Source organism: Ferrovibrio sp. GW821-FHT12B10 (assembly GCF_058807515.1).
This window is the reverse complement of the sequence record NZ_JBXAQT010000002.1, coordinates 111,384-166,545: the sequence shown is the minus strand read 5'-3', so window position 1 is coordinate 166,545 and position 55,162 is coordinate 111,384. Positions and strand designations below refer to the sequence as shown.

58 protein-coding genes (2 of these 58 only partly in view) are annotated in these 55,162 nt (G+C 63.1%); 14 read left to right on the top strand and 44 right to left on the bottom strand.

The annotated features are described in order from the left end of the window. Positions 1-128 carry the 3' portion of a phytoene/squalene synthase family protein gene (locus AC1RRT_RS18450; RefSeq protein ID WP_493015352.1) on the top strand. It extends 700 nt beyond the left edge of the window, so only the last 128 of its 828 coding nucleotides appear in the window; the start codon falls outside the window, past its left edge; it ends in the stop codon at positions 126-128. Here the strand turns inward: AC1RRT_RS18450 and trmFO are convergent. The 4 genes from trmFO to uvrA are packed head-to-tail and all read right to left on the bottom strand — an operon-like array spanning position 125 to position 5,388. Beyond that, entirely contained in the window at positions 125-1,480 is a 1,356-nt protein-coding gene (gene trmFO / locus AC1RRT_RS18445) for a methylenetetrahydrofolate--tRNA-(uracil(54)-C(5))-methyltransferase (FADH(2)-oxidizing) TrmFO (RefSeq protein WP_493015351.1), read from the bottom strand. The genes AC1RRT_RS18450 and trmFO overlap by 4 nt on opposite strands. Continuing rightward, a complete protein-coding gene (locus tag AC1RRT_RS18440; RefSeq protein ID WP_493015350.1) occupies positions 1,467-2,051 on the bottom strand; it encodes a regulatory protein RecX in 585 nt (194 codons plus the stop codon). Before AC1RRT_RS18440 ends, trmFO begins: the two co-directional genes overlap by 14 nt. Before the next feature lie 11 nt (positions 2,052-2,062). Beyond that, complete coding sequence (locus AC1RRT_RS18435) at positions 2,063-2,473, bottom strand: GlcG/HbpS family heme-binding protein (protein WP_493015349.1); 411 nt, start codon at positions 2,471-2,473, stop codon at positions 2,063-2,065. A 23-nt stretch (positions 2,474-2,496) separates the two neighbouring features. Continuing rightward, positions 2,497-5,388: an excinuclease ABC subunit UvrA gene (uvrA, locus tag AC1RRT_RS18430; RefSeq protein ID WP_493015348.1), complete on the bottom strand. Its 2,892-nt coding sequence runs from the start codon at positions 5,386-5,388 to the stop codon at positions 2,497-2,499. A gap of 112 nt (positions 5,389-5,500) precedes the next feature. Between uvrA and ssb the strand changes: the two genes are divergently transcribed. Next, positions 5,501-6,001 (top strand): single-stranded DNA-binding protein, encoded by a 501-nt coding sequence (gene ssb / locus AC1RRT_RS18425; protein WP_493015347.1) that lies wholly within the window; start codon positions 5,501-5,503, stop codon positions 5,999-6,001. Between the two features lie 76 nt (positions 6,002-6,077). Here ssb and AC1RRT_RS18420 read toward each other — a convergent pair whose 3' ends face one another. From AC1RRT_RS18420 to AC1RRT_RS18390, 7 genes are all read right to left on the bottom strand, one after another. After that, complete coding sequence (locus AC1RRT_RS18420) at positions 6,078-6,491, bottom strand: hypothetical protein (protein ID WP_493015346.1); 414 nt, start codon at positions 6,489-6,491, stop codon at positions 6,078-6,080. Next, positions 6,491-6,802 carry a hypothetical protein gene (locus AC1RRT_RS18415; protein ID WP_493015345.1) on the bottom strand — a complete coding sequence of 104 codons (312 nt, stop codon included), beginning with the start codon at positions 6,800-6,802 and terminating at the stop codon, positions 6,491-6,493. The genes AC1RRT_RS18420 and AC1RRT_RS18415 overlap by 1 nt, the downstream gene beginning before the upstream one ends. 12 nt (positions 6,803-6,814) lie before the next feature. After that, entirely contained in the window at positions 6,815-7,087 is a 273-nt protein-coding gene (locus tag AC1RRT_RS18410; RefSeq protein ID WP_493015344.1) for a CsbD family protein, read from the bottom strand. A 35-nt stretch (positions 7,088-7,122) separates the two neighbouring features. Then, a complete protein-coding gene (locus tag AC1RRT_RS18405) occupies positions 7,123-7,416 on the bottom strand; it encodes a CsbD family protein (protein ID WP_493015343.1) in 294 nt (97 codons plus the stop codon). A gap of 207 nt (positions 7,417-7,623) precedes the next feature. Beyond that, entirely contained in the window at positions 7,624-8,445 is an 822-nt protein-coding gene (mazG, locus tag AC1RRT_RS18400) for a nucleoside triphosphate pyrophosphohydrolase (protein WP_493015342.1), read from the bottom strand. A gap of 84 nt (positions 8,446-8,529) precedes the next feature. After that, on the bottom strand, positions 8,530-9,939 hold the full coding sequence (locus AC1RRT_RS18395) for a homospermidine synthase (RefSeq protein ID WP_493015341.1): 1,410 nt from the start codon (positions 9,937-9,939) through the stop codon (positions 8,530-8,532). Between the two features lie 221 nt (positions 9,940-10,160). Then, positions 10,161-10,571: a globin domain-containing protein gene (locus AC1RRT_RS18390; protein ID WP_493015669.1), complete on the bottom strand. Its 411-nt coding sequence runs from the start codon at positions 10,569-10,571 to the stop codon at positions 10,161-10,163. Between the two features lie 437 nt (positions 10,572-11,008). On the opposite strand from AC1RRT_RS18390, the gene AC1RRT_RS18385 reads away from it, so the two are divergent. Next, positions 11,009-12,661, top strand: a complete 1,653-nt coding sequence (locus AC1RRT_RS18385; protein ID WP_493015340.1) for an ABC transporter substrate-binding protein — start codon at positions 11,009-11,011, stop codon at positions 12,659-12,661. A 5-nt stretch (positions 12,662-12,666) separates the two neighbouring features. Here the strand turns inward: AC1RRT_RS18385 and AC1RRT_RS18380 are convergent, their stop codons facing one another. From AC1RRT_RS18380 to AC1RRT_RS18320, 13 genes are all read right to left on the bottom strand, one after another. Beyond that, a complete protein-coding gene (locus AC1RRT_RS18380; RefSeq protein WP_493015339.1) occupies positions 12,667-13,767 on the bottom strand; it encodes a DUF1513 domain-containing protein in 1,101 nt (366 codons plus the stop codon). Position 13,768: 1 nt separating this feature from the next. After that, positions 13,769-14,848: an imelysin family protein gene (locus tag AC1RRT_RS18375; protein ID WP_493015338.1), complete on the bottom strand. Its 1,080-nt coding sequence runs from the start codon at positions 14,846-14,848 to the stop codon at positions 13,769-13,771. Between the two features lie 15 nt (positions 14,849-14,863). Further along, complete coding sequence (locus AC1RRT_RS18370; RefSeq protein ID WP_493015337.1) at positions 14,864-16,282, bottom strand: di-heme oxidoreductase family protein; 1,419 nt, start codon at positions 16,280-16,282, stop codon at positions 14,864-14,866. 42 nt (positions 16,283-16,324) lie between these two features. After that, positions 16,325-17,599: an imelysin family protein gene (locus tag AC1RRT_RS18365; protein ID WP_493015336.1), complete on the bottom strand. Its 1,275-nt coding sequence runs from the start codon at positions 17,597-17,599 to the stop codon at positions 16,325-16,327. A 26-nt stretch (positions 17,600-17,625) separates the two neighbouring features. Next, entirely contained in the window at positions 17,626-18,381 is a 756-nt protein-coding gene (locus AC1RRT_RS18360) for an energy transducer TonB family protein (RefSeq protein ID WP_493015335.1), read from the bottom strand. Positions 18,382-18,386: 5 nt separating this feature from the next. Further along, positions 18,387-18,851: an ExbD/TolR family protein gene (locus AC1RRT_RS18355; protein WP_493015334.1), complete on the bottom strand. Its 465-nt coding sequence runs from the start codon at positions 18,849-18,851 to the stop codon at positions 18,387-18,389. An 11-nt stretch (positions 18,852-18,862) separates the two neighbouring features. Continuing rightward, positions 18,863-19,543, bottom strand: a complete 681-nt coding sequence (locus AC1RRT_RS18350) for a MotA/TolQ/ExbB proton channel family protein (RefSeq protein ID WP_493015333.1) — start codon at positions 19,541-19,543, stop codon at positions 18,863-18,865. A 137-nt stretch (positions 19,544-19,680) separates the two neighbouring features. Beyond that, the gene (locus AC1RRT_RS18345) at positions 19,681-20,679 is read right to left on the bottom strand and encodes a mitochondrial fission ELM1 family protein (protein ID WP_493015332.1); all 999 of its coding nucleotides are present in this window, start codon (positions 20,677-20,679) and stop codon (positions 19,681-19,683) included. Then, entirely contained in the window at positions 20,673-21,428 is a 756-nt protein-coding gene (locus AC1RRT_RS18340) for an MBL fold metallo-hydrolase (protein ID WP_493015331.1), read from the bottom strand. The genes AC1RRT_RS18345 and AC1RRT_RS18340 overlap by 7 nt, the downstream gene beginning before the upstream one ends. 8 nt (positions 21,429-21,436) lie before the next feature. After that, the gene (locus AC1RRT_RS18335; protein WP_493015330.1) at positions 21,437-22,246 is read right to left on the bottom strand and encodes a TatD family hydrolase; all 810 of its coding nucleotides are present in this window, start codon (positions 22,244-22,246) and stop codon (positions 21,437-21,439) included. A 1-nt stretch (position 22,247) separates the two neighbouring features. Further along, positions 22,248-23,804 (bottom strand): methionine--tRNA ligase, encoded by a 1,557-nt coding sequence (gene metG / locus AC1RRT_RS18330; protein ID WP_493015329.1) that lies wholly within the window; start codon positions 23,802-23,804, stop codon positions 22,248-22,250. Between the two features lie 66 nt (positions 23,805-23,870). After that, a complete protein-coding gene (locus AC1RRT_RS18325) occupies positions 23,871-25,649 on the bottom strand; it encodes a tetratricopeptide repeat protein (RefSeq protein ID WP_493015328.1) in 1,779 nt (592 codons plus the stop codon). Between the two features lie 20 nt (positions 25,650-25,669). Then, positions 25,670-26,215: a hypothetical protein gene (locus tag AC1RRT_RS18320; protein ID WP_493015327.1), complete on the bottom strand. Its 546-nt coding sequence runs from the start codon at positions 26,213-26,215 to the stop codon at positions 25,670-25,672. 77 nt (positions 26,216-26,292) lie between these two features. Here AC1RRT_RS18320 and AC1RRT_RS18315 point away from each other — a divergent pair, with 77 nt between their 5' ends. The 6 genes from AC1RRT_RS18315 to chrA all read left to right on the top strand — a co-directional run bounded on the left by AC1RRT_RS18315 (position 26,293) and on the right by chrA (position 32,640). Beyond that, complete coding sequence (locus tag AC1RRT_RS18315) at positions 26,293-27,303, top strand: aspartate carbamoyltransferase catalytic subunit (protein ID WP_493015326.1); 1,011 nt, start codon at positions 26,293-26,295, stop codon at positions 27,301-27,303. Between the two features lie 10 nt (positions 27,304-27,313). Then, on the top strand, positions 27,314-28,618 hold the full coding sequence (gene pyrC / locus AC1RRT_RS18310) for a dihydroorotase (RefSeq protein ID WP_493015325.1): 1,305 nt from the start codon (positions 27,314-27,316) through the stop codon (positions 28,616-28,618). Positions 28,619-28,621: 3 nt separating this feature from the next. Beyond that, complete coding sequence (gene plsY, locus AC1RRT_RS18305) at positions 28,622-29,260, top strand: glycerol-3-phosphate 1-O-acyltransferase PlsY (RefSeq protein ID WP_493015324.1); 639 nt, start codon at positions 28,622-28,624, stop codon at positions 29,258-29,260. After that, positions 29,235-30,362, top strand: a complete 1,128-nt coding sequence (gene dprA / locus AC1RRT_RS18300) for a DNA-processing protein DprA (RefSeq protein WP_493015323.1) — start codon at positions 29,235-29,237, stop codon at positions 30,360-30,362. The genes plsY and dprA overlap by 26 nt, the downstream gene beginning before the upstream one ends. Positions 30,363-30,500: 138 nt before the next feature. Beyond that, the gene (locus tag AC1RRT_RS18295) at positions 30,501-31,304 is read left to right on the top strand and encodes a chromate resistance protein ChrB domain-containing protein (RefSeq protein WP_493015322.1); all 804 of its coding nucleotides are present in this window, start codon (positions 30,501-30,503) and stop codon (positions 31,302-31,304) included. Positions 31,305-31,320: 16 nt separating this feature from the next. Beyond that, on the top strand, positions 31,321-32,640 hold the full coding sequence (gene chrA, locus AC1RRT_RS18290; protein ID WP_493015321.1) for a chromate efflux transporter: 1,320 nt from the start codon (positions 31,321-31,323) through the stop codon (positions 32,638-32,640). On the opposite strand, the gene AC1RRT_RS18285 is transcribed toward chrA, so the two are convergent. The 3 genes from AC1RRT_RS18285 to AC1RRT_RS18275 form a co-directional block, all read right to left on the bottom strand. Next, on the bottom strand, positions 32,627-33,493 hold the full coding sequence (locus tag AC1RRT_RS18285; protein WP_493015320.1) for a hypothetical protein: 867 nt from the start codon (positions 33,491-33,493) through the stop codon (positions 32,627-32,629). The two genes, chrA and AC1RRT_RS18285, sit on opposite strands and share 14 nt — an antisense overlap. 96 nt (positions 33,494-33,589) lie before the next feature. Beyond that, positions 33,590-34,288: a substrate-binding periplasmic protein gene (locus AC1RRT_RS18280; protein WP_493015319.1), complete on the bottom strand. Its 699-nt coding sequence runs from the start codon at positions 34,286-34,288 to the stop codon at positions 33,590-33,592. Between the two features lie 182 nt (positions 34,289-34,470). Beyond that, complete coding sequence (locus AC1RRT_RS18275; RefSeq protein WP_493015318.1) at positions 34,471-35,904, bottom strand: NAD-dependent succinate-semialdehyde dehydrogenase; 1,434 nt, start codon at positions 35,902-35,904, stop codon at positions 34,471-34,473. Between the two features lie 162 nt (positions 35,905-36,066). Between AC1RRT_RS18275 and AC1RRT_RS18270 the strand changes: the two genes are divergently transcribed. Further along, positions 36,067-37,002 carry an ATP-binding protein gene (locus AC1RRT_RS18270; protein WP_493015317.1) on the top strand — a complete coding sequence of 312 codons (936 nt, stop codon included), beginning with the start codon at positions 36,067-36,069 and terminating at the stop codon, positions 37,000-37,002. Here the strand turns inward: AC1RRT_RS18270 and AC1RRT_RS18265 are convergent. From AC1RRT_RS18265 to argS, 14 genes are all read right to left on the bottom strand, one after another. Continuing rightward, positions 36,999-38,225: a peptidoglycan DD-metalloendopeptidase family protein gene (locus AC1RRT_RS18265; RefSeq protein WP_493015316.1), complete on the bottom strand. Its 1,227-nt coding sequence runs from the start codon at positions 38,223-38,225 to the stop codon at positions 36,999-37,001. The two genes, AC1RRT_RS18270 and AC1RRT_RS18265, sit on opposite strands and share 4 nt — an antisense overlap. An 84-nt stretch (positions 38,226-38,309) precedes the next feature. Further along, the gene (locus AC1RRT_RS18260; RefSeq protein ID WP_493015667.1) at positions 38,310-38,963 is read right to left on the bottom strand and encodes a protein-L-isoaspartate(D-aspartate) O-methyltransferase; all 654 of its coding nucleotides are present in this window, start codon (positions 38,961-38,963) and stop codon (positions 38,310-38,312) included. Then, on the bottom strand, positions 38,963-39,718 hold the full coding sequence (gene surE / locus AC1RRT_RS18255; RefSeq protein ID WP_493015315.1) for a 5'/3'-nucleotidase SurE: 756 nt from the start codon (positions 39,716-39,718) through the stop codon (positions 38,963-38,965). The genes AC1RRT_RS18260 and surE overlap by 1 nt, the downstream gene beginning before the upstream one ends. Further along, a complete protein-coding gene (gene serS, locus AC1RRT_RS18250; RefSeq protein WP_493015314.1) occupies positions 39,718-41,130 on the bottom strand; it encodes a serine--tRNA ligase in 1,413 nt (470 codons plus the stop codon). The genes surE and serS overlap by 1 nt, the downstream gene beginning before the upstream one ends. 17 nt (positions 41,131-41,147) lie before the next feature. Next, positions 41,148-42,017 (bottom strand): twin-arginine translocase subunit TatC, encoded by an 870-nt coding sequence (gene tatC / locus AC1RRT_RS18245; RefSeq protein WP_493015313.1) that lies wholly within the window; start codon positions 42,015-42,017, stop codon positions 41,148-41,150. Next, the gene (tatB, locus tag AC1RRT_RS18240) at positions 42,014-42,451 is read right to left on the bottom strand and encodes a Sec-independent protein translocase protein TatB (RefSeq protein ID WP_493015312.1); all 438 of its coding nucleotides are present in this window, start codon (positions 42,449-42,451) and stop codon (positions 42,014-42,016) included. The genes tatC and tatB overlap by 4 nt, the downstream gene beginning before the upstream one ends. Before the next feature lie 57 nt (positions 42,452-42,508). Beyond that, complete coding sequence (locus AC1RRT_RS18235) at positions 42,509-42,754, bottom strand: twin-arginine translocase TatA/TatE family subunit (RefSeq protein WP_493015311.1); 246 nt, start codon at positions 42,752-42,754, stop codon at positions 42,509-42,511. 129 nt (positions 42,755-42,883) lie between these two features. Then, entirely contained in the window at positions 42,884-43,948 is a 1,065-nt protein-coding gene (locus AC1RRT_RS18230; protein WP_493015310.1) for an ABC transporter ATP-binding protein, read from the bottom strand. Continuing rightward, a complete protein-coding gene (gene scpB / locus AC1RRT_RS18225; protein ID WP_493015309.1) occupies positions 43,941-45,068 on the bottom strand; it encodes an SMC-Scp complex subunit ScpB in 1,128 nt (375 codons plus the stop codon). Before scpB ends, AC1RRT_RS18230 begins: the two co-directional genes overlap by 8 nt. Positions 45,069-45,073: 5 nt before the next feature. Next, entirely contained in the window at positions 45,074-45,961 is an 888-nt protein-coding gene (locus AC1RRT_RS18220; protein WP_493015308.1) for a segregation and condensation protein A, read from the bottom strand. Between the two features lie 52 nt (positions 45,962-46,013). Then, on the bottom strand, positions 46,014-46,709 hold the full coding sequence (locus AC1RRT_RS18215; RefSeq protein WP_493015307.1) for a site-2 protease family protein: 696 nt from the start codon (positions 46,707-46,709) through the stop codon (positions 46,014-46,016). Beyond that, positions 46,706-47,749, bottom strand: a complete 1,044-nt coding sequence (gene nagZ, locus AC1RRT_RS18210) for a beta-N-acetylhexosaminidase (RefSeq protein ID WP_493015306.1) — start codon at positions 47,747-47,749, stop codon at positions 46,706-46,708. The genes AC1RRT_RS18215 and nagZ overlap by 4 nt, the downstream gene beginning before the upstream one ends. Then, positions 47,736-48,584 carry an SPOR domain-containing protein gene (locus tag AC1RRT_RS18205; protein WP_493015305.1) on the bottom strand — a complete coding sequence of 283 codons (849 nt, stop codon included), beginning with the start codon at positions 48,582-48,584 and terminating at the stop codon, positions 47,736-47,738. The genes nagZ and AC1RRT_RS18205 overlap by 14 nt, the downstream gene beginning before the upstream one ends. Positions 48,585-48,588: 4 nt before the next feature. After that, on the bottom strand, positions 48,589-50,328 hold the full coding sequence (argS, locus tag AC1RRT_RS18200) for an arginine--tRNA ligase (RefSeq protein WP_493015304.1): 1,740 nt from the start codon (positions 50,326-50,328) through the stop codon (positions 48,589-48,591). 186 nt (positions 50,329-50,514) lie between these two features. Between argS and erpA the strand changes: the two genes are divergently transcribed. The 3 genes from erpA to AC1RRT_RS18185 all read left to right on the top strand — a co-directional run bounded on the left by erpA (position 50,515) and on the right by AC1RRT_RS18185 (position 52,169). Continuing rightward, positions 50,515-50,904: an iron-sulfur cluster insertion protein ErpA gene (gene erpA, locus AC1RRT_RS18195; protein ID WP_493015303.1), complete on the top strand. Its 390-nt coding sequence runs from the start codon at positions 50,515-50,517 to the stop codon at positions 50,902-50,904. A 64-nt stretch (positions 50,905-50,968) separates the two neighbouring features. Continuing rightward, a complete protein-coding gene (xth, locus tag AC1RRT_RS18190; RefSeq protein WP_493015302.1) occupies positions 50,969-51,757 on the top strand; it encodes an exodeoxyribonuclease III in 789 nt (262 codons plus the stop codon). Between the two features lie 28 nt (positions 51,758-51,785). Further along, a complete protein-coding gene (locus AC1RRT_RS18185) occupies positions 51,786-52,169 on the top strand; it encodes a response regulator (RefSeq protein WP_493015301.1) in 384 nt (127 codons plus the stop codon). On the opposite strand, the gene AC1RRT_RS18180 is transcribed toward AC1RRT_RS18185, so the two are convergent. The 3 genes from AC1RRT_RS18180 to AC1RRT_RS18170 all read right to left on the bottom strand — a co-directional run bounded on the left by AC1RRT_RS18180 (position 52,166) and on the right by AC1RRT_RS18170 (position 54,780). Beyond that, complete coding sequence (locus tag AC1RRT_RS18180) at positions 52,166-52,834, bottom strand: glutathione S-transferase family protein (RefSeq protein ID WP_493015300.1); 669 nt, start codon at positions 52,832-52,834, stop codon at positions 52,166-52,168. The genes AC1RRT_RS18185 and AC1RRT_RS18180 overlap by 4 nt on opposite strands. A gap of 61 nt (positions 52,835-52,895) precedes the next feature. Continuing rightward, a complete protein-coding gene (locus tag AC1RRT_RS18175; protein ID WP_493015298.1) occupies positions 52,896-53,303 on the bottom strand; it encodes a DUF427 domain-containing protein in 408 nt (135 codons plus the stop codon). An 85-nt stretch (positions 53,304-53,388) separates the two neighbouring features. Further along, complete coding sequence (locus AC1RRT_RS18170) at positions 53,389-54,780, bottom strand: aminotransferase-like domain-containing protein (RefSeq protein WP_493015297.1); 1,392 nt, start codon at positions 54,778-54,780, stop codon at positions 53,389-53,391. Positions 54,781-54,940: 160 nt separating this feature from the next. On the opposite strand from AC1RRT_RS18170, the gene AC1RRT_RS18165 reads away from it, so the two are divergent. Beyond that, a protein-coding gene (locus AC1RRT_RS18165) for a hydroxymethylglutaryl-CoA reductase, degradative (protein ID WP_493015296.1) crosses the window boundary here: on the top strand, positions 54,941-55,162 show its 5' end (the start). It continues 1,065 nt past the right edge of the window; only the first 222 of its 1,287 coding nucleotides appear in the window; the start codon lies at positions 54,941-54,943; the stop codon falls past the right edge of the window.

The window sequence follows — 55,162 nt, the reverse complement described above, 5'->3', positions numbered from 1 at the left end:
CACTCGCCGGCCTGCATCTGAAGGCGCTGGAGAAAAGTGGCTACGATCCAATCCTGGCCGAGGCCAGTGTCACACCGCTGAAAAAGCAGATGACGCTGCTCTGGGCATCCTTGCGCGGGCGGCTCTAGGCCGCAACTGCAGCGTGGCCGTTGAGCCAGAGACCAAGATCGTTCAGCGCCCGGCGGCTCAGGGCGCGTTTCCGCTCGCTCTTGTGCACCTCTTCACCCGGCGGTGGGAAGAGGCCGAAGTTTACATTCATCGGTTGGAAATGCTTGGCATCGGCGCCACCGGTGATGTGGTTGTGCAAAGCACCCAGCGCGGTGGTCGGTGGTGGCGGCGTCTGTTCACTGCCCAGGCGCTGCGCAGCAGCCATACGGCCGGCAATCAGCCCGATGGCCGTGCTCTCGACATAGCCTTCCACGCCAGTCACCTGGCCAGCGAAGCGCAGGCGCGGCATCGCCTTCATGCGCAACTGGCCGTCAAGTAATTTGGGTGAATTGAGGAAGGTGTTGCGATGAATGCCGCCCAGGCGGGCGAACTGCGCATTCTCCAGACCCGGGATCATGCGGAAGATGCGGGTCTGCTCGCCATGTTTCATCTTGGTCTGGAAGCCGACCATGTTGTAGAGCGTGCCAAGCTTGTTGTCCTGGCGCAGCTGCACCACGGCATAGGGTTTACGGCCGGTCTTCGGGTCGGTCAGGCCGACGGGTTTCATCGGACCAAAGGTCAGTGTGCGCGGCCCGCGTTCTGCCATGACCTCGATCGGCAGGCAGCCCTCGAAATAGGGGGTGTTCTTTTCCCAGTCCTTGAACTCGGTTTTCTCCGCGGCAAGCAGCGCGGCATGGAATTCTAGGTAGTCCGGCTTCTCGAAGGGACAGTTGATGTAGTCGGCGCCGTCGCCGGCCGGGCCAACCTTGTCGTAGCGAGACTGGAACCAGGCCTTGTCCATGTCGATGCTGTCTTTATGGACGATCGGCGCGATGGCATCGAAGAAGGCAAGACTCTGCAGACCGCTCAGCTGGCCGATGGCTTCGGCCAAAGCTGGCGAGGTGAGGGGGCCTGTTGCCACGATCACATTGTCCCAGTCTGCCGGCGGCAAGCCGGCAACCTCGCCACGCTCCAGTGTGATCAGCGGTTCGGCTGTGATGGCCTTTTGCACTTCGCCGGAGAAGACGTCGCGATCGACGGCCAGTGCGCCACCGGCCGGCACCTTGGCTACTTCGGCTGCGCGCATGATCAGGGAATTGCAGCGGCGCAATTCTTCATGCAGCAGGCCGACGGCATTGCCTTCGACGTCGTCGGAACGAAATGAATTCGAGCAGACCAACTCGGCCACGTTATCGGTCTGGTGCGCATCGGTCTTGCGATGCGGTCGCATTTCATGCAGCACCACCGGCACGCCCATGCGTGAGACCTGCCAGGCGGCTTCCGATCCCGCGAGGCCGCCGCCGATAACATGGATGGGTTTAATCTGCGTCATGCAGTAATTCCTCCAGCGCCGGCACATCGGCAGCGCTTAAAATCTTCATCGCAATTGCCTGGCTGAAGCCGCGGCGCGCCAGTGCGCCGAGATCCTTCTGCTTCATGGCGCGGCGTTCTTCCGGGTCGGTCCTGTATGGCCCCAGTTTGCGCTTGCGGGCGAAGGCGGCTGCTGCGGGCAGGTCAGAGACCGGTGTATCGGCTTCATCCTGCAGCCGCTCCAGGGCGGCAACAACATCCTCTTTACCCACGCCCTTCACGGCGAGTGTTTGCCTGATGCGCCCGAGTGACTTGCCTTCGGCATACAGGCGCCGGACGCGGCTTTCGGCATATTTGCGATCATCCAGCAGGTGATTGCGCTGCAGCTTTGCGATCAGGGTGGCTACCCAGCCGGTGGCTTCGGCTTCTGTCGGTGCGCCATGCTCGGCAATCGAGCGCCGTATTTTGCGATCCAGAGTCCGGCGGAGATTCTCCGCCGAACTGCTGTACCGTTCCAGATAGAACAAAGCAGCCTTTTCCAGATAGTCCGGGGTGATCTTCTTCGGGACTTTTCTCTGGCGGCCGCCTGTCATGGGAGGATGGATCAGGCCAGCTTGGCGATGCCGGCCAGGGCGATCTGGGAATCCTCACTGGATTTCACGCCAGAGACGCCGACCGCACCGATGCAGACGCCGTCCACGATGATCGGCTCGCCGCCTTCTAGCAGCACCATGTCGCTGACAGCAGCAGCGGTCAGGAAGGCCGTGCGGCCATTGCCGATCACCTCTTCCAGGCCCTTGGTCGGCTTGCGCGAATAGGCGGCTGCCTTGGCCTTGCCTTGGCTGATGTAAGTCGACTGGGTCGGTGCGCCGTCAAGGCGCTGGAAATGCAGCAGGTGGCCGCCGTCATCGGCGATGGCGATGCTGACCTTCCAGTTGTTCTTCTTCGCCTCGGCCTCGGCACCGGCGGCTATGGCCTGAACGTCGGACAGGGTGAGGGCCTTACGCGTAATCATGGATGCTACTTCCCCTTGGTTCGTTATTCAGCCGCAGCACGGCTGGACTTCTTCAGATTGGTGGGTGCGGCACGCTGTGCCGCTGGCTTCAGATATTCTTTCAGATACTGGCCTGTATAGCTTTCTTTCACCTTGGCGACATCTTCCGGCGTGCCCTGGGCCACCACGCGGCCACCGCCGCTGCCGCCCTCGGGGCCCATGTCGACGATCCAGTCGGCCGTCTTGATCACTTCGAGGTTATGCTCGATCACGATCATGGTGTTGCCGGATTCGACCAGCGTATGCAGCACTTCAAGCAGCTTGCGTACGTCCTCGAAATGCAGACCGGTGGTCGGCTCATCCAGAATGTAGAGTGTGCGGCCAGTGGCGCGCTTGGACAGTTCCTTGGCCAGCTTGACGCGCTGCGCCTCGCCACCCGAAAGCGTCGTCGCCGATTGGCCGATCTTGATATAGCCCAGGCCGACTTTTTCAAGCGTTTCCAGCTTTTCGCGGATGGTGGGTACCGCCTTGAAGAACTGGGCACCGTCTTCAACGGTCATGTCGAGCACGTCGGCAATCGACTTATCGCGATAATGGATTTCCAGCGTCTCACGGTTGTAGCGTTTGCCTTTGCAGACGTCGCACTGCACATAGACATCGGGCAGGAAGTGCATTTCGATCTTGATCAGGCCATCGCCCTGGCAGGCTTCGCAACGGCCGCCCTTGACGTTGAAGGAGAAGCGGCCTGGCGCGTAGCCTCGTGTCTTGGCTTCCGGCAGGCCGGCAAACCAGTCGCGGATGGGACCGAAGGCACCGGTATAGGTGGCCGGATTGGAGCGTGGTGTGCGGCCGATCGGCGACTGGTCGATATCGACGATCTTGTCGAGCCATTCCAGGCCCTCGATGCGCTCATGCGCACCCGGCAGTTCGCGGCTGTTGTTCAGTTTGCGCGAGATCGCCTTGAACAGCGTCTCGATGGTCAGGGTCGACTTGCCACCACCCGATACACCCGTGACACAGGTGAAGATGCCGAGTGGGAAATCGACATTGATGTTCTGTAGGTTGTTGGCCTTGGCGCCGATCACCTTGATGGTCTTGTTGGGCTGGCGCTTGCGGCGCAGCTTCGGCACGGCGACCGATTTGACGCCGGTCAGATATTGGCCCGTGACTGATTTCTTGGACGCCATGATATCTTCGGGCGTGCCTTCGGCGATGATCTCGCCGCCATGCACGCCGGCAGCCGGGCCCATGTCGATGACATGATCGGCCTGCCGGATCGCTTCCTCGTCATGCTCGACCACCAGTACGGTATTGCCGATGTCGCGCAGATGGACCAGCGTTTCGAGCAGCTTGGCGTTGTCGCGCTGGTGCAGGCCGATGGAGGGTTCATCCAGCACGTATAGCACGCCGGTCAGGCCTGAGCCGATCTGCGAGGCCAGACGGATGCGCTGGCTTTCGCCGCCCGACAGCGTGCCGGATGAGCGCGACATCGACAGGTAATCGAGACCAACATTGACCAGGAATCCGAGGCGATCGTTGATCTCCTTCAGGATGCGTGAGGCAATGTCTTTTTCCTTGGGCTTCAGCTTCTTGGTCAGATCGAGGAACCACTGCCGTGCTTCCAGGATCGAGAATTCGCAGACCTCGCCGATATTCTTGGCACCGACCTTCACCGCCAGGGCCTCGGGCTTGAGGCGGTAGCCGTTGCAGGCTTCGCAGGAGGTGGCGGACTGGTAGCGCGACAGTTCCTCGCGGATCGTGTCGGACTCGGTCTCGCGCCATCGGCGCTCCAGGTTGGGCAGCACGCCTTCGAACGGCCGCTTCACCGTGTAGGTGCGCATACCGTCGTCATAGGTGATCGGCACGACGTCTTCGCCCGATCCATGCAGGATGGCCTTGCGCGTCTTGAGCGGCAGGTCCTTCCATTTGGTCGCCAGCGAGAACTTGTAGAACTTGGCCAGGCCTTCCAGCGTCTGCAGATAGTAGGGTGAAGGCGTGGCGGCGCGTGACCAGGGCACAATGGCGCCTTCGCGCAGGCTGATACCTTCCTCGGGCACGACCATGGCGGCATCGAAATACATCTTCGAGCCAAGGCCGTCGCAGACCGGGCAGGCGCCATGCGGGCTGTTGAAGGAGAACAGCCGCGGCTCGATCTCTTCAATCGTGAAGCCGGAAACCGGGCAGGCGAACTTGGCCGAGAAGATCGTGCGCTCGTCCTTGTCGGCATTCTCGGCGAAGGCGATGCCGTCGGCCAGATTGAGCGCGGTCTCGATGGAATCGGCCAGACGGCTCTGGATATCGCTGCGCACCACCACGCGGTCAACGACCACTTCGATGTCGTGCTTCAGCTTCTTGTTGAGCGCCGGCACCTCGCCGATCTCATGCAGCTTGCCGTCGACCTTCACGCGCTGGAAGCCGCGCTTCTGCAGGTCCTGCAGCTCCTTGCGGTATTCGCCCTTGCGGCCGCGTACGATGGGGGCCAGCAGCAGCAGGCGGGTACCCTCGGGCATGGCCAGCACGCGGTCGACCATCTGGCTGACCGTCTGGCTCTCGATGGGCAGGCCGGTGGCCGGCGAGTAAGGCACGCCGACGCGGGCATAGAGCAGGCGCAGATAATCATAGATCTCGGTGACGGTGCCGACCGTCGAGCGCGGGTTCTTGGAGGTGGTCTTCTGCTCGATGGAGATCGCCGGACTGAGGCCGTCGATATGGTCCACATCGGGCTTCTGCATCAGCTCCAGGAACTGGCGCGCATAGGCCGAGAGCGATTCGACGTAGCGGCGCTGCCCTTCGGCATAGATGGTGTCGAAGGCCAGCGAGGACTTGCCGGAGCCGGACAGGCCAGTCAGGACGACCAGCTTGTCGCGGGGGATGTCGACGTCGACATTCTTCAGATTATGCTCGCGGGCGCCGCGGACGGAGATGAACTTCTGCATGGATAAAGGCCGGTATCTGGGGGTGCCGATTATTGCGCTTTACGGGACAGTTGTTCACTATACCCGCCTTGTATAATATAGGACTAGTTCGAGAACGGATAGGGGTTAAACAATGGCTGGCAGCGTCAACAAAGTAATCCTGGTTGGTAACCTAGGGCGCGACCCCGAAATCCGCAGCATGCAGTCGGGCGAGGAGATCGCCCAGCTGTCGGTTGCGACCTCCGAAACCTGGCGGGACAAGGCCTCGGGCGAGCGCAAGGAGCGCACCGAATGGCACCGGGTGGTCATTTTCAACGAGAACCTGGTCAAGGTCGCCAAGCAGTACCTGAAGAAGGGCTCGAAGCTCTATATCGAAGGCTCACTGCAGACTCGCAAGTGGACCGATAAGGACGGTGCGGAAAAATTCACCACCGAGGTGGTGCTGCAGCGCTTCCGCGGCGAGCTGACCATGCTGGATGGCCGTGAAGGCGGCGGTGGTGGAGGCGGTGGCTTCAGCAGTGGCGGCGGCGACGATTACGGCAGCGGCGGGGGTTCTGGCGGTGGTGGCGGCCGTTCCGGCGGTGGCGCTCCTCCGGCCCGTCGCGACGACATGGACGATGAAATTCCTTTCTGATCCATCAGGATCCGAACAGCAAAAAAGGCGCAGACAGAAATCTGCGCCTTTCTTTTTGTGCTGACGGCTGGTTTCGCTACTTGCGCAGCAGCGAACTCAGGATCACGCCCAGCCCGGCGGCGACACCGATCGAGGCCAGCGGATGCTTGCGCGCCAGAGGTTCGAGCTCAGCGCGGATTTTTTCGATATCGTTCTGGAAGCTGTGGCGTGGCCAATAGGTCCAGGCCAGCGCGGCCAGAATCCCGATCAGTATGATCACCCCGATCAACGTGCCGCCGGCTGCGGCGGCCGCCCCTTGCGGGGTCATGCTCAGTCCATAATTCAGGAACAGGGCCCAGCCGAACAGCACAAAGGCTGCGAAGAGGGCGGCGCAGGCAATGATTCCCAGCACGGCAACGACAGCCATACGCTGTCGTTGCCGTTTGGATGCAGCTGCCTGGATGCCGCTCAGCAGCAGGCCAGGCAGCATCGCTGCAAGTGGAGAAGCCATTACTTGCGCAGCAGGATGGCCAGCAGGGCGCCGGCGGCGAAGGCCGCAAGCAGACTGCCGCCCGGATGTTCCTGCACGGTCTCTTCAAGCTTGTCTAAGGCTTCGCGACCACGATCTTTCAGATCGCCGGTCACTTCCTGCAATTTGGCCTGCAGGGCGACGATCTCGGCTTCGGCCAGGGCCGTGCCATCCTTCTTGGCGCGTTCGAGCAGTGAGCCGAGCTGGCTGCCGACATCCGCGACCTGGTCGCGAAGAACGGCAAGATCACCTTCGGCTGTTGCGGCGCCACGCCGGCGGGTACGAGCTACCATGATCATTACTCCTCAATGCTTGCTTTTTGTCTGGGGTTTGGAGACTTCGTTGAGCCAGTCGGCGACCTGACGTTCGGCCTGATCCGTCAGAATGCCATAGCGCTCTTGAATCTTGCCGATGAGTTGCTGTTGGCGGCCGGCAATGACATCGATGTCGTCATCTGTCAGCTCGCCCCAGCGTTCGCGGGCCTTGCCGGCAAACTGCTTCCAGTTCCCTTCAACGCGGTTCCACGAGGGCAGGGCTGCCTTCAGGTTGGCTTCAGCGCGTTTGGTAGCGTCACCCATGGTCAAATCCTTTCTTTATCTGGCATCGTGGCAGGTCAGTTGCGGATCGCCTGGGTCTTTTGCCATTCGTCGACTTGCTTCTCGGCTTCCTTCTTGGCGATGCCGTAGCGCTCCTGAATCTTGCCGACCAGTTCCTGACGCTTGCCGTTGATCACGGCGACGTCATCCTCGGTCAACTTGCCCCAGCGCTGTTTGGCTTTGCCAGCAAACTGGTTCCAGTTGCCTTCAATCTGGTCCCAGGTACCGCTGGAGGCGGCATAGACGGTTGCCGGCGGCGCGGCAGCGAGCAGGGCGAGGGCAGAAACGGCGGCGATGGCGATCTTGCGCATGGCAATGTCCTCCTGACGCGTGATGAATGACCCGATTAAAACCGGAACGCAGGCCTGCTAGTTCCCGCCGCGAATGCAGAAAAGCTTCCCGCGACAGCTACAAGCCTTTGATTCGGCTAATAGTGCATTGCAGGATATCGGAGCGAAGTGTGGCGCTCAGGAGACGCCCGGAAGGCTATTCCGGGGCCATATCGTGACAGGAGATCGTCAGCGTTTTTCGCGCCGCTTGGCTTCGTTCCAGGCCGCGTCCATGGTCGCGAGATCACTGCTGGCAAGATCTTTATGTTCTGCCTTCAGTATAGCTTCCATCTGGCTGAACCGCCGCTCGAATTTGTGGTTCGCTGCGCGCAGGCAGGCTTCCGGATCAAGCTTCAGGTGACGCGCGAGATTGGCGACCACGAACAGGAAGTCGCCGAATTCCTCAGCCATGGCTTCCGGGGTTCCGCCATCGAGTTCGTCTTCAAGCTCCTGCAGTTCTTCCTTGATCTTGTCGAGCACGGGACGCGTGTCAGGCCAGTCGAAGCCGACACGGGCGGCACGGTTCTGCAGCTTCACGGCCCGCAGCAGCGCCGGCAATCCTGCCGTCACGCCAGCGAGGACCGGCGACAGGCCATCCTCGATGGCGGCTTCGGTCTTGGCGGCACGTTCGGCCGCCTTGATGCTTTCCCAATTGCTGCTCACCACATCGGCATGATCGGCCTCGACCGTGCCGAAGACATGCGGATGGCGTCGGATCATTTTGTCGGCGATGCCGGCGGCGACATCGGGGAAGGCGAAGTGGCCAGCCTCTTCGGCCATGCGGGCATGAAACACCACCTGCAGCAGCAGATCGCCCAGTTCGTCCTTCAGGCCGGGCAGGTCGTTGCGGGCAATGGCATCCTCGACCTCATAGGCTTCCTCGATCGTATAGGGTGCGATGGTCGCGAAATTCTGCTCCAGATCCCAGGGGCAGCCGCCATCAGGATTGCGCAGCTGCGCCATGATGCGCAGCAGATCGGCCAGACTGGAAAGATCGGGAGAGGTGGTCATGCGGGCCTCGTGGAATCGCCGGCTTCAGCATGCCGGAATCGAAACGGGCCCGCCATTGCTGACGGGCCCGCCTGATCTCGCGCCTTAGATGACGCGGAAGTTCTTGAACTGCCACGGATCGTCGCGATCCACGTCTTCAGGGAACAGCGTTTCACGATCCTGCAGCGGGGTCCAATCGCTGTAGGCGCCGGCCATTTCGCCCAGGTAGGGCAGGCAGATTTCCATGATGCGGGCATGGTCCAACTCGTCGGCCTCAACCAGGCCGGCATTCGGGTTTTCCATTGCCCAGATCAGCCCCGCGAGCACGGCAACCGTCACCTGCAGCGATGTTGCATTGTTATGCGGCACCAGCTTGCGGGTTTCCTCGATAGTCAGGCGTGAGCCGTACCAGTAAGCGCCCTTTTTGTGGCCCATCAGCAGCACGCCGAGTTCGTCCATGCCGCTGGTGATCTCGTCCATCATCAGGCGCTTGCGCGACTGCATTTCCCAGTTCTTGCCGGCGATCTCGTGCACCGAAAGCACGGCGTCGTCGCTGGGGTGATAGGCGTAATGCACTGTCGGGCGATAGGCGACCTTGTCGCCCTGCTTCACGGAGTAGTAGTCGGAAATCGAGATGGATTCGTTATGCGTGACCAGGAAGCCGTGGAAGGGACCTTCCAGTGGAGTCCAGGTGCGCACGCGCGTGCCGGCGCCCGGACGCAGCAGATAGATCGCGGAATCGCAGCCAAAGTCATGACGGCGGCCATCGGCCGGCATCTGCTTCTCGTGGCTGCCCCAGCCCAGTTCGGCCGGCTGGCAGCCTTCACCAACGAAGCCGTCGATCGACCAAGTGTTGACGAACTCGTCGCGCTCCTTGGGCTGGTTCTGCGCCACCTGGGTGTCGCGTTCGGCGATATGGATGACCTTGACGTTCAGCTGCTGCGCCAGCGCGCTCCAGCCGGCGCGGTCCTTCGGTACGGCCGTGCTGACGCCGGTATCGCGGGCAATATGCAGCAGCGCTTCCTTGACGAAGTGCGACACCAGGCCCGGATTGGCGCCATGGGTCAGCACTGCGGTCGGGCCGTTCTTGTACTTGGGGATCAGCGTGCGAGCAGATTCACGAAGCGCATAGTTCGAACGCTGCGAGGGCGACTTCGACGGATCGGTATAGCCGCCGGCCCAGGGCTCGATGCAGGTGTCGAGATACATGGCGCCGAGTTCCTGCGCCAATTCGATCAGGGCGACCGACGAGACATCGACCGACAGGTTCAGCAGGTAGTCGCCCTTGGACAGCAGCGGCTGCAGCACTGTGCGATAGTTGTCGCGGGTGAGCGCGATTTTCTCGAACTTGATCTTGTACTCGCTGGCGACGTCATGGCCACGCTCTTCGGCGGTCACGATAGTGATCTTGTCGGCCGGCATGTCGATATGGCGCAGGATCAGGGGCAGGACGCCCTGACCGATGCTGCCAAAACCGAGGATCACCAGACGGCCGGAAAACGCCACATGCTTCATTCTTCGAGACTCCTGGAAGGCAAAGGATTTTGGGATGGGCTTTACTCGATCATGCCCTTCGCTACCAGAGCCGGATGACAGTCATGTGGAGCCGGTGGGCGGGAGGCCCCCGGAGCCAAGGGCAGCAGAAGCCGGCGGGGGACACGCGGGACTCGGTGTGCGACAATGATTTACCATTGAATTCAGTCTGTTATGACGCATTTGTGGCCCGATGGGTGGATTCAGATTCGGCTGCTCGAGCGCATCATGAAGGACACCAGGTCATAAGCGTCCTGCCAGCTTCGACGGGTTTCGTCGTCAAAATCGGGCCCCAGTATTTCCCCGATGGTCAGCAGCAGGGCTTCGCCGGCCTGGTCGTAGTGCATTTTGGTCACGCCATAGCCGGTATGACGGGTGCCGAGCTCCAGGATGGCGCCGGTGATCTTGGGCAGGTCGTAGAGGTTGGCGACGATGACCTCGAGTGTGGCCAGCAGCTTGGTCTGGAGGGCGGCCATGTCGGTCGACTGGAACAGCGCCTCGGCTGTCGGATCCGTCACAAACAGGGTCTGGTAAAACAGGGCCGCAAAGTCTGCGCGGTGCTGCTGGATGATACGGAAGGACCGCTGTACCCGTTCAACTTGGTCGTCTCGCATGTCGTCCGCCTTGCATCCAGCGCTGGAAGTCGGGACGCTGATAGACAGGGAGGCCATGCAATTCTCTAGCCTCGTGGTGCTACCGGTTTGCCTCGGGCCGGGCAGTCAGGGCGATATCCATACGTGGCCTGAATCCATACCAAAGTATCGGATAATGTATATTATGGAAAATATAGAATACCGGTTTTCAGGCAAAAACAACATTCACACCGGTAATGGCCTACAGGGTCACGTCTTTCAAGCCTCAAGCAACCGTGGCCGGAAATACGATCACCTCTGCCATTTTCCATGCGTCGGATTGGGCAGACCATAGGCATCAACTGGTTCACCCGGCCCCGAGCCCCCGGATATGCCGGTTTCTTGCCATGGCGCGCTCTTTGCAATTTCTTCGCCGTTGCCCGGCATCCACTGCGGCGACCATTTCTGGAGATACCGACATGAGCCGCTCTTTGAGCCTCCCCAAAACCCTTCCGCAGGCGTCCTGGCGCCGCACCCTGACTGCTGCAGCCCTGGGCCTCACCCTGCTGGCCGGCACTGCCCTGACGACAGCGACAGCCCATGCACAGAGCGTCATCCGCTATGGCATCTCGATGGCCGATATTCCGCTCACTGCCGGCCAGCCGAATAATGGCGCCGGCGGCTACCAGTTCACCGGCCACACCATTTACGACCCCCTGGTGGCGGTTGAGCTCAACATCGCCGACCGTCCGGGCAAGCTGGTGCCGGGGCTGGCCGAAAGCTGGAAGGTCGATCCTGCGGATCCGAAGAAGTGGGTTTTCACCCTGCGCAAGGGCGTGAAGTTCCATGACGGCTCGGAATTCACGGCCGATGCCGTGGTCTGGAACCTGGAAAAGGTCCTGAACGACAAGGCGCCGCATTACGACGTCAAGCAGGCCTCCCAGGTGCGTCCGCGTATTCCTTCGGTCGCCAGCTGGCGCAAGATCGACGACTACACTGTCGAGATCACCACCAAGGCGCAGGATGCCCTGTTCCTCTGGCAGCTCTCATGGTTCCTGATCTCCAGCCCGGCCCAGTATGAAAAGGTCGGCAAGGACTGGGACAAGTTCGCCTCTACCCCGTCGGGCACCGGCCCGTTCATGCTCAGCAAGCTGGTGCCGCGCGAGCAGGCCGAGCTGACCAAGAATCCGAACTACTGGGACAAGACCCGTATCGCCAAAGCCGACAAGATCGTACTGGTGCCGATCCCGGAAGCCTCGGCCCGCACCGCGGCACTGCTGTCGGGCCAGGTCGATATCATCGAGACTCCGGCGCCGGATGCGGTGCCGCAGCTCAAGAAAGCCAACATGAAGATCGTGCAGAATGTCACGCCGCATGTCTGGCCGTATCACTTCAGCCTGCTGCCGGGTTCGCCCTGGACCGATATCCGCGTGCGCAAGGCCGCCAACCTGGCGATCAACCGCGATGAGGTTGTTGCGCTGCTGAACGGTCTGGCCATGCCAGCCAAGGGCCAGGTCGATCCGACCAGCCCGTGGTTCGGCAAGCCGACCTTCGACATCAAGTATGATCCGGCAACGGCCAAGAAGCTGATGGCCGAAGCAGGCTATTCGAAGGAAAAGCCGCTGAAGGCCACCGTGGTGATCGCAACCGGCGGCACCGGCCAGATGCTGTCGCTGCCGATGAACGAATACGTACAGCAGGCGCTGGGCGAAGTGGGCATCCAGCTTGAGTTCAAGGTGGTGGAGCTGGAAACGCTGTACACCCACTGGCGCAGTGGTGCGAAGTCGGACATCAATCAGGGCATCACGGCCATCAACCTGGCCTATGTGACTTCGGATCCGTTCTATGCTTTCGTGCGCTTCCTCTACAGCAAGTACACCTCGCCGAACGGCGTGAACTGGGGCTTCTATGAAAGCCCCAAAGTGGATGCGCTGGTCGATGAGGCGCGTGCCACGGCCGATATATCAAAGCAGGACGCCATCATGGCCAAGCTGCATGAGCTGTATGTCGACGAGGCGCATTACCTCTGGGTCGTGCATGACACCAATCCGCATGCCATGCATCCCAAGGTGAAAAGCTTCATCCAGGCCCAACACTGGTTCCAGGACCTGACAACGATCGGCCTGAACTAAACGCGTCAGGCGACGGCCACCATGTGGTTGTCCCACTGAAGCCTGCTGCGGGCGGCCAGATCCTCGATCGGGCCGCCCGTTTGCAATTTGTATAGCCGGCCCAGGCCGTTCGAGACAAAGAAACCGTTGGCGGCCTGCGGTGCGATACCGCAGACATCACGCGCCTCGCCCACCTGCACCAGCTCTTCCCGCGCCATGTCCCAGATCAGCACGCGGTTGCCGCGCGGACTGCTGACCGCCAGGTAACGGCCGCTGCCGTCCATGGCGGCCGAACCGCAATACTGCTGCAGCGCGGCACGCTGTTCCTCGGGCATGACGAGATAGCGCAGCGCCCTGGCACCGGCCGGCGCGTCATGCAGCGCCACCAGCGGTACGTCATCGTCCTCTGGGCCTTCATACTGCATGGCGATGGCCACGCGGCCCTGCCGGTCGATGGCTATATGGCGAATGCTGAGCTGGTGCAGCGCCCTCTCCGGCCTGATCTGACCGATCACGCGACCATCGCGGGTATCGAGATAGACCAGCGACGGATCCATGTCGACGATGTTCAGCTTCAGGCGCGGCAAGTCGGAGCGCATCAGGATGCCGCCATTGGCGACCACCAGGGTCTGCCCGTCAGGCATCAGCCGCACTTCATGGGGATCGAGACCGTGGGTGCGATACTCGCCGACGCGGTTCCAATTCTCGCGCACGGCATAGATGCCCAGAACGCCCTCGCCCGTCGAGGCGATCACTTCGGTGGCGAACAGCAGGCGGCCATCAGAGGTGAAGGCGCCATGACCGCAGAAGCTGCGGTCGCGGGCTGCCGGGATCATGCGGCCTTCATTGCCGCTCTGCGGATCGAAAGCGAAAGCGAAGTCGCCCGGCCGGCGCGAAAACGCCACGGCGATGCGGCCATCTGGACTGCGGGCGAAACTGTGGCCCCGCTGCGGCAGCGGCCGCTGGTAGCGGATCGTGCCGTCGGCATCGAAGGCAGCGAAACCGAATCCGCTCTTCTCGCCGTAGGCATTGAGATACAGGCGCTCCGGTGCAGCGGCCCGCAGGCCTGCCGGCAGAAGCGTCACCGTCCCCAGCAGCGAGAGCGCAGTGCGACGGGTGATGATCATCTCAGTCACCGTCCAGTGCGTTGAAGCCAACCGGAATGTCCAGCGCCGGTGGCAGCTTTTCCATCAGCAGCTTTTTCAGTGCCAGCACTTCGGCCGCCAGCTTCTCGGCCTGCGGCCGGGCCGCCTTGTCCTGCACGGCGGTTTCGAGCGGTACCTTGAGGGTCGCAGCCGCCGCCAGCGACTTCGAGAAAGCATCCCGGATAGCGGCATCGAGCGGCTTGTCGGGCACGGCCGGCCCGAAGGCAGCCTCATAGAGAGTCTGCGCCGCCTCCAGATTACGTTGCACATTGCGCAGCGAGCGCTGGCTACGCCAGGATTCCGCCACGCGCGGCCGGGCATCATTGACGGAGGCGCCCAGCGGACGCGCCAGCTTGTGGTCGGCGGCCAATTCCACCGCAGTATAGAGGCTCTTGAATATTTCGAGTGCGGCCTCCTGCTCGTCACGATACGGGGCATCCGGCTTGCCGGTCTCGGTCACGGATTTGGCGAAGGCCTTGTCGCCGCCATCGCGCCAAGCGCTACGCGTCTCCTGTGCTATATGCGACAGGTTGGTGGCGATCGCCTGCACATAGCGGCAACGATAGGCAGATTCATTGCCGGCGATCAGCTTGCTGGCATCCTCGCCGAAGATCAGGCGCTCCAGCGCCGGCAGGCCCTGGGTGGCGACGCTGCCCTTGGCCATGGTGTCGACATCGACGGCGCCGGCCGCATGCTTGGCCAGCATCTCGGACATCTGCTTGGCGATGGTGTTACGCTGGTCTGGCCAGAAGGCGAAGCGCTGGCTGCGGAAGAACCAGTCGATCGGTCCGAAGCGCACATGCTGGATGTCCTGCCAGGCATCCATGGTGCGGCCAAAGGCGGCCTGCAGATCGGGCAGTTTTGCAGCCGAAGGTGCGGTGCAGAAGACTTTGGCAGCGGCGTCCAGATCGGCGGTCGCCGTTACCAGGGCATCATAGCGCGGCAGGATATGCGTCTCGACCGCCGTGCGATTCAGGGCCTTGTAGGCTTCAGTCTCCACGGCATGGCCGGGCAGATTGAAGAGACCAGCGAGAAGACACAGGATCAGGCCGGAGAGACGCATGGCAGACTCCAAGGATTACAGGGAACTGATAAAAGCCAGCAGATCGTCGCGTTCGCTACGGTTCATCTGCAGGACGCGACGTTTTGCCGCCGCCGCCTCGCCGTCATGCCAGAGGATCGCCTCCAGCACGCCGCGGGCGCGGCCGTCATGCAGCAGGTTATCGTGACCGCTCACCGTTTTAGTCAGGCCGACGCCCCAGAGCGGCGGCGTACGCCAGTGACGGCCGCTGGCCAAGCCTTCCGGACGATTGTCAGCCAGCCCCTCGCCCATGTCATGCAGCAGCAGGTCGCTATACGGAAAAATGATCTGGCCGGAGAGCTCGGGCTGTGCAGCAGCTTGTCCCGTCGTGAAGCGATCGACATGGCAGGCGCCACAGCCTGCCATGGTGAACAGATTTTGCCCGCGCTGCACAGCCGGCTGACCAGCCTGACGCCGCGCCGGCACCGCCAGATGCTGTGCGTAAAAAACCGTGAGATTGAACATTTTCGCCGGTACTTCGATGCCCTCGCGCGGATCGTCGCCAGTGGGCATGCGCAGGCAGTCGCGCTGCGTCGATGTGCATTCCCCATGCGACGCTTCACGGCGCAGCGGCGTGGACAGGCCGAGATCGTTGGCGAAGGCCTCGGCCACTTGATCGGCAATGGTCGCCATCCCAGCCTTCCAACCGAACCGCCCCAGCATTGCCCTCTCCCCGGCCTGGCTCCAGACTTGGTTTGGAATGCCGGCGATCCCATCGCCATCGATGTCTTCCGGATCTGCGCGCCTGAGGATGTCAGCGTCCGGGATCAGCTCCAGCAGACCCAGGCCGATCAGCGGCACGGCCACGCGCGGTGAGACCATGGTCTGCGGATGCAGTGGGCCATAATGCGTCTCCGTGATCCGGTATTGCGGCTTGCGCAGGGTTACCACCGTGCCATCGGCGAAGCGTACCGGCATGTCTGTATAGCTGACGCCAACTCGACCCTCGGCCAGCAAGCCGTGGACCGAGAAGGTCTGCAACTGCGTGCCGTAGGCCAGTTCTGGCGTCACACCGCGCTTCAACGTAGCTAGCAGTGCATGATCGGCATCGGTTTGCGCCGGGATGCTGAGGCGCAGGATCAGGGAGACCGGCTGTTCGGCCTTTGCCGGCGGACGGCCGCGGCCGTCATTGAGATGGCAGGACTGGCAGCTGCGCGCGTTGAACAGTGGCCCCAGACCGTCAGATGACGTAGTCGAACTGGGCGACGAGGCCCAAAGCTTGCGGAAGATGCCGTCGCCGACACGAAAGTCGAGCTGCCGTTCGAGCGGCATGGTGGCCACGGGATGAGAGAAGGCTGCCGCATCGGCTGGCTTGCGGCTAGTGGCCGTGCCACCCGGCAGGCGGTCGTCAGCCGCCTGCGCACCGGTCGCGCCCAGCAGGCAAAGCACAAAGATCAGGCAACGGGGCGCAAACATCGTCACACAACATGATCATGCACCCCGGCACCGCCGGAGTGGTTACTTCTTGCCGACCTTGTCGGGCGCATCGAGGCTATCGGAACCTTCGAAGGTCGCCTTCAGCTTGAGGGCGGACACCACGCGCTCCAGCGTTTTGGTCTGATCAGTTAGGCGATCGATGGCAGCCTGGATCACAGCATTACCCTCGGCATTCCCATCGGCCAGCATCTGGTCATAGGCTTCCTTGGTTTCGGCGCGCTGCTTGATCATGGCAACCGCATCCAGCGTCGCCTTCAGCTTGGCGCGCATCTCGGCATCGATCTCCGGTGCCACACCACGCACCAGTTGGGTCAGGGCCGGGCCCCTCACCTGTGTGCCATTGGTGCGGGTATATTCGCCGCCATAGACAGCCAGCATGCCAACCACGTTGTAGTAATGCGAATTGTGGGTGTTGTCGGAGAAACAGTCCTGCTCTTCTTCCGGGTCGTGCAGCAGCAGGCCCAGCTTCATGCGTTCGCCGGCCAGTTCGCCGTAGGACAGACTGCCCATGCCGGTTAGCATCACGCTGATGCCGTTGTCCTCGCTCTTGGCGGTCAGCACCTTGCGTGCCGCACCATCGGGCTGCCACTGCTTGGCCATGAAGGACAGATCGTCGACCAGCATCTGCGTCGCGGTGGCGAGATACTGTGCGCGGCGCTCGCAATTGCCATTGGTGCAGCCTTGCTTGGCGTAATCAGTGGCAGGGCGGTTGCCGGCTCCCGGACCGGTACCGTTCAGATCCTGGCCCCAGAGCAGGAATTCGATAGCGTGATAGCCGGCGGCGACGTTGGCCTGCACGCCACCCACTTCATGCAGTTTGCGCAGCAGCTTCCAGTCGATCTTGCCGGCATCCAGCGTCTTGCCGCCGAATTTCAATTTCTTGTTGGCGATCACATTGGCGGTGTAGAGCGGGTTCTCGTCGGACTCCTCGCCATACTTGCCGGTATCGACATAGTCGATCAGGCCTTCATCCAGCGGCCAGGCATTCACCTTGCCTTCCCATTCATCCACCACCGGATTGCCGAAGCGGAAGACTTCCGACTGCGAATACGGCACGCGGGCGGCGATCCATGCCATGCGCGCCGCTTTCAGTGTCGCGTCCGATGGTTTGGCGAGCAGTGCGGTGACGGCCTTCTGCAGCGTGCGGGCGGTGCTGGCGGAGTCTTCATAGATCGCCTGCGCGATGTCACCATAGGTCTTGATGGCGGCGGTCTTGGCCTTGTCGGCTTCGGCTGCGCCGGCTGGCATGCTGATGAGGGCCAGCAGGATGGCAAAACTCACGATCAGTCGCGTCATTGGTCTTCCCCAGACTAAATATCAGTTCACTTCAAGAAGAACTGGATGGGTACCACCACATCCAGGGTGCTTTTATTGAGGCTGGCTGGAATTGGCGGTAGCGGCGATGCCTTGGCGATCATCCGTTCGACGGCTTCATCCAGAACATCATAGCCCGAACTGCGTTCGATCCTGTGCCGCATCACCCGTCCCTGCTCATCGATGGTGAAGCTCAGATGGGTAACGCCTTCCATGCGGCGCAGCTGGGCGCGGCGCGGATATTCCTTGTTCTTCTCCAGCGCCGCCAGCAGCAGCGCATGATAGTTGGCGACCGCGTCCGGATTGGTCGGCAGGCGCGGCGCAGAAATGACGGGAGCTGCCGGGGCGACGGGCGCGGCGGCCACCTGCGGCATGGCCTGATCGGCGGGCGTCGCGGTCGGCGGCGTCTCCACCACCGGCTTCGGCGGCTCCGGTTTGGGTGGCTGCGGCTTGGGCGGCGGACGCGTGACGACCGGCTTGGGCTTCGGGGGCGGCACCGGGTCGACATCCGGCTCGGTGCTGGTGGAGGTAATGATGTCCGGTTCTTTCTCCGGCGGCGGAGGCGGTGGCGGCGGGGGCTGCATCATTGGCTGCGGCGCCGCTTCCACCGGCGGTGCGCTGGCCAGCAGCAGAACCTCGATGCCCTGGAATTTCTCTTCGGCCTGGATTGGCTGGTGGAAATACGGCAGGCCGAAGAACAGCAATGCGGCCGCTGCCACATGTGCAGCGATCGAAATCGTCCAGGATGAAATCTTGGCACGCATTGCGATCACCGTGCCGGAGCAGCCGCCTGTGTGGCGCCTTCGGCAACCAGTGAAATCTTGCCGAACCCGGCTTTGCCGACCAGGCTCATCAGATCCATGATCTTGCCGTATTCCAGCGTCTTGTCGCCGCGCACATAGATCACGGTGTCGGGTTCGTTGCCGCGCAGATCCTGCAGGCGTGGAATCAGGTCTGCCTCTTCCACCGGATCCTTGCGGATGAACAGCTTGCCATCCTTGTCGATGCTGACGACCAGCGGCTCCTTGGGCGGTGTCACCTTGGCGGCTGTTGTCTTGGGCAGTTGCAACGGCACGCCCACCATCATCAACGGCGCGGCAACCATGAAGATGATCAGCAGCACCAGCATGACGTCGACGAAGGGCGTCACGTTGATATCCGACATCGGCTTGTAACCGTCAAAGCCGTCGTTGCTATAGTCGCTGCCGCCGGTGCCGATGGGTGAAATGGCCATGATGCCCGCCCTTACTGACCGGCCTCGGCATGCGGACGCGCCACATGCGAGGGACCGGAAACGCGCGAGAACTGGCGGGCAGCCTCATTGATCGCGCTGTTGAAGCGGGCCGCGAGGCGGCCAAGATCGGTACTGAACTTGTTGTAGAGCACGACGGCCGGAATGGCGGCCACCAGACCCAGCGCGGTGGCAAACAACGCCTCAGCAATGCCGGGCGCGACCACGGCGAGGCTGGTGTCGTTGGAACCCGCGATGGCGGTGAAGCTGTTCATGATGCCCCAGACGGTGCCGAACAGGCCGATGAACGGCGCGGCCGAACCAACGGTCGCCAGGAACGGCAGGCCGGGTTCGAGTTTGCGCAGTTGCTGCGCCATGGCTTGGCGCATCACCATCTCCAGGCGCACGCGGAATTCATAGCGGCTTTCACCCGGGTCGATGCCATCGCGCTTCTCGCGTGCGGCTGCAGCCAGAATCGAGCCTTGAATGCCCTCGCCCGGCTTGGCCAGCAGAACATCTGCCTTCACGGCGGCTTCAAAGGAACGGGCAGCGCGGCGGGCCTTGGAGAAACCGACCAGTTTCTCGACCACAATGGCCCAGGTGGTGACCGAGCTGAGCACCAGGATCGCCATCACGATCTGGACGATCGGATCGGCATGAAGCACCAGCGCCATGAAGGAAAGTTCATGGTTCATCAGATTTTACTCCGGGTTCACCGCGTCTTTGCACGGTCTGCGTCTGTGAGGCGGCCTATTAATAATGAGAACCGCTCGCAAGATAAAGAGCTTAGACCATAAATGTTATATTATAGCGTCAAATTGACGCAGACGTGTTATCGCCAGCCCAACCGGACCCGAACGTCATTGGCAATATGGTCCATATCGTCCAGACGGCGATTTTCCCACTGCATCAATCGTCCGTCGAACCACTGAATCAGCCCCTGGCTGAGCAGACTCTCGAAAAAGGCATCAAACCGCTTGGAACGGCCCGGCAGCCGAGCCACCAGCACGGGTTTGCCAGTCGAGCAGGCTTCCGAGATCATGGAGATGCTGTCACAGGTCACCACAATGCTGTCAGCCAGACCGAGGAAGCCGAAATACGGGTTCGGCCCCTTCCCGTCCCATAGCGCCGCCGGCAGGCTGGCCAGACCGCCGCGCAGGATGTTGGTCTCGGTCTCGCCGGTGCGCCGCGACACGCTGGTCAGCAATCCGCAGCCTGAGCGTTCCGTCATATTGCGCAGTTGCGCGACGAAGCCCTGCATCCATTCGTCATCAAGCGTGTAGTAGCGGTTATTGCCGCCAACCAGTACGGCGACCAGCGGCCGCGGCAGATGCTGGTATTCGCGACGGATGGATTCCGCGCCACTATCCAGCTTCATGCGCGTCACGCGATGCAGCGCGCCCTTCGACAGCATGACATTGGGGCCGCGCACGCGATCATGCTCAGGCACGATCAGCAGATCCCAATGGCGCGGATCGGCCTTGGGGTCCTGGATATGAATCAGCACCGTGCGGCCACCGCTAGCCTTCTTCACCGCCAGCGCCCAGAGCGCCGACTTGCGACCGCAGGTGATCAGCACATCTGGCCAGGGCTGGCCATCGAAGGCGGCCGCTGTCTCCGGCGTCGCTGATTTCAGGCTGGCGAACAGCGGATGCATCGGCGACCAGGTATAGGGCCAGCGATAATCCAGCTCAAAGGTCTGTGGCAGAGCAAAACCGCCGCCGTTGAACAGCGCCTCGGCCAGGCCGAGCGCCTGGTTGGCCATGCCAACCGCGCCACGCTGTGACACGGCCCAGATCGATTTCAGCGACGGCGCAACCACGCTCAGCATTCGATCACCATGCCGTCATAGGCCGGCTCGACACCAGGGGGTAGTTCGGTCTTCAACGTGTTGTAATCGAGATCGATATGCATGTTGGTCAACACCGCGCGCTCAGGCTTGATCCGGGCGATCCATTCCAGGGTCTGGGCCAAATGGCTGTGGGTCGGATGCGGCATGTAACGCATCGCATCGACAATCCACAGCTTCACACCTTCCAGAGCCGCAAATGACTCCTCCGGCATCGACACCAGGTCGTTGGAATAGGCCAGATCGCCACAGCGGAAACCAAGGGAATGAATGGCGCCGTGGTTCTGCATGATGGGCTGGACATTCATGGTGCCAACCGTGAACGGCCCGTCGATCAGGCGTGGCTCGATGATAGGCGGATAACCCTCCGCCACTTTGGCGAAACAGTAGCTGAACTTCTTGTTCAGACGCTCCATCGTGAAGGCATCGGCATAACCGATGACCCGCTGGCCTGATGTATAGGCCAGGATGCGCAGATCATCCAGACCATGAGTCTGGTCGGCATGGTCATGCGTCCAGGCGACAGCCGTCACGGATTTGAGGCCATTGTCCAGGAACTGTGTGCGCATATCGGGGCTGGTATCGATCAGCAGGCGCGTATCGCCCTCTTCCACCACGATGGAGCAGCGGCTCCGACGGTTCTTGGGTTCCGCCGGATCGCAGACGCCCCAATCGCCGTCGATGCGCGGCACGCCGGCGGATGTTCCGCAACCGAGGATGATGGCGCGCATGTGTGACCTCAGGCGGCGCGGCGGTCGCTGACGGCGTCGCGCGGCACCTTGTCGAACAGGCGCAGGAAATTCGTCGTCGTCGTATCGGTGATCTCGGCCACGCTGACACCTTTCAGCTTGGCCAGGAAGGCGGCGGTATGCGCCACGAAGGACGGTTCGTTGCGTTTGCCGCGCATGGGCACGGGGGCCAGATACGGTGCGTCTGTTTCCACCAGCAGGTTCTGCATCGGCAGCGTCTGGGCGGAGTCCTGCACAGCCTTGGCCTTGTTGAACGTCAGGATGCCGGAGAAGGACACCATCATGTCATGCTTCACGGCCTGCTCGGCCAGCGCATGGCCGGACGAGAAGCAGTGCAGCAGCCCCTTGAATTTGCCCTTGGCCATTTCGGCGTCCAGGATCGCGGCGGTGTCTTCGTCTGCATCACGGGTATGGATCACCACCGGCAGCCCGGTTTCGCGCGCCGCCACGATATGCGCGAGAAAGCAGGTTTTCTGCGCCTCGCGGTCGCTGTGTTCATAGAAGTAATCCAGCCCGGTCTCGCCGATACCGACCACCTTTGGATGCTTGGTCAATTCGATCAGCTTCGCCGCGGCCACATCGACATGATCGTCGGCTTCATGGGGATGGATGCCGACAGTGCAGTAGACATCGGGATAGGCTTCCGCCACCGCCAGAACGCGCTCGAACTGGTCCAGTCTGGTCGAGATGGTCAACATCAGGCCGACGCCGGCCTGACGGGCGCGCGTGATGATGGCATCACGCTCCTCGGCGAAATCCGGAAAATCCAGATGGCAATGGCTGTCAATCAGAAGCGCCATCTCAGGCCCCTTCTTTGGCCGCTTCCACATGGCGCGGAAACACGCCCTGCGGCGTGGGCAGCGGCGTGCCGGCACGCAGGCGGCCAGCCTCGCCCAGATGTGCGAAGCTGCGCGCGGCTTCCGACACGCCGAGTTGGTCCAGCATCTTGGCCGAGGACTGCGGCATGAAGGGCTGAGCCAGAATGGCAAGCTGACGGATCGCCTCCAGCAATGTCCACAGCACGGTCTGCATGCGCGCCGGATCGGTCTTGCGCAGCGTCCACGGCGCTTCCACGTCGATATACTTGTTGGCGGCATCGACCAGGTCGAACCACTGCTGCATGCCGATATGAATCGCCTGCTCGTCCAAAGACGTGCGTAGCTGTTCGATCAGACTGTCGGCCTGGGCCAGCAGAGCCTCATCCGCTTCGTTCAGCGGACCCGGCGTCGGCACCGAGGCATTGGTGTTCTTGGCGCAGAAGGACAGCGTGCGCTGCGCCAGGTTGCCAAAGCCATTGGCCAGTTCCGAGTTGATGCGGTTCATGATGGCAGAGCGGCGGAAATCGCCGTCATTGCCGAACGGCACTTCACGCATCAGGAAATAGCGGGTCTGGTCGAGGCCATATTCCTCGATCAGCGCCAGCGGATCGATCACGTTGCCCAGCGACTTGGAAATCTTCTGGCCTTCATTGGTCCACCAGCCATGGGCGAAGACGCGCTTCTGCACGGCCAGATCGGCGGCCATCAGGAAGGCCGGCCAGTAAACGGCATGGAAGCGCAGGATGTCCTTGCCGACCATATGCACGTCGGCCGGCCAGTAGCGCGTGTACTTCTCGCCTTCGATATTCGGATAGCCGGCGGCGGTGATGTAGTTGGTCAGCGCATCCAGCCACACATACATGATATGGGCTTCATCACCGGGCACGGGAATGCCCCACTTGAAGGTGGTACGCGACACCGACAAGTCCTTCAGGCCGCCCTTCACGAAGCTGATCACTTCGTTGCGGCGGCTGGTCGGCAGGATGAAGCCGGGATTGTCCTCGTAGAATTTCAGCAGCCGGTCGGTCCAGGCCGACAGCTTGAAGAAATACGATGGCTCTTCCACCCATTCGACCGGCGCGCCAGACGGCGCCAGCTTCTGGCCGTTCGGGCCATCGGTCAGTTCGTCTTCCTGATAGAAGGCCTCATCGCGCACGGCATACCAGCCGGCGTACTTGCCAAGATAGATATTTCCGGTGGCGACCAGCTTCTGCCATAGCGCCTGCACGGCGGTCACATGCCGCGGCTCGGTCGTGCGGATGAAATCGTCATTGGAGAAATTCATCGCCTTGGCGAGATCACGGAAGGTCTGGCTGACCTGGTCACAGAAGCTCTGCGGATCGGTGCCGGCGACCTCGGCCGATTTCTCCACCTTCTGGCCGTGCTCATCCGTGCCGGTCAGGAACATCACATCGAAGCCGTCCAGCCGCTTGAAGCGCGCCAGCACGTCGCAGGCCAGCGAGGTGTAGGCATGCCCGATATGCGGCTTGTCGTTCACATAGTAGATCGGCGTGGTGATGTAATAGCTTTTGCGGGTCATGAGCTTAAAGGTAGGGTCTGGGCGCGGCACATGCCAGCGGCGGGCCTTTTGCTAACACCGCAGGCGCTATTTTGCCAGTGATTCCAGCCCTCTGACCGCATCCTGCAGCGCGGTTTCGGTCCCTTCCCCGTCCTTCAGGCGTGAAATCCGCATGGAAGGATACCAGGGTGTGCTGTCGCCGGCGGTCATCAGGTAGAAAAACAGGCTTTTCCCGCGCGGCGCCAGCACCTGCACCGGACGGCCGAGCGCCCCGGCAATATGCGCCGTGACGTTGGAGACGGTGAAGACCGCATCCAGTGCCGCGATCTGGTCAGCCAGCGCCGTCAGGTCATTGCGGGCATCCACGGCCGGGTCATGGATGTAGCGCGCGCCAAACAGGCTGCGCAGCGCGGCATGCTCCTCCTCCGTGACGCCGTATTGCAGGCAGACGAAGCGGCAATCCTTCATGGCCGCCAGCGGTGCAAGGTCATCGGACCTGAGCGACTTGGCCGCGCCCAAAGCAGGATTGGCGCTGCGCCACGACAGGCCGATCAGGCGATCCTGACTGTCGCCGCGATACTGCTTCGCCATGGCAGCGGCGTGTGCGGCATCGGCCTGCAATACTGGCAGGCCCGGCGGTGCGCCATCCGCCAGGTTGCCAAGCGGCAGATGCGCATCGAAACGGCGCTGCATCAGTTCGGGCGAAGCCTCTTCGCCTTCGGCCACGAATTCTACGCGTGGGAAGCGGCGCTGCAGCAGCGTGATCAGGCGTGGATCAGTTTCGACCGTCACCTGCGCACCGGTCTTCAGCAGCACCGGCAGGTATTGCAGTGCCAGCAAACGGTCGCCCAGTCCCTGCTCACCCCAGATCAGCAGGCTTTTGCCCGTCAGCGTGCCGCCGGGCCAGACCGGCCACGGCCAGGCGCGACGCGGCAGCGGCGGTTCGGCTTTGCGCCAGCGCCAGCGATAGGCCGGCCAGCCCGCGGTGAAATCTCCGGTCGCCAGTGCCGCGAGCGCGAAATTCCATTGCGTTTCGGGGTCGTCAGGGCGGCGCGATAGCGCCTCGCGATAGCCGCGCAGTGCAGCCTCGAGGTCGCCCGCGGTATGCTGTGCCAGCGCCAGTGCCGCATGAGCTTCGGGGTGGCCATGACTGGCAGATACCGCCTGTTCCAGCAGCGGCAGGGCTTCAGGGATGCGCTGCAATTCGCGCAGCGAGGCGCCCTTGTTGATCATGGCCGGCGGATAAAGAGGCCGTAGCGCCAGCGCACGGTCAAAGCTCTGCATTGCCGCTTCATGCTCGCCCGCCATGGCCAGCAGGTTACCCAGGTTGTTGTGGCATTCCGGTGCCTGCGGCGCGAGCTGCACCGCGCGTTCGGCCGCCTGCCGAGCACCCGGCAGATCCTTCATCGCCTGCAGGCAGGTCGCAAGATTGAGCCAGGCGCCGGCATGGCCGGGCTGAATGCCCAGCAGTTGCCGGTAACCGTCAGCGGCATCGCGCCAGGCAGATGTCAGGCGCTGCACCTCCGACCAGGCGAACAGCGCATCAGGATCTCCGGGCGCCAGGCGGCGCGCGGTATCGGCAGAATCCTTCGCCATGGCGATATCGCCGGCGGCGAGCAGCGTTTCGGTGTAGCTGAGCCACAGCCCGAGCTGACTTGGCGCGCGGTCGATCGCATGGCGCAGCAGCGGCGGCGCCTCGGCGGCGCGACCGCCCTGTACCAGCAGGCGTCCAAGAAGATTGTAGGCATCCAGCGTGTCGGGGGCTGCGGCCAGCACGGCGCGATACAGGCGCTCGGCCGTGGACAGGTCACCCCGTCTGTGCGCCTCAAGCCCGGCCTGCAACTGTTGCAGGATGGCGGCATCCATAACGCGCGCCGCTCCGGCGCTCACGTTTCGAAACGGAAGTCAGGAACGTCGACGCAGCGTTCCAGCAGCCGCTTCAGCCGGCCCAGGATTTCCGTACAGAGTTCGGGCATCGCGTCCGGCACCAGTTGCTCCGGCACATCGGTGAGGCCGTGCTGGCTGAAATCCATCAGTACATCCTGCTGCATCAGGAAGACGGCCTGGGCGAAGAAATTGATCGCGCCGCGCTTTTCCAGCGCCAGCAGATAGGCGCCCATGGCTTTCAGCAATGCATGAAAGGCGCGCACCTTCACAGCAGTGACTTCATACAGGATCGGCTCGCGCGTGGCCGGCGGCATATCGTCCAGCTTGCTTTCGATCACGTCACAGAAGGACAGGAATTCCTGCACACGGCGGAAGCCGTCCGCATAGTCGGCAAACGACAGCAGGGTCGCCATTTCGTACATGCGGGTGGTCACGGTCTGCACCTCGGTGGCGCGGCCGTTGAGCACCTGCAGGAGCCGCACCGCCTGGTTGGCGCCCGAATCCCCGGAGACCTGCTCAATCTGATTCTGACGATAATCCTGCATGATGGTCGCCAGCAGAGCATAAATTGGTTAATGGTTTCATTGCCCTGCGAGGGCGATTTCTGTATGGTGATTCGTCAATGTCAGCCAGTCGCGCCGCCTCTTCCGCCGATCAATCCGGCCTCCGGCCGTCGGCTACTTTTCCTCATCGCCATCTCCTTGGAATTGAAGGGCTTTCAGCCCAGGACATCCAGATTCTGCTGGATCATTCCGACCATTATGTCGACCTGAATCGGGCGGTTGAGAAGAAACAGTCCTCCCTGCGGGGCCGGACCATTATCAATCTGTTCTTCGAAAACTCGACCCGGACTCGCACCTCCTTCGAGCTGGCCGGCAAGCGACTCGGCGGCGACGTCATCAACATGTCGGTGGCCACCTCCTCGGTCAAAAAGGGCGAGACCCTGATCGACACGGCCATCACCCTGAATGCCATGCACCCCGACCTGCTGGTCGTGCGGCACCAGGATTCCGGCGCCGTCGCCCTGCTTGCGCAGAAGGTCGGCTGCAGCGTCATCAATGGCGGCGACGGCAGTCACGAACACCCGACCCAGGCTTTGCTGGACGCCCTGACCATCCGCCGCCGCAAAGGCCGGCTGGAAGGTCTGTCGGTTGCCATCTGCGGCGACATCCTGCACAGCCGCGTCGCGCGCTCGAACATTCACCTGCTGAACACCATGGGCGCCCGCGTGCGCCTGATCGCGCCGCCTACCCTGCTCCCGGCCTACGCCGAACGTCTGGGCGTCGAGGTCTTCCATGACATGCGCAAGGGCCTGACCGACGTCGACATCGTGATGATGCTGCGTCTGCAGATGGAGCGCTTCCATGGCTCCTTCGTACCGTCCACCAGGGAATACTTCCACTTCTACGGCCTCGACCACGAGAAGCTGGCGTTTGCCAAGCCGGATGCCCTGATCATGCACCCCGGCCCGATGAACCGCGGCATCGAGATCGACACCGAAGTGGCTGACGATATTCATCGCAGCGTGATCCACGAACAGGTCGAGATGGGTGTCGCCGTCCGCATGGCCTGCCTGGAACTGCTGGCCCGGCATTTGCCGAACTGGCGCCATAGCACGCCTGCCGGCTCGTAAAGAAACCCCCATGTCACGTCGTCGCAAACTCTACACCAACGCGCGCCTGCTCGACCCGGCCACGGGCCTCGACGTCAAAGGCGCATTGCTGACCGAAGGCGACAGGATCGTCGATCTCGGCCCCAAGCTTGCCAGTGGCAACTTCGCGGGCGACACCGAGCAGATCGACTGTCAGGGGCATTGTCTCTCGCCCGGTCTGATCGACATGCATGTCTGGCTGCGCGAGCCCGGCGCCGAACATCAGGAAACCATCGCGACCGGCGCACGCGCCGCGGCTGCTGGCGGCGTCACCACCATGGTGGCGATGCCCAACACCGAACCGGTGATCGACGAAGTGGCACTGGTGGAATTCATCGCCCGTCGCGGCGCCGATACCGCCGTGGTGCGCATCCTGCCGGCGGCCGCCATCACCAAGGGCACCAAGGGCGAAGAGCTGACCGAGCTCGGCCTGTTGTCGCAAGCTGGCGCCGTCGCTTTCACCGATGGCGAGAGGTCGATCTCCTCGGCACGGCTGATGCGTCGTGCACTTTCCTACGCCACCACCTTCGACTTGCTGCTGATGCAGCATTGCGAAGATCCCTCGCTGGCCAAGGGCGGCGTGATGAATGAAGGCGAGGTCGCAGCACGCCTTGGCCTGTCGGGCATGCCGGCGATGGCCGAGACCATCATGCTGGAACGCGACATCCGCCTGCTGGAAATGACCAATGGCCGCCTGCATGCCTCGCATCTGTCGACGCAGGAGTCCCTGGACGCGGTGCGTCGCGCCAAGGCGCGCGGCCTGAAGATCACCGCTGGCGCCGCGCCGCATAACTTCTCGCTGAACGAGTTCGATGTCGGCGATTACCGCACCTTCGCCAAGGTGAAGCCGCCGCTGCGTGTCGAGACCGACCGCAGGGCCGTGGTCGATGCCATCGCTGACGGCACGATTGACGTGATCTCGTCCGCTCATGCGCCGCAGGATCCGGAAAGCAAACGGCTGCCGTTTGCCCAGGCCGAGTTTGGCATGATCGGGCTGGAGACGCTGCTGGCATTGAGTCTTGAGCTTTTCCACAACGGTTCGGTGCCGCTGCTCAAGCTGCTGGCCTGCCTCACCTGCAATCCGGCCAAACTGCTCAAGCTGGAAAGCGGCCGCTTGTCGCCCGGTGCACCGGCCGACCTGCTGCTGTTCGATCCCGACACGCCCTGGCGCGTGGACGAGAAGAAGTTCCGCTCCAAGGCCAAGAACTCGCCTTATGACGGCCGCCGCGTGCAGGGCCATGCGCTGCGCACCGTCGTCGCCGGCGAGACCGTCTTCCAGCGCAAGCGCGAGGGCTGATCCATGGATGAGGCTTTCTGGACCTTCGGCCTGCCCTACTACATCGCTGCCGCCGTCTTCGGCTATATGCTGGGTTCGATCCCCTTCGGCCTGGTGCTGACCAAGATGAGCGGTCTGGGCGATATCCGCAGCATTGGCTCTGGCAATATCGGCGCCACCAATGTGTTGCGCACCGGCCGCAAGGATCTGGCGATCGCCACGCTGCTGCTCGATGGTGGCAAGGGCACGGCGGCCGCGCTGCTCGGCGCTTACTATGGCCTGGATGTGATGCTGGTAACGGCCTTCGCCTCCTTTATTGGCCATCTGTTTCCGGTCTGGCTGCGCTTCAACGGCGGCAAAGGCGTCGCCACCTATCTCGGTGTGATGCTGGGCGTCGCCTGGCCGGTCGGCGTCTTCGGCTGCCTCTGCTGGCTGGCAGTGGCTGCACTGTCGAAGCTGTCCTCTCTCTCGGCGCTGATCACCGCTATCGCCACGCCGGTGGTTGCCTGGATCTATGTCGCGCCGGAAGCCGGCATGATGGGCTTTGCCATGGCGATCCTCGTCTTCATCCGCCATCACCAGAATATTGCCCGCCTGCTCAAGGGCGAAGAACCAAAGATCGGCAAGAAGAAACCAGATGACGGCGGGTCGCCCGCTCAGTGACGCTGAGAAACGTGACTGGCTGCGGCTGATCCGCAGCGCGCACCTGGGACCGCTCACCTTCCACAACATACTCCGCTATTACGGGAGCGCCGCTAAAGCCATCGAGAAACTGCCCGAGATGGCGCAGCGTGGCGGCAATGGCGGTAAACGCGTCGTCAAACTGGCCGACGAGAAGACCCTCGCCCAGGAACTGAAAGCGCTGAAGGCCTGCAATGCGTCGCTGCTGGCCTGGGGTGAACCCGGCTATCCCGTTGGCCTGATGCAGCTCGAGGACGCGCCGCCCCTGCTGGCGGTCAAGGGCGATCCGCTGCGTCTGACCCAGCCCGGCCTTACCCCGGCTATCGCTATCGTCGGCGCCCGCAATGCCTCCGCCATCGGCCAGCGTTTCACGCGTGACATGGCGGCCCAGCTCTGCCGCGAAGGCTTTGCCATTTTTTCCGGCCTGGCCCGTGGCATCGACAGGGCCGCGCATGAAGGCGCGCTGGCTGTCGATGGTATCACCGCTGCCTTCATTGGTACTGGCATCGACATCGCCTTCCCGCCGGAGAATGCCGCGCTGCATGCGCAAATGGCCGAGCGCGGCGTGATCTTTGCCGAGATGCCGGTGGGAACGCCGCCCCTGGCGCAGAACTTTCCACGACGCAACCGGCTGATCAGCGGTGCATCGCTAGGCGTTCTGGTGATCGAGGCAGCGCTGAAATCCGGCTCGCTGATCACGGCGCGCATGGCAGCCGAACAGGGACGCGAGGTGATGGCGGTGCCAGGATCGCCGCTCGATCCGCGCTGTCACGGCAGCAACGATTTGATCCGTAATGGCGCGACCTTGATCGAACGTGTCGAGGATATTCTTGCCGTAGTGGCGCCACAGCAACGCCTCTCGGCGCCGCCGCCGCCTGTTGCAAAACCGGCACCGGTCAGCGACAGCGACCTCGGCCACGCCCATGCCGAACTCGACCGCCTGCTGTCGCCCACGCCGGTGCTGGTCGACGATCTGGTGCGGCTGAGTGGGCTGGGCGCGGCCGCCGTGCAGATGGTGCTGACCGAAAAGGAACTGGCTGGCGTCCTGCTGCGCCATCCCGGCGGCAAGGTTTCATCGGCCTGAAAATCGCGCTTGCCTTTCGGACAAAGCGGCGATAAGTCTCCAGTCACGGGGATAACGCGGTCTCCCCGGTTCAGATACCCTGGTATCCAAGTGCCGCTACTTGTCGCCATGCCGATTGCGCGTGGCAGGAGTAGCATCATGGATACATCCCTTTCTCCCTCCATTTCCGTTTCCGACCTGGCGCATGAGTTTGCGGCGGGGCGCTTTCCGTATCTGCTCGATGTCCGGCGCGAGGAGCGCTATGCCGAAGCCGCGGATGCGATCCGTGGCGCCCGTCGCCGCAGACCGGATCAGCTGGCGTTATGGGCAGCCAACACGCCCCATGATGCGGCCGTGGTCGTCTATTGCGTGTATGGCCATGAAGTCGGCAAGGATGCCTGCGCCGAGCTGCGGCGCCGGGGGCACAGAGCCTTCTATCTGGCAGGCGGCATCGAGGGTTGGCGTGAATCCGGCGGAGCGTTGCAGCCAAAGCCGCCCGTCGAAGCTAGTCGCTGGATCACGCGCGAGCGCCCCAAGATTGATCGTATTGCCTGTCCCTGGCTGGTGCGCCGTTTCATCGATGCCGATGCGCGTTTTCTGTACGTCCCGGCTGATCAGGTCCTAGCCCGTGCCGGGGAATGGCGGGCCACGCCTTACGATATTCCCGGGGCGGCCTACAGTCATGATGGCGATCTGTGCAGCTTTGACAAATTCATTGCCCGTCATAATCTGACGGACGATCCGGCGCTGACACGGCTTGCGACCATTGTGCGAGCTGCCGATACCGGCCGGCCGGACCTTGCGCCGCAGGCTCCCGGACTGCTGGCGATATCCCTCGGTCTTTCCACAATATTGCAAGATGATGACGAGATGCTGGAGCGCGGCATGCTGCTTTACGACGCGCTCTATGCCTGGTGCGCCAGCGCCAGCAGTGAAAGCCACAACTGGCCTCCGGCTGTGTAAAAGGCTAGAAAAAACCATGGATACGACACCGCAGATTCGCAGCCCCAGTTTTTCAGAATCCTTCTGGACTTGGGCCAAGATTGGCCTGCTCAGTTTCGGCGGTCCGGCCGGCCAGATCGCCATGATGCACCGCATCGTGGTGGACGAGAAGAAATGGGTCAGTGAACCGCAGTTCCTGCATGCGCTGAATTTCTGCATGCTGCTGCCCGGCCCTGAAGCACAGCAGACCGCCACCTATATCGGTTGGCTGCTGCATCGCTGGAAGGGCGGTCTGGTTGCAGGCCTGCTGTTCATTCTGCCCGGCCTTGCCGTGATGCTGGTCCTCAGCACCATCTATGTGCTGTGGCGGGATATACCGGTGGTCAGCGGATTGTTCTTCGGTCTGCAGGCTGCGGTGCTGGCCATTGTTTTCGAAGCCGTGCAGCGCATTGCGAAACGCGCCATCAAGACGCGTTTTCTGTTGGGCTTAAGCGCGGCATCCTTCATCGGCATATTCGTATTGCAGGCCCCTTTCCCACTGATCGTTCTGGGGGCCGGCCTGACCGGCTGGCTGGTCGGCCAACAAAAGCCGGAATGGATTGCTGCATCGGCTAGTCATGACGCCGACGTGTTGCCCAGCGTGGCGCCAAGCTGGCGCCGCAGCCTGGGGGTTCTGTTGATCTTCGGCTTGCTTTGGGCCGGACCGCTGCTGGGATTGAATGCCGTTTTTGGTGCCGATCATGTTTTCAGCCGCATCGGCATCTTCTTCAGCGAGATGGCGGTTGTCACCTTCGGCGGTGCTTATGCGGTGCTGGCCTATGTCGGACAGCAGGCCGTTGAGGTCTATCGCTGGCTGGGCCCCGAAGAAATGCTGCATGGCCTGGGACTGGCCGAGACCACACCCGGACCACTGATCCTCGTACTCACCTTCGTCGGTTATATCGCCGGGTTCCGTGAGAGCGGCCTCGATCCGCTGCTGGGCGGGCTTGCCGGCGGCTTGCTCGCCACCTGGGTCACCTTCGTGCCCTGTTTCCTCTGGATATTCCTGGGCGCGCCCTATGTGGAACGCGTCCGCCATGTGCAGGCTTTCGCCCACGGGCTGGCTGCCATTACGGCCGCTGTGGTTGGCGTGATCCTGAACCTGGCGGTCTGGTTTGCAATGCACGCTCTGTTTCGCGACATGCAGCCGCTGTCACTGGGCAGCATGACCTGGCAGCTGCCGGTGCCGTCCAGCCTCGATCCCTGGATGGCCGGGCTTTCGGTGGCGGCACTGCTCGCGGTTTTCAGATTTCACGTTGGGCTGGGCTGGCTGCTCGGCAGTGCGGCACTCGCCGGCATGGCGATCAGCCAGCTTTAGCGCTGTATCCTAGCTCGGTCATAACCTGTGGCAGGCGCGAGGCGATGAAATTCTCCGGCCGCACCATAGTGTCGGCGTCAACCATGTATTCGCCGCCGATCATGCGATTGCCGTAAATCACCTGATGAAACACCGTCTCGCCATTGGCGATGATGCAGGAAAGCGTTGGATAGGCCACCTTGTGGAAAGGGATATCCATGTGCAGCCGCTCGTTCAGCACCATGCCAAGGTCGTTGCGGTCGATGCCGACAGGCATGTCACCAAAGCGGTCGCGATAGACTTCCAGCGCACGCAGCATGGTGTATGAGGTATGCCACAACCGTGGTTCCTGATCGATATTGATGAAAAACTTGAGGCGATGACCGCTGATGGACCGCTTGAAGGTATCGACATGCATGCCGCGGTCCCGTGTCGGGGTCATCCGCGACGTGATGTTCAGCTCCTTCATCCGGTAATGCGGGAACAGTGCGGCGATGTCGCGACGAACAATCGTGTAGAGCTGGTTGATCTGATCGCGCAGGAATACCCGCTCGATCATGTCCATTTTCACGGTCAGTAGCGGATTGAGGCCGACGAAGCTGCCGTCGACGCGGCGCTTGAACATCGGGCCGTCAATGCGATTGGCGGACCCGATCTTCGCCATCTCGTTCGGCAACGTGAGCTGCTGCAGGTACGCCAAGTCGACGTTGGGAAGCTCCCAGTACGGCAGTACGATGATCTTATCCTGCTCGTACCATTCAGCAATCTGGTCGCCATAGGCCTTGGCGTAATCCGCAATCGTGTCGTGGCGGTCGAGGACAATGATATTGTCATCAACGGAAGGATTATGGGTGATCGCGGGCGCACTGGTCATGATGGTTTCTCCACCGTGGATAGTGTTGGCGACATTGTAAATGATCGATGAATTGCAGGGGTAAAAACCCCGTAATGTCGCCTGCGGATGCCCAGATCAGGCCTGAATCTTGAAACGCATCAGGATGGCGGTGAATTCACCGGATTGCCGCATCTTCTGCAGGCCCTGGTTGAGTAGATGCAGCATCCGGCCATGGTCCGGCTTCGCCTTGCTGAGGGTGGTGTAGATCGGCGTCCGGGTGACCGCCGGCTCCAGCCATTGCAACCGCGACCGCGCGGCGGGCAACCGCTCGGTAATCAGGTATTCGCCCACCAGGCGATCAATAAGCACCAGATCGATGCGACCGCCCTCCAGCTTGCGCAGGTTGGCGAAATCGTCGCCTTCTTCCTCACTGTGCAGATTGGCGGCAAGAAAGGCCGGAGGGTTGGCATAGCCGCGCACGGTACCGATCTTCAGCCCCTTCAGCTCGGACAGAGCAGCGGATTTCGGCGCCTTGTCGCGATTGGCGAAGAAGCCAATTTCGGTGTTCAGCAGCGGATCGGGAAAGACCAGGTAGTCTTCGCGTTCGCGGCTGTGCCAAGCGCCGATCAGGCCGTCGGCATTGCCAGACCGCACCTCGCTGAGCGCGCGGGCCCAGGGCATGAATTGCACTTTCACATTTGTGTCCGACTGCCGCAGCGCCGCCCGAGTGAGTGCGACCAGCACGCCGCCCTCGGGCATGGCATCCGACATGTAAGGCGGAAATTCCGTGGTGGTCAGAGTCAGTGGTTCTCCAGCATGTGCCCACGACGCCATGCACCAGCCCAGTAGTCCAACCAATACAGCTGTTTTCATTGCCCCTCAGGACGGGAATCCGTCGCACTCAGGATACAGAAGCGCACGAGGCCGATGAAAGAAAAAATGGAGGGCATATAAGCCCTCCATTTCACATTCCGGAGACCGGCTGAAACAACCGGTCGTTTATATCCGCAGGGCGGTTACAGGCCGACCTGGGTGATGAACTTGGTATTGAGGTAGGACTCTATGGCTTCCGAGCCGCCTTCCGAACCATAGCCTGAATCCTTGATGCCGCCGAACGGCACTTCCGGCAGGGCCAGGCCGTGATGGTTGATCGACACCATGCCGGCCTCGAAGGCGGCGCCGATGGCGGCTGCCGTCTTGGCCGACTTGGTATAGGCATAGGCCGCCAGACCGAAGGGCAGACGGTTGGCCTCTTCCACCACTGCATCGAAGCTCGAGAACGGCACGATCGGCGCCAGCGGGCCGAAGGGTTCCTCGTTCATGATGCGCATGTCGTTGTTCATGTTGGTCAGCACCGTCGGCTCGAAGAAGTTGCCCTTGTTGCCGATGCGCTTGCCGCCAGTCTCGATCTTGGCACCCTTCGACACTGCGTCGGCGACGAACATCTCCATGGCCTGCACGCGGCGGTCATTGGCCAGCGGCCCCATGCGGGTGTCCTTGTCCATGCCATCGCCCACCTTCAGCGACTTGGCGAAGCTGGTGAAGCCTTCGACGAACTTGCCGTAGACCGACTCATGCACCAGGAAGCGGGTTGGCGACACGCAGACCTGACCGGCATTGCGGAACTTGTTGGCCGACAGCACCTTCACGGCGGTATCGACATCGGCATCGTCAAAGACGATAGCCGGGGCATGGCCGCCAAGCTCCATGGTGATGCGCTTCATGTGCTGGCCCGCCAGCATGGCGAGATGCTTGCCTACCGGGGTCGAGCCGGTGAAGGTGATCTTGCGGATCACCGGATGCGGGATCAGGTATTCCGAGATCTCCGACGGCACGCCATAGACGAGCTGGATCGCGCCCTTCGGCACGCCGGCATCGACATAGGCCTGCACCAGGGCGGCGCAGGCGGCCGGAGTCTCTTCAGGACCCTTCAGGATGATCGAGCAGCCGGCGGCCAGGGCAGCCGAGCACTTGCGGACCGCCTGGTTGATCGGGAAGTTCCACGGCGTGAAAGCGGCAACGGGGCCGACCGGCTCCTTCACCACCAGCTGATAGACACCCTCGGCGCGCGCCGGCACGATACGACCATAGGTGCGGCGCGCCTCTTCGGCGAACCAGTCCATGATGTCGCCGGCCAGCAGCGTCTCGCCCTTGGCTTCGATGAAGGGCTTGCCCTGCTCCATCGACATGATCTTGCCGATGTCGTCGGCGCGGCTGCGGATGATGTCAGCGGCCTTGCGCAGAACCTTGTAACGGTCGTAGGGCGAGACCTTCTTCCACTCCTTGAAGCCCTTGTCGGCGGCGGCCAGCGCGCGGTCGAGGTCGGACTTGTCGGCATGGGCGACCTTGCCGATCTCTTCACCGGTCGCCGGATTCAGCACCGGCTGGGACTTGCCGCTCGCGCCTTTGCCCCAGGCGCCATCAATATAAAGCTGCACTTCGGGATACATACGGTCCTCCTTGGAAAGCCTGCGGGCATGATTTTTCAGGGCCGGGATTATGGCGGAAACCGGCGGGTCCCGCTACCGGTTGGCCCCGGTCTACCGGTTGCGCGGGAGCCTGTGCATCCGCAGAATGGCGGATCACACCACTTGTATCGCGATGTAATAAGCATGCCCAAAAAAGCCGCTCCGAAATCCACCCCGAAATCCGGGGCTGCTTTCCCCAAGGATACTGCCTCGACCGATGTGGCTGCCGCACTGGTCCGCATCGCTTCGGCACTCGAGCGTCTGGCCCCGCCGGCAGCTCCGGCCTTCGACGAGATGGCCGCCGACGCCTTCATCTGGCATGCCGATCCGGCGCCGGGCTGGCTCAGCCCGGTCGACCGCGTCAATGCCGTGCCGATCCGGCTGCTGCAGGGCGTGGAACGGGTGCGCGACATCCTGCTCGACAACACCCAGCGCTTCGCCAAGGGCCTGCCGGCCAACAACGCTCTGCTCTGGGGCGCGCGCGGCATGGGTAAGTCCTCGCTGGTCAAGGCGGTGCTCGGCGCCATCAACGGTAAGAAGGCGCATTCTTTAGCGTTGGTGGAAATCCATCGCGAGGATATTCCCACCCTGCCCGCACTGCTGACGCTGCTGCGCGGTTCCAAGCGACGCTACGTGCTGTTCTGCGACGACCTCTCCTTCGATGCCGAGGACCAGCATTACAAATCGCTGAAAGCGGTACTGGATGGCGGCATCGAGGGCCGACCCGATAACGTGATCCTCTACGCCACCTCCAACCGCCGGCACCTGCTGCCGCGCGACATGATGGAGAACGAGCGCTCGACGGCAATCAATCCGCATGAGGCCGTCGAGGAAAAGGTATCGCTGTCGGACCGTTTCGGCCTCTGGCTCGGCTTCCACTCCTGCAGCCAGGAGGATTTCTTCGCTATGCTGGACGGCTACTGCAAGGCTTATGACCTGAAGATCGATCAGAAGCAGCTGCGTGCCGAAGCGGTGGAATGGTCGATGACGCGCGGTGCGCGCTCGGGCCGCGTCGCCTGGCAGTTCATCCAGGATCTGGCCGGCCGCCTGGGCAAGCCGCTCGCCTCGCCGAAGGCTTAAGCGACCGACAGGAATTTCGCCGGATCGACGGCCTGGGTGCCGCGGCGGATTTCGAAATGCAGCTGTGGCTGCGTGACGCCACCGGTGCTGCCCACGGTGCCGATCGCCTGGCCGCGCGTGACCTTCTGGCCTTTCTTGACCAGCGCCTTGTCGAGATGCGCATAGGCGGTGATCCAGCCATCGGCATGGCGCACCAGCAGCAGGTTGCCGAAGCCCTTCAGTTCCGATCCCGCATAGACGACGACGCCATTCTCGGCCGCGATCACCGGCGCCCCGGCACGCGCGGCGATGTTGATGCCGTCATTGTGCAGGCCATCCGGCGTCGGCCCGAAGCCGGCCAGCACGCGGCCGCGCACCGGCCATGAGAAAGTGCGCCCCGAGCGCGGCGGCAGCACGGTGTCCTGCTGCGGATCGGCGGTGGGTGTCGAAACTGGTGGCGGCGTCGGCGCGGCGGCGAGCTGAGGCTGCGCGGTTTCAGCCGGCGGCACCGGTGCGCTGCGGCCCGGCACGGTCACTTCCGGCAATGGCGCGGGCTGCTGCTCGATCGGCGGCAATGTGCTGGTTGCTGACGGCGGCGGCAGGCTCTCGGCCTGGAAACCGCGCGGTGCCGGTGTCTGCGGTGCGGTTGGGCTTTCCGGTGCTGGTGCTGCGGCCGAGGTCACGGCATAGCCGGTGCGCGGTGGAATGCGCAGGCTCTGCCCGACGCTGATCGTATAAGGAGGCTGGATATCGTTGGCTTGCGCCATCACCGAAAGATCGGCGCCGAAGCTGCGTGAAATGCTGTAGAGCGTCTCGCCGCGCTGCACGGTATGGAACTGGCCGCCGGGCAGACGGATGCGCTGGCCGGGATTGAGCGTATAGGGCGGCTGCAGATTGTTGTCGTCGATGATGGCGCGCACCGGGCGATTGGTGCGACGCGACAATGCATAGAGCGTTTCGCCCGGTTGCACGGTGACGGTCTCGCCACCCTGAACCTGCTGCGCCTGGGCCTGCGGCTGCGGCTGTGATGGCGCCGGCGCACCGTCCAGCGGCGTCATGGTCACCACGCCCTGCGGCGCCGCCTGGGGCACGCCGCGCCCGGTGGTCGGCATCGGCGGATTGCGGCTGACGATACCGGACTGGTTGCCGCCGCGATGGCCATAGCTGACCGGCGCCGGTTCCTGCGTGCCGCAGGCCGCCAGAGCGAACAGCCCAATCAGGGCAAAAATGCGAATCCGTACCATCGGACGTGAGTCTAAGGCCCTTCCCGGCCTGCCACAATCTCAGGCAGATCGCCGGTTTTCACAGCCCGGTCATCCATGGATTTGTCAGCCCTGAGTCGCGGCTTCCCGCGCAATCCCGGGCAACAGCGGCACAAACCGCACCGGCAGCAGCCGTTCCTCGCGCACGGCATCACCCTCGCGGGTGTAGCGGATCACGTCCTGTTCGGTGGGATTGACGGCCACCGGGGCCACCATGATCCCGCCATTGGGCGAGAGCTGGCTGATCAGGGTATCGGGCCGCTGGTCGGCCGCGGCGGTCACCAGGATGCGGTCGAATGGCGCCTGCTCGGGCCAGCCCTTGTTGCCATCGCCCAGCTTCGCCGTGACATTGGTGATGTTCAATGCATGGAAGCGCTGCTCGGCCACGGTCAGCAGCGAGCGGTAGCGTTCGATGGTGTAGACGCGCCGGCACAGCCGGGTCAGCACCGCGGTCTGGTAGCCCGAGCCGGTGCCGATCTCCAGCACCTTCATGCGGTCGGTTACCTGCAACGCCTCGGTCATATAGGCGACCACATAGGGCTGGCTGATGGTCTGGCCCTGCGTGATCGGCAGCGCGATGTTGTCGTAGGCATGCTTGAGGAACTGTTCGGCCACGAACTGTTCGCGCGGCACGCGCTCCATGGCGGCCAGCACGCGCGTGTCGGCTATGCCCTGCTTGCGCAGCTCCATCAGCAACTGGATGACGCGGGTATCCACGATTACTTCAAGGCCGCCTTCAGCGCTTTCAGACCGGCCCGGTGGGTCAGGTCAAGCTGCAGCGGCGTCACCGAGATCGCGCCATTCTCAGTTGCGCCCAGATCGGTATGACGCTTGGACTTGTTCTTCTGGCGGCGAAAACCGATCCAGTAATACGGCACGTTACGGGCATCCACTCGCGCATCCAGCAGCAGGTCGGTCAGTTCGCGCTTGCCCTGGGTCACCACCTCGATCCCGGTGACCGATTCTGAAACCACATCGGGGAAGTTCACATTGATCAGCGTGTCCTTCGACCAGCCGACCTTGAGCAGCTTCTTGATCACCTTCGCAGCATGATCCTCGGCGGTCTTCCACTTCACCGGATGGCCATGCTGGAAGCACTGGCTCAGTGCAATCGATGGCACGCCCAGCAGCGCGCCTTCCATGGCGACGGCGACAGTGCCCGAATAGGTCACGTCCTCACCCAGGTTGGCGCCGCGATTGACACCGGACAACAGCAGATCGGGCCGTTTGTCCTTGAAGATTTCGTGCATCGCCATCATGACGCAGTCGGTCGGCGTGCCGCGCACGGCATATTTGCGTGCGTTGATCTTGCGCAGGCGCAGCGGCAGGGTCAGTGTCAGCGAATGCGACGCGCCGGACTGTTCGTATTCCGGGGCGACGACCCAGACATCCTTCGACAGAGACTTGGCCACCTTCTCCAGCACCTTGAGGCCCGGGGCATGGATGCCGTCGTCGTTGGATACGAGGATGCGCATTACTTGCCGACCTTTTCAATCTTGGTCAGGCCGCCCATGTAGGGCTTCAGGACGTCCGGCACCGCGATGCTGCCGTCTTCCTGCTGGTAATTCTCCATCACCGCGATCATGGCGCGGCCCACGGCAAGACCGGAACCGTTCAGCGTATGCACGAAGCGGGTCTGCTTCTCACCTGGGGCGCGGCTGCGCGCATTCATGCGCCGCGCCTGCCAGTCGCCGCAGTTCGAGCACGACGAAATCTCGCGATATTGGTCCTGGCCCGGCAGCCAGACTTCCAGGTCATAGGTCTTGCGGGCGCCGCCACCCATGTCGCCGGCGCAGAGCAGCATGGTACGGAACGGCAGTTCCAGCTTTTTCAGCACGGCTTCGGCCGCACCGGTCATGCGCTCGTGCTCTTCGACTGACTTGTCGGCCGTCACGATGCTGACCAGCTCGACTTTGTTGAACTGGTGCTGACGGATCATGCCGCGCGTGTCGCGGCCGGCCGCGCCGGCCTCCGAGCGGAAGCAGGCGGTCAGCGCCGTGAAGCGCCAGGGCAGCTCGCTCTCGTCGATGATCAGGTCGCGGGCCAGATTGGTCAGCGGCACTTCAGCGGTCGGGATCAGCCAATATCGGAATCGCGGATCGCGCAAGAGTGCGTCGAATTCTTCACCGATACGGCGGAAAATCTCTTCTCGAGAAATATTTTCCGAAATAAAACGTGCTTCCTGGCTATTAAAGACTTCAATAACGGCTTGCCGATCCACGGTTTGGAACAAGTCATTTCCAAACTTGGGCAACTGGCCGGTGCCGAAGGCCGAGGCATCGTTCACCATCAGCGGCGGCTGCATTTCAGTGTAGCCGAATTCGGTGGTGTGCAGGTCGAGCATGAACTGGCCGAGCGCCCGCTCAAGCCTGGCGAGCTGCGAGCGCAGCACGGTGAAGCGCGCACCCGCCAGCTTCACGCCGGCGACGAAATCCATGTAGCCCAGCTGCTCACCGAGATCGAAATGCTCCTTCGGTTTGAAGCTGTATGCCTTGGGCGCGCCGGTGCGGCGCAGCTCGACATTGGCCTTCTCGTCCAGCCCTTCCGGCACGTCGTCGGCCGGCAGGTTGGGAATGCGCGACAGCGCGTCGGTCAGGGCTTCCTCATGAGCCTTCTGCTCGACTTCCAGCAAGCCCAGACGTTCCTTCAGCGCCGCCACCTCGGCCATCAGCTCGGCGGCGCGGGCTTCGTCCTTCTTGCCCTTGGCGATGCCGATTTCCTTGGACAGCGCATTGCGCTTGCCCTGCAGTTCGTCGAACTCGGTCTGCGCCACGCGGCGCTTGCGGTCCATCTCGATCAGGGTGGCTGACTGCGGCGCAACACCACGGCGCGCGATGGCGCGGTCGAAAGCTTCCGGATTATCCCGGATCAGTTTGATGTCATGCATGACGCGTTACCAGTCGTTCAAGGAGCGGGCGGTGTATATTCGGTTTTCGCCGCGTCGTCCTTCTTCTCTTCCTGTTCGGCCTGCTCGGCGGCAGCCTTTTCTTCGGCCGCGCGCTTGGCGCGATCCTTTTCGATCATGCGTACCGAGATGATGGAGATTTCGTAGAGCAGGATCAGCGGTATGGCCAGGCCGACCTGGCTGATCACGTCCGGCGGGGTCACTACGGCGGCAAAGACGAACATGCCGACGATGGCATAGCGCCGCTTCGACGCCAAACCAGCCGAAGTGGCAATGCCGACCCGGCCCAGCAGGGTGAGCAGCACCGGCAGCTCGAAGGCGATGCCGAAGGCGAAGATCAGTGTCATCACCAGCGAGAGATACTCGCTGACCTTGGTTTCCAGCTGGATCGGCAACACGCCGTCGCCGCCGACGGTCTCGAAGCCGGCGAAGAACTTCAGCGCCAGCGGCATGATGAAGTAGTAGACGAAGCTGCCGCCGATGGCGAACAGCACCGGCGTGGCCACGAGGAACGGCATGAAAGCCTTCTTCTCGTGCTTGTACAGGCCCGGCGCAACGAACATCCAGACCTGCACCGCGATCACCGGGAAGCTGACCAGCGCCGCCGCCCAGAAGGAGAGACGGACCTGGGTGAAGAAGGCTTCCTGCGGCGCGGTGAAGATCATGCGCCGGCCTTCGGTGCCCAGCGCCTCGACCAGCGGATGCATCAGGATGTTGTAGATGTTGCCGGCAAAGAAATAGCAGACGCAGAAGGCGATGAAGATCGCACCGATCGCCCACATCAGGCGGTTGCGCAGCTCGATCAGGTGATCGAGCAGCGGCATGCGGGAGGATTCAACCTCGTCTTCGGGTTTCGCGGTCTCGCTCACGCTTTGGTCTCGGTCTTGTCGGCAACGGGCGCGGCAATAACCGGCTCCACCGGTTTTGCGTCCGGACCCGGGTCATCAATCTTGGTCACGCCGTCGGTTGCCGCGGTCTCGCCCTTCAGGTCAGACGTCGCGTCCATGATGGCCTGGTTATGCTCCTGGAACTGCTTCTCCAGGGAACCATCGGGATCGAAGGTTTTCTTGACCTCGTTCTCGATCGAGAAGTCGCTGACCGACTTGGCGGCCTTGCGCAGCTCGTCCAGCTCGGCCTCGCGCACCATGTCGTCGATACCGCTCTGGAATTCGCGCGCCATCGACCGCGCCTTGGAGGTCCACTGCCCCACCGTGCGCAAAACTTTGGGCAAGTCTTTCGGGCCGATGACGACAAGCGCCACCACCGCGATCACACCCAGTTCCGACCAGGCAATGTCGAACATCGCCGCCTACGCCATCCGTACCGTTGTTGCAGCCGGTCTTGTGCCGACCGCCATTGCTCAGCGCTGCGCGGTCTTGTCGGCCGGCGTACCGGTCGGGGTGTTGCCGTTCGGCGGGGTCTGCTGGTTGATGACCGGAGCCTGGGCGTCGGTCTTTTCCTCGGCGCCCTCCTCCTTCATGCCCTTGCGGAAGTTCTTGATGCCCGAAGCCAGATCGCCGGCGACCCGCGGCAGCTTGCCGGCGCCAAAGATGATCAGGATCACCAGCAGGACGATCAGCCAGTGCCAGAAACTGAAGCTACCCATACCCTTATCTCCTCCAACGCGGACCGGCCCAGGCAGTCTTCCGGGGCAGGCACCGCAGCGCTGCACTATGGCAGAGTTGGCGCATCCAAGGCAATCTTCCGCCCCCGAACTTCGTATCCGGAAACCGCCTTAAGCGGCCGGAAAAACAAAGCAGAAATCCGGATTCAGGCCGAAATGTAGGACGGTGCCGGCCGACGGCAATGGTCCGGCCGGCAGACGGGCGGCCAGGCGCAGGCCGCCGCTGCCGCTGATTTCCAGCCGGCGATAGGCGCCCAGGGCCGTCGCGCGCTCGACCGTGAAGGCAATACCGCCGCTGTCGCGCTCCTGCAGCGCTTCGGGCCGGAACATCAGCATGGCGGCGCTGCCATCGCCCAGCTTTGCCGGCGCCGGCATGCGGCCGAACGGCGTCTCGACGCTGCCGCCGCTCACCCGCACCGGCACTTCATTGGTCTCGCTCAGGAATCGCGCCGTAAACGGCGTGGCCGGCGTGGCATAGACCTGCGCCGGCGTATCCAGCTGCTCGATGCGGCCGGCCTGCATGATGGCGATGCGATCACCCATCCGCATGGCCTCTTCCGGATCATGGGTCACTAAAAGCGTAGCCGTGCCGGCCTGTTTCAGAACCATGACGGTTTCGTCGCGGATCTGGTCGCGCAGCCGACTGTCGAGGCTGGAGAAGGGTTCATCCAGCAGCATCACGCTGGGCTCGGGTGCCATGGCGCGCGCCAGTGCCACGCGCTGCTGCTCACCGCCCGACAGGCGATGCGGATAGGTGTCCAGATGCTGGGTCAGGCCGAGCCGACCCGCCCAGAGCGTCACCCGCGCCACGCGTTCGCCGGCATCCAGATGGCCGAGGCCGAAAGCGATATTCTGCGCCACGCTCAGATGCGGGAACAGCGCATGATCCTGGAAGACCATGCCGACATGACGGTGTTCGGTCGGGATGTTGATGCCGGCACCGGCAACCGTACGGCCGCCGATACGGACTTCGCCGGTCTGCAGGTCTTCAAGACCCGCAGCCAGACGCAACGTGGTCGACTTGCCGCAACCGGATGGCCCGAGCAGGCCGAGAATTTCACCCGGCGCGACCTTGAAGCTGATGTTGCTGACCGCGCGGCGTGCGCCGTAATCATGGCTGACCCCGATCAGGTCGAGGCCGCCTGCGCGCTCTCCGCCTTGCGGGCGATCAGGCATCGTCGGACTTGGCGGCCTTGCTCTTCGCGTCGTCGGCGTCCTCGTCGACCAGCGGCTCGAGATATTCGCGACCATCGTCGCCCTCGTCCAGCGGATCCTCGCCGGCCTCGTCCAGACTCTCGCCCGGCATCGGAATGCCACCAGACGCCGGCAGCGCTTCGAGCAGGCCGGACGCGCGCAGTTCCTCGATGCCCGGCAGCGCATCCGCATTTTCCAAGCCGAAATGCAGCAAGAACTCGTCGGTGATGCCATAGGTGACCGGACGACCCGGCACGCGACGGCGGCCACGCACCTTCACCCACTCAATTTCCATCAGCAGGTCCAGCGTGCCTTTGCTCAGGCCCACGCCGCGGATGTCTTCGATCTCGGCCCGGGTGCAGGGCTGGTGATAGGCGATGATCGCCAGCGTCTCCATCGCGGCACGCGACAGTTTGCGCTGCACCTGGCGATGCTCTTCCAGCATGTGCTGCAGGTCGGGCGAGGTCATGAAGGCCCAGCGATCGGCAACCTTGTTCAGCACCACGCCGCGTGTGCGGTAGATGTCCTGCAGGGCGGCGAGCACGGCCGGCACGCGGGTGCCCTTGGGCAGGCGCTTGCGCAGCGTCGCCTCGTCCAGCGGCTCGGCGGCGGCGAACAGCAGCGCCTCGGCGATGCGGATGGCGCCGGCGAAGGCGGCTTCGCGCTCCTCGTCGGTCATCTCCGGACCGGCGTCTTCCTCGTCGCCCTCTTCCTTCACGGTCTTCTTGCGCGGCGCGCGCGGCTTCTTCGGCGCTACGGCAGCAGCCTCGTCAGACGACGCAGTCTCGCCGGACTCATCCTCATCGGATTCATCCTCCTCGTCGTCGTCATCATCGTCGTCTTCGTCATCATCCGACTCTTCGTCATCGTCGGAATCACCGTCGTCATCGTCGTCGCCGTCTTCGTCGTCCGAATCATCATCATCATCGTCTTCGTCGTCGAAGTCGTCGTCATCCTCGTCGTCGTCTTCATCGTCGGCATCGCGCTTGGGCGCGGCGCCAGCCTGCAGCACAACGTCGTCTTCATCGTTGAAGGCAGCCACCACCAGCTGGGTTTCGTCTTCCAGCCGGTCGTCGGTCGGCAAAGCGGTATCGGACTGCATACGTCTTACTCTTCCGGATTGGCGGTCTCGACCGCGGGCATGTTGCCCTGGCCGCGACGGATATAAATGGGGCCGAAGGTCTGCACCTGCTTCAGCTCGATCAGGCCCTGCTTGGCCATTTCGAGGCTGGCGTTGAAGGTGGAAGCCAGCGCCGACTTCACGGTGAACGGGTCTTCTGAATCGACCGGCAGGAAGGACTGCAGCGTCGCCCAGTCAGGGATCTGGCCGATCATGTTGCGCAGGCGCGCCAGCGCCTCTTCCACCGACACGATGCGGCGGCGGGCCATCTTCATGGTCAGCACTTCGCTCGAGCCTTTGGAGGCGCGGAACTCGGCATAGGCTTTGAGCAGCTCGTAGAGCGTGGCGTTGTAGATCGATTTGCGGATCACGCGCACGCCTTCGGGCTTGCCGCGCAGGAACATGGCCAGGCCAACCTGGTCGCGCCGGGTCAGGTCCTCGACCGCCTTGCGCATCGCTTCCAGCTTCTGGAGCTGGAAGGCCAGGCGGGCAGCCATGTCGGCGCCGGACGGCTCGCCTTCCTTCTCCGGCTCAGGCAGCAGCAGGCGCGACTTCAGGTAGGCCAGCCAGGCGGCCATGACCAGGTAGTCGGCGGCGACCTCGATGCGCACCTTGCGCAGCTCGGCGATGAATTTCAGATACTGCTCGGCCAGCGCCAGGATCGAAATCTTGCGCAGGTCGACCTTCTGCTCGCGCGCCAGCGCCAGCAGGACGTCGAGCGGGCCTTCGAAGGCATCAAGGGTCAGGACCAGCTGTTCGCCGATGCGCAGGCCATCCACCAGGCCGTCGCGCTGGCCGGCATCGAAGCCGTCGCCGGCAGGTGCCCCCGTTTCGGGAGCCTGTACGGGCGCAGGAGTGTCGGCAGCTTCTGTCACAGGCACGAATCCTTGGGTCCCGGAGGACGAAAAATCAAACTGGGCGGCGGTGTTAGCCGCCGTGCCCGGACAACGCAAGCAGGATGTCCCGCAGGCCGATAACAATCGGTGTGATCAGCTCGAAAAGCGGGTTCCAGTCGCTGCCGAATTGCTGCGCCGCCAGAGGGACGATCATCAACAGAATCAGCAGCAGAACCATGCCATAGCGCTCCATCCGGGCCAAGGGACGCGCCAGCGCCAGGGGCAGTAATCCGACCGCCACCCGGCCCCCATCGAGCGGGGGTAAAGGTATCATGTTAAATATACACAATATCAGATTGATACTAATGGCATTATTCAGGTTCTCGGCCACCCAGATCACGCCCTCGCCGCCACGGTCTGGCAGCAGGTGGAACAGCAGCATGGCGATATAGGCCTGGGCCAGGTTGATCCCGGGTCCGGCGGCGGCCACCAGAGCCATGTCGCGGCGCGGCGACGGCAGGGCCATGAAGTTGACCGGCACCGGCTTGGCCCAGCCAAACAGGAAGGGCGCCCGGAACAGCAGCATCACCGCCGGGACGACAATCGTCCCCATGGGGTCGACATGCCGCAGCGGATTGAGGCTGAGCCGCCCTGCCCGCTGCGCCGTGTCATCGCCCAGCCGCCAGGCGGCAAAGCCATGGGCGGCTTCGTGCAGGGTGATGGCCAGCAGCGCCGGCAGGATCCAGGTCGAGGCCGTGTACAGCGTCTGGAGGATGCCCTCGCTCACGCCGCCACCTTCTCCATCAGGCTTTCGTAGCGCGCCTTCTCCTCGGCCGTGAAAGCCTTCGGCGCAGGCAGCGCGTTGCGCGCTGCCTTCACACGGGCGGCGGCCTGCGCTGTCATCACCGGCAGCGCCGCGAACAGCGCCTGCATCTCGGGCAGGTTACCCGAGCAGTGCAGCACCAGGTCGCAGCCGGCCTTCAGCGAGGCGACGCCAGTTTCGGCCGGCGTGCCTTTCAGCGCCTTCATGGTCAGGTCGTCGGAAATCAGCACACCGTCGAAGCCGATATGACCCCGGATGATCTCGGCGATCACCGTCGGCGACAACGTCGCCGGCTGGTCGGCATCCAGCGCGCTGTAGACGATATGCGCGGTCATCGCCCATGGGGCATGTTTCAGGCCGACAAACGGCAGGAAGTCGCTCATCTCAAGAATGGTGCGCGCGGTATCCACCACGGGCAGGTCGAGATGGCTGTCGGTATGCGAGCGGCCATGGCCGGGAATATGCTTGATGATGGGCAGCACGCCGGCATCGGCCAGGCCGCGCATCACCGCTTCGGAAATCACGGTCACGACCTTGGCATCACGGCCATAGGCGCGATCGCCGATCACGTCATGCGCACCTTCGACCGGCACGTCGGCGACCGGCGCGCAATCCACGTCGATGCCCAGCTCGGCCAGGATGCTGCCGATCCAGCGATAGTTCAGATAGGCCGCCTCTTCGGCAAGCTGAGGATCCTGCGCATAGAGCTGGCCGAAGACGGCGCCGCGCGGGAATGTCGGCCAGTGCGGAGCTTTCAGCCGCGCCACGCGGCCGCCCTCCTGGTCGATCAGCACGGGCGCATAAGCATTGCCGACCACGCCGCGAAAATCGCTGATCAGCGCCTTCACCTGCACCGGGTTGTCGATGTTGCGCGCGAACAGGATCAGCCCCAGCGGCTTGCGCACGCCGAACAGCACGCGCTCTTCCGATGTCAGCTGATGGCCGGCGCAGCCGACCACCACCGGGGCATAGGCGCCCCACTCGACCTGATTAACGTCCAACAACGATGCAGCCCTGGTTCTTGGCCGACAGCGCCGTGCAGGCGGCCTGCGCGGCGGCACGATCCTTCAGCGGACCGGCCTGCAGGCGGATGAACGTGCCCTTGTCGGCGATCTCCACTTTTTCATAAGACGGCTGCAGGCCGCCCAGTTCGGCGGGGAATTTCTTCTGCAGCGCGTTCCAGGTCGCGGTTGCCGCCGCCTGATCCTTCAGCGAAGCGAGCTGAATGCGGGCCGCACCGCCCGGTGTCGCGGTCACGGTCGGCGCTGTGGCGGCAGCCGGCGCAGCGGGGGCCGGCGTCGGTACGGCAGCGGTGCGCGGCGCCGGCGTCTGGGCCTGCGGGGTCACCGGCTGCGGCTGGCCCGGCTGGGCCTGTGGCACCGGCGTCGGACTCGGCGCATCGGTGCGGTTCGGCAAAGCTGACGATTGATTGGGAACCGTGCTCGGCGCAGGCCGCGTCGGCACGGTCACGCTGCCGGACTGCGTCGGCGCGGCGCTCGGGCGCTCCGGCGGCGGCAGCAGCTTTTCGGTCTGGTTGTTATTGGCCGTCTGCGGACCACCCGGCAGGCGTTCGTAGATCTGCTTGTCCTGGTTCGGTACCTGCATGCCGCCGGGATTTTCCGGCGCAACCTTGGTCGGGCCCTGATCGGCGCGGATCAGCGGCGGCGCGCCGGACGCGCCGCGTTTCACGCCCTGATCATAAGCGAACCAGATGCCGATACCGAACGCGACCACGGCACCAAGGGCGATGCCTGCGGTGATCAGGCGCTTGGGGCTGCGCATCGGGGCATCTTCGCCAGGCACCGGACGGGCGCTGCGGTCTCCGCGAAAGTCGCTCATGGTCTCACCTCATCTCTTCGACAGGCGTCACGCCCATCACGGACAGACCCGAGGCGATCACCAGGGCCACGGCGCGCAGCAGTGCAAGCCGCGCCCGGGTGAGATCGACGTCATCGGGCAACAGGAAACGGACGGAGGTATCGTCGCGGCCGACATTCCACAGGCCATGGAAGCCGGCGGCGACCTCCTGCAGGAAGAAGGCCACGCGGTGCGGCTCATGCGCCTCGGCCGCGGATTCAACCAGACGCGGCCATGCCGCCAGCAGCTTCACCAGCGCCAGCTCGGCCGGATGCGACAGCTTGGTGAAATCGGCCTTGGCCAGCGCACCATCGGCGGTGTCGACGGCCGAGACTTCGCTCTTGGCATTGCGCAGCACCGAGCAGATGCGGGCATGGGCATACTGCACGTAGAAGACCGGATTGTCCTTGGACTGCTCGGTCACCTTCTTGAAATCGAATTCCAGCGGCGCATCGTTCTTGCGCGTCAGCATGATGAAGCGCACGACATCCTTGCCGACTTCATCCACAACGTCGCGCAACGTCACGAACGTGCCCGCGCGCTTGGACATGCGCACCGGCTCGCCGCCATCCAGCAGATTGACCATCTGCACCAGCTTGACGTCCAGCTCGGCCTCATCGTTCGACATCGCCTTGACGGCGGCCTTCATTCTTTTGACGTAGCCGCCGTGATCGGCGCCCCAGACATCGATCATCTGGTTGAAGCCACGGCGGAACTTGTCGTCATGATAGGCAATGTCGGCGCCGAAATAGGTCCAGCTGCCATCCGATTTCTTCAGTGGGCGATCGGTGTCGTCGCCGAATTCCGACGCCTTGAACAGTTCCTGCGGCCGCGTCTCGTAATCCTCGGGCAGCTTGCCCTTCGGCGGCTCCAGCACACCGGTATAGATCAGGTCGCGTTGCTTCAGGCGATCGAAAGCCTGCTGCACCGCGCCGTTCTCGTGCAGCGCCTTTTCCGACGTGAAGGTGGCATGATGGATGTTCAGCGCCGCGAGGTCCTCGCGGATCATGTCCATCATCGCGTCGGTCGCTTCCTTGCGGAACAGCGACAGCCAGTCGGCTTCGTCGGCGGTCTGGAAGGTATCGCCATACTTGCTGGCAAGGTTGGCGCCCAGCGGCTTCAGGTAGTCGCCCGGATAGAGTCCTTCAGGAATGGTAATGGTTTCGCCCAGCGCCTCGCGGTAGCGCAGATGCGTCGAGCGCGCCAGCACATCCACCTGCGCGCCGGCATCGTTGATGTAGTATTCGCGGGTGACGTCGTAGCCGGCCTTGTCCAGCAGCGCGGCCAGCGCGTCGCCGAACACCGCGCCACGGCAATGGCCGACATGCATCGGGCCGGTCGGGTTGGCCGAGACATATTCGACGTTGATCTTGGTCTCATTGCCCAGCTTGGAGTCACCGTAGTCGAGGCCCATCTTGAGGATGACGCCGACCTGGGCCTGCCAGTGCGAGGGATTGAGCCGCAGGTTGATGAAGCCTGGGCCGGCGATCTCGACGGCATCCACGGCCGGCAGCGCTTCCAGCAGGGGCTTCAGCTTGTCGGCCAGCGCACGCGGCGCCATGCTGGCGGGCTTGGCCACCACCATCGCCACATTGGTCGCGAGGTCGCCATGGGCGGGATCGCGTGGCGGCTCGACGGCCACGGCTTTCAACGGCAGGTCGCCCTGCAGTCCGAGGCTCTGGACGGCCTCGATCACCGCCTGGCGGAATTCGGCAAAAACGTTCATTTCGGCAAGGCTTTTCTCAAAAACGCTGAATCGGAGCGGAAACTAACCATATGACTGCCCTGTCGCAATGTACGCAGACCAATGCCATGACAGGGCGAATCGGAGCCGAAATTGACTTCCGCGCCTAAGTCCCTAAATTGCCTTCCGAATGTGGCAAATTATTGGTAAATCAAGCGTTAAACCATCATGACCGACACCGCGACCCAGACCGCCCCTTCCACTGCTCCCGCCCCGCTCGGCGCGGAACAGCCCGGCGTCGTGCTGTCGGCATCGGCGGCGCGCCGCATCCTCAAAGTGGCCGAGGCCGAGGGCAATCCCGGCCTGGGGCTGCGCATCAGCGTTTCCGGCGGCGGCTGTTCGGGCTTCCAGTACAGCTTCAGCCTGGACGAGACTCCCACGGCCGACGACATCGTCATCAGCCGCGACGGCGCCCGCCTGCTGATCGACACGGTCTCGTTGGATTACCTCAAGGGCTCGGAAATCGACTTCGTCGAGGATCTGAACGGCGCCGGCTTCCAGATCCGCAATCCGCTGGCCGCCAGCAGCTGCGGCTGCGGCAACTCCTTCTCGGTCTGACCCAGGGTTGATCTAACCCCTCGGGGCACTGGTCCGGACCGCCGCTCTGACGGATACTCCGGCCATGAGAATCACCACCTGGAACGTCAATTCGATCAAGGCCCGGCTGCCCAACGTGGTCGCCTGGACGACGGCCAACAAGCCCGACGTCCTGCTGTTCCAGGAAATCAAATGCCAGGACCCGGATTTCCCGCGCATGGAATTCGAGGCGCTGGGCTATCACGTCCATACCCATGGCCAGAAAAGCTATAACGGCGTCGCGCTGCTCAGCCTGGCGAAACCTGACGCCGTGCGCACGCGCTTGCCAATCTACAAAACAGATAATGGCGATGATGCCGACGAACAGGCGCGCTACATCGAGGCTGATATCGCCGGCGTAACGATCTGCGGCCTTTACCTGCCCAACGGCAATCCGCGCCCGGGCGAGAAATACGATTACAAGCTGCGCTGGATGGACCGCCTCGCCCGTCGCGCCGCCGAACTGCTCAATAGCGACAGGCCATTCCTGATGGCCGGCGATTACAATATCTGTCCCGCCGATGCCGATGTGTACGATCCGGCCGGCTGGGCCGAGGACGCGCTCTGCTATACCGACAGCCGCCGCGCTTGGCGCCGCCTGACCAATCTTGGCCTGACCGAAGCCTGGCGCGCCCTGCATCCGGGTACCATCGAGTACAGCTTCTGGGATTACCAGGCCGGTGCCTGGCCGAAGAACAACGGCCTGCGCATCGATCACTTCCTGCTGTCGCCCCAGCTGGCCGACCGGCTGGAAGCCTGCGAGATCGATCCCGAGCCGCGTGGCCGCGAAAAGGCGTCCGACCACACGCCGGTCACCTGCCAGATCGCGGCCTGATCCTATGTCGCACGACAGGACACCAGTCGTGAAATTCGAAGATCTCTCGGTCCTGCTGGCCGAAGATGAATCCTTCACACGGCAGCTTGCCGTCTCCTGCCTCAACCGTATTGGCGTGAAGACCATCACTACAGTGCCCAATGGCCTGGAGGCGATGAAGATCGTCGACAGCACCCAGTCGCTCGACCTGATCATTTCAGACTGGGACATGCCGCAGATGACCGGCATCGATCTGCTGCGCCTGTCGCGCAACGTGCGGCCTGCCATTCCCTTCCTGATGCTGACCGGTCATGGTGATATCGAGCTGGTGAAGGCGGCGCGCACGCATCGCGTCGACGGCTATATCGTCAAGCCCTTCTCGGTCGACCAGTTGAAGACCAAGATCGCCGCGATCTTCAACATCCGGTCTTAATAGCCCACGCGCAACTCGCGCCGGAATGGATGGATGTCGGCATCGGGCTGGTGATAGCCGGTCTCGCGCATCACCTCCAGAGTGCCGACGGCATCGAACCAGGCGGCCAGCGAGGCATGCGCCGAGCGCCAGCCGGTGCTCTCGGGCCAGCGGAAGCCGAAATAGGCCAGTGCACAGGCCACCGAGATCGCGCCGATATCGCCCAGTTTCGGATCGAGCCAGGAGGCCTCGGCCTGCAGATGGGTGAGCGCTGCGGCAATGGCCTGGCGCTGGCGCTGCATCACCGCCGGCGAGCGTTCACCCGCCGGCCGCTGCTCATCGGCATAGAGCCGCGCGGCCGCAGCGCACAGGCCATCGGCCACCGCCTGCCGGCGCAGCGCGGTCCAGCGCGCCTTGCCCTCGCGTGGAAACAGCGGCACGTCCTTGCGGCCGAGCGCCTGCGCCTCGTGATCGAGATAGTCGCAGATCACACCGGATTCCATCAGCACGCTGCTATCATCCAGATGCAGTGCCGGCACTTTCGACAGTGGATTGATCTGACGCAGTGTGGTGCTGCTCCAGGGATCGACGGTGACCTCCTGCACGCGCGACAGCAGGCCAAGTTGGCGGACGACGACCCGCACCTTGCGGGCGAAGGGCGATGTGGGGGCGATATATAGCTTCATCGGTGACGGACTCCTTGCATGGGAGAGAGTCAGGGGTGAAGGACGGCCGAAGGTTGGCGCGTCAGTCCGGTATGACGTCGATGCGGTCGACGCGATCAGGATAGAAAGCCAGGTAACCGGCAATCTTGGCTGCGGCTGGATACGGGGTCTCGTAAGACCAAGTCGCATCGGGCACCTGCCTGCCATCGGCATCAAGCGTGAAATACGAAGCCTGGCCTTTGTATGGGCAATGTGTCTGCGTCTCGCTCGGGTGAAAGGCGCCCCAGTCGGCATCATCGCGCGGCACGTAATAGACCGGCGCATAACTGGCTTCCTGCAGCTTCAACGTCGCCCTGCTGTCGGCCACTACCTTACCGTTGACGGTAACGCGCACGCGGCCCTTGAAAGGTGTGATCGTCATCGGATGATCGGGGCCAGGCTCTTTCATGCCCGGAAAACGCGCCGTTGGATCCTGGTTAAGCGTGGCCATGACAAGCCCCTTCCCTCGAACGGATTTTTGCGTCTGTCTCACATAGGACAGCCTTCTGCAGGTTCAACACTGCAGCGCCACTGATTCAGGACTTTAGGGATTTTTTCAGGAAAGCCAGAAAGCGCGGATGGCTTGCATGCGCGACGTTCAGCCGCATCGCCGGCGCATGCGCTATGCGGTCTGGCCTGAAGACCGCGCCCGGCGCGAGGAAGATGCTCTGCGTCGCCGCCGCACGACACAGCGCCAGCTCGTCCACATGCGGGGGGAATTCGGTCCACAGGTAGAATCCGCCGCCGGTGGAGGCTGCCGGCGACAGCCCGATGCGCGCCAGATCCTCGAGCGTCTTCTCGGTTGCCTCCTGGACGCGGCCGCGCAGGCGGCGCAGATGCCGCAGGTAATGCCCGCCACTGATCAGCCCGTAGACAAAGCGTTCGGCATGCGCCGACGAGGCAGCCACCGTCACCAGCTTGATATCGGCCAGCACTTCGATCAGCGCCGCGCTGGCCGCGACGAAACCGACGCGCAAACTCGCCGACAGCGTCTTGGAGAAGGTGCCGACATAGAGCACGCGGTTGAGCTGGTCTAACGCCGCCAGTCGTGGGCTGTTGGCCGGCAGGATATCGGCGAAGGGATCGTCTTCAACGATATGAAAGCCATGGCGCTCGGCGGTCTGCAGCAGCGCGTAAGCCACCGGCAATGACAACCCGCCACCGGTCGGGTTATGCGCCAGCGACTGCGTGAAGAAAAGTTTCGGCGCATGCTCGGCCAGCTTCGCTGTCAGGTCGGCCATGTCGGGGCCATCGGCATTGCGGCGGATGCCGATGACCTTGGCGCGGCTTAAGCGCAACTTGCCGAACAGCGGATAGTAGCCAGGATCGTCGACAAAGACGGTATCGCCCGGTTCGAGGAAATGCCGCATGATCAAGTCGAGCGCATGGTTGGCGCCATGGGTGAGCAGGATCTGCTCCGGCACCGTGGCGATGGCCCGCTCGGCCAGCGACAGGCACAGCCGCTCGCGCAGCGGCAAGAAGCCGCGCGAGCTGCCATAGCCGTATTCGACGCCGACGCCGCGCGGCAGCCGCATGCTCTCGAACTGCGCGCCAAGCTCGGAGCCTTCCATCCAGGATGGCGGCGGCCGCCCGTCGCCCGGCCGCACCTCGTAATGCTGATCGAGTTGCTCGCGCAGCAGCGACACGATGTCGAGCGCCTCGGCCACATGGGCTGGCGGCCTGGGCGGCATGGCGCCTGCGGCGGCGCTGACCACATAGCCAGATCCCAGCCGCGCTTCCAGTTGGCCCAGGGCCACCAGGCGGTCATAGGCCTCGGCCATGGTGTTCTTGGAGACGTTGTGGTCGATGGCGGCCTTGCGGATCGATGCGATGCGCTCGCCCGGCTTGATCAGGCCCTCAGCCACCATCCGCGACAGCCGCTCGACGATGGCATCCACCCTGGTGATCCGGCGCGCCGCAGTTTTCACGTTGAACTGTCCCGCTCTTTTCGCTGGGACAGGCCCGGCGGGAAACCGCCAAACCGTCCCTTGTTGTGCATCGCCGTCTTGGTACAGTTTGCAAACTGTACCGGTGACGAGTCAAGCAAACGCGCGCCGGCGGGATGGAAACCAGAGAACGGGATTACCCATGAGCGGCCAGATCAACGGCAAGTCTTCGCGCGTCAGCGGCTTCCACAAGCTCGATCCGGCCGGCCGGCTGAAAGTGGTGCAGGACATCGCCGGGCTAGACGCCGCCACCACCGCGCACCTGCGCAGCCCTGCCCTCGATCCGCATATCGCCGACCACATGATCGAGAATGTGGTCGCCAGCATCAGCATCCCGGTCGGCGTCGCCACCAACATGAAGGTC

Excerpts from the sequence above, each read along its gene's own strand:
- serS (WP_493015314.1), bottom strand. The coding sequence starts at position 41,130 with ATGCATGACATCAAACTGATCCGGGATAATCCGGAAGCTTTCGACCGC.
- trmFO (WP_493015351.1), bottom strand. The coding sequence starts at position 1,480 with ATGACGCAGATTAAACCCATCCATGTTATCGGCGGCGGCCTCGCGGGA.
- AC1RRT_RS18360 (WP_493015335.1), bottom strand. The coding sequence starts at position 18,381 with ATGCGTGCCAAGATTTCATCCTGGACGATTTCGATCGCTGCACATGTG.
- AC1RRT_RS18180 (WP_493015300.1), bottom strand. The coding sequence starts at position 52,834 with ATGAAGCTATATATCGCCCCCACATCGCCCTTCGCCCGCAAGGTGCGG.
- AC1RRT_RS18440 (WP_493015350.1), bottom strand. The coding sequence starts at position 2,051 with ATGACAGGCGGCCGCCAGAGAAAAGTCCCGAAGAAGATCACCCCGGAC.
- erpA (WP_493015303.1), top strand. The coding sequence starts at position 50,515 with ATGACCGACACCGCGACCCAGACCGCCCCTTCCACTGCTCCCGCCCCG.
- AC1RRT_RS18320 (WP_493015327.1), bottom strand. The coding sequence starts at position 26,215 with ATGCAGGATTATCGTCAGAATCAGATTGAGCAGGTCTCCGGGGATTCG.
- AC1RRT_RS18395 (WP_493015341.1), bottom strand. The coding sequence starts at position 9,939 with ATGAAGCATGTGGCGTTTTCCGGCCGTCTGGTGATCCTCGGTTTTGGC.
- xth (WP_493015302.1), top strand. The coding sequence starts at position 50,969 with ATGAGAATCACCACCTGGAACGTCAATTCGATCAAGGCCCGGCTGCCC.
- AC1RRT_RS18420 (WP_493015346.1), bottom strand. The coding sequence starts at position 6,491 with ATGGCTTCTCCACTTGCAGCGATGCTGCCTGGCCTGCTGCTGAGCGGC.
- AC1RRT_RS18345 (WP_493015332.1), bottom strand. The coding sequence starts at position 20,679 with ATGCTGAGCGTGGTTGCGCCGTCGCTGAAATCGATCTGGGCCGTGTCA.
- surE (WP_493015315.1), bottom strand. The coding sequence starts at position 39,718 with ATGCGCATCCTCGTATCCAACGACGACGGCATCCATGCCCCGGGCCTC.
- AC1RRT_RS18265 (WP_493015316.1), bottom strand. The coding sequence starts at position 38,225 with ATGGTACGGATTCGCATTTTTGCCCTGATTGGGCTGTTCGCTCTGGCG.
- dprA (WP_493015323.1), top strand. The coding sequence starts at position 29,235 with ATGACGGCGGGTCGCCCGCTCAGTGACGCTGAGAAACGTGACTGGCTG.
- scpB (WP_493015309.1), bottom strand. The coding sequence starts at position 45,068 with ATGCAGTCCGATACCGCTTTGCCGACCGACGACCGGCTGGAAGACGAA.
- AC1RRT_RS18285 (WP_493015320.1), bottom strand. The coding sequence starts at position 33,493 with ATGACCAGTGCGCCCGCGATCACCCATAATCCTTCCGTTGATGACAAT.
- AC1RRT_RS18375 (WP_493015338.1), bottom strand. The coding sequence starts at position 14,848 with ATGCGTCTCTCCGGCCTGATCCTGTGTCTTCTCGCTGGTCTCTTCAAT.
- metG (WP_493015329.1), bottom strand. The coding sequence starts at position 23,804 with ATGACCCGCAAAAGCTATTACATCACCACGCCGATCTACTATGTGAAC.
- AC1RRT_RS18365 (WP_493015336.1), bottom strand. The coding sequence starts at position 17,599 with ATGACGCGACTGATCGTGAGTTTTGCCATCCTGCTGGCCCTCATCAGC.
- AC1RRT_RS18275 (WP_493015318.1), bottom strand. The coding sequence starts at position 35,904 with ATGTATCCCGAAGTGCAGCTTTATATTGATGGCGCCTGGGGCAAAGGC.
- AC1RRT_RS18230 (WP_493015310.1), bottom strand. The coding sequence starts at position 43,948 with ATGCCTGATCGCCCGCAAGGCGGAGAGCGCGCAGGCGGCCTCGACCTG.
- AC1RRT_RS18410 (WP_493015344.1), bottom strand. The coding sequence starts at position 7,087 with ATGGGTGACGCTACCAAACGCGCTGAAGCCAACCTGAAGGCAGCCCTG.
- AC1RRT_RS18315 (WP_493015326.1), top strand. The coding sequence starts at position 26,293 with ATGTCAGCCAGTCGCGCCGCCTCTTCCGCCGATCAATCCGGCCTCCGG.
- tatB (WP_493015312.1), bottom strand. The coding sequence starts at position 42,451 with ATGTTCGACATTGCCTGGTCGGAACTGGGTGTGATCGCGGTGGTGGCG.
- AC1RRT_RS18405 (WP_493015343.1), bottom strand. The coding sequence starts at position 7,416 with ATGCGCAAGATCGCCATCGCCGCCGTTTCTGCCCTCGCCCTGCTCGCT.
- AC1RRT_RS18205 (WP_493015305.1), bottom strand. The coding sequence starts at position 48,584 with ATGAGCGACTTTCGCGGAGACCGCAGCGCCCGTCCGGTGCCTGGCGAA.
- ssb (WP_493015347.1), top strand. The coding sequence starts at position 5,501 with ATGGCTGGCAGCGTCAACAAAGTAATCCTGGTTGGTAACCTAGGGCGC.
- AC1RRT_RS18370 (WP_493015337.1), bottom strand. The coding sequence starts at position 16,282 with ATGTTTGCGCCCCGTTGCCTGATCTTTGTGCTTTGCCTGCTGGGCGCG.
- argS (WP_493015304.1), bottom strand. The coding sequence starts at position 50,328 with ATGAACGTTTTTGCCGAATTCCGCCAGGCGGTGATCGAGGCCGTCCAG.
- AC1RRT_RS18325 (WP_493015328.1), bottom strand. The coding sequence starts at position 25,649 with ATGGATGCCGCCATCCTGCAACAGTTGCAGGCCGGGCTTGAGGCGCAC.
- plsY (WP_493015324.1), top strand. The coding sequence starts at position 28,622 with ATGGATGAGGCTTTCTGGACCTTCGGCCTGCCCTACTACATCGCTGCC.
- AC1RRT_RS18390 (WP_493015669.1), bottom strand. The coding sequence starts at position 10,571 with ATGCGAGACGACCAAGTTGAACGGGTACAGCGGTCCTTCCGTATCATC.
- AC1RRT_RS18280 (WP_493015319.1), bottom strand. The coding sequence starts at position 34,288 with ATGGCGTCGTGGGCACATGCTGGAGAACCACTGACTCTGACCACCACG.
- AC1RRT_RS18175 (WP_493015298.1), bottom strand. The coding sequence starts at position 53,303 with ATGGCCACGCTTAACCAGGATCCAACGGCGCGTTTTCCGGGCATGAAA.
- AC1RRT_RS18435 (WP_493015349.1), bottom strand. The coding sequence starts at position 2,473 with ATGATTACGCGTAAGGCCCTCACCCTGTCCGACGTTCAGGCCATAGCC.
- pyrC (WP_493015325.1), top strand. The coding sequence starts at position 27,314 with ATGTCACGTCGTCGCAAACTCTACACCAACGCGCGCCTGCTCGACCCG.
- AC1RRT_RS18235 (WP_493015311.1), bottom strand. The coding sequence starts at position 42,754 with ATGGGTAGCTTCAGTTTCTGGCACTGGCTGATCGTCCTGCTGGTGATC.
- AC1RRT_RS18270 (WP_493015317.1), top strand. The coding sequence starts at position 36,067 with ATGCCCAAAAAAGCCGCTCCGAAATCCACCCCGAAATCCGGGGCTGCT.
- AC1RRT_RS18385 (WP_493015340.1), top strand. The coding sequence starts at position 11,009 with ATGAGCCGCTCTTTGAGCCTCCCCAAAACCCTTCCGCAGGCGTCCTGG.
- AC1RRT_RS18340 (WP_493015331.1), bottom strand. The coding sequence starts at position 21,428 with ATGCGCGCCATCATCCTCGGTTGCGGAACATCCGCCGGCGTGCCGCGC.
- AC1RRT_RS18415 (WP_493015345.1), bottom strand. The coding sequence starts at position 6,802 with ATGGTAGCTCGTACCCGCCGGCGTGGCGCCGCAACAGCCGAAGGTGAT.
- AC1RRT_RS18355 (WP_493015334.1), bottom strand. The coding sequence starts at position 18,851 with ATGGCCATTTCACCCATCGGCACCGGCGGCAGCGACTATAGCAACGAC.
- chrA (WP_493015321.1), top strand. The coding sequence starts at position 31,321 with ATGGATACGACACCGCAGATTCGCAGCCCCAGTTTTTCAGAATCCTTC.
- AC1RRT_RS18295 (WP_493015322.1), top strand. The coding sequence starts at position 30,501 with ATGGATACATCCCTTTCTCCCTCCATTTCCGTTTCCGACCTGGCGCAT.
- AC1RRT_RS18380 (WP_493015339.1), bottom strand. The coding sequence starts at position 13,767 with ATGATCATCACCCGTCGCACTGCGCTCTCGCTGCTGGGGACGGTGACG.
- mazG (WP_493015342.1), bottom strand. The coding sequence starts at position 8,445 with ATGACCACCTCTCCCGATCTTTCCAGTCTGGCCGATCTGCTGCGCATC.
- AC1RRT_RS18350 (WP_493015333.1), bottom strand. The coding sequence starts at position 19,543 with ATGAACCATGAACTTTCCTTCATGGCGCTGGTGCTTCATGCCGATCCG.
- uvrA (WP_493015348.1), bottom strand. The coding sequence starts at position 5,388 with ATGCAGAAGTTCATCTCCGTCCGCGGCGCCCGCGAGCATAATCTGAAG.
- AC1RRT_RS18335 (WP_493015330.1), bottom strand. The coding sequence starts at position 22,246 with ATGGCGCTTCTGATTGACAGCCATTGCCATCTGGATTTTCCGGATTTC.